Origin of the sequence: Enterobacter sp. MGH 37, assembly GCF_000534515.1 — a bacterium.
GTDB lineage: Bacteria > Pseudomonadota > Gammaproteobacteria > Enterobacterales > Enterobacteriaceae > Enterobacter > Enterobacter kobei.
Window position 1 is genome coordinate 962,990 of record NZ_KI973206.1, and the last position, 57,671, is coordinate 1,020,660.

The following is a 57,671-nucleotide window of genomic DNA, read 5'->3' on the forward strand; positions in this document are numbered from 1 at the left end:
AACGGTTGCTATGGTATCAAGCAGGGTTGTCACCTGACCTTCGTTTGGCGCTTTTGGCATCACAACGATGGACTCAGAGAGATCGGCCATGCGGCTGAACGGGAAGCCTGCATTAGCAAAGGCGCGCAGATCCGGCATCGCCAGGAAGTGATAGTACTTCGAGAAGTCGATGGTCGACTCATCGCCGATGACAACGTGGTTCTGAACCTGCTGGAAGGTGATGCAGTTATCCACCGAACCGCCAGGCATCGGGTTCATGTACTGGAAGTCAAAACGCAGCTGGTTGATTGCCCCAAGCTTCAGTGCCGGAATGGAGACATCCGTTTTACCGTCCAGCAGCCCCTGCAGCACCGGCAGGCGAAGCATCAGTCGGTTAGTGTCCTGGGTACTTTGCAGGCTGAACGATTGCAGGAACTGGTTATTCAGGCTGATATCCATGCGCGAGCTGTCTTTCGTCGCCGGCGCGGTGTAACGGTAGTTAAGATTGATATCGATGCCGTTGGTACGCAGCAGGTACAGATCCGGCGGCAGGTTCAGTGACAGGCTAATTGGCGAGGGTTCAAGCCCGGACGCCTGCAGCTGCTCTTCATAGGTTTTCAGCTCACCAAACGTCACGACACGGTCGGTACGCACCCAGTTTGGCGCATCATAAGGTTTACGCGCCAGCAGCGGCTTGACCTCGTCCACCACGACGCTGTTGCCGCGGAAAAGAACGTTGCCCTGGGCAATCGCTTTTGCCGCCTGGACCAGATCTTTATCGTCACGACCAAAGACCACCAGCAGCTTCACGTACGGGTTATCCGGGTGGCTGACCATCTCAATGGTTGGCGCTTTGACTTCAGGATGATCGCGCAGGAAGGCAGGACGTTTCGCGTTAGTGGCAAATACAATCGCGTTTCTGTCCGGCATTTTGTCATACATCACCGGGAAATTCTGACCGCGCCAGCCGGAACGCGAACCAAACCAGGAAGCCACAATGGTGGCCGCCAGCTGCTCGGTTACGTCCGGGGACGACGCAAACACCATCGGCAGCGTGAGCGGACGGTTATCACGAGGATCGAAGAACGGCACCGGGAAGGCGGAGAGATCGTTCTTCAGCGCCAGGGACTGATAGGTCATCTGCAGCGAGGAGTTACGCCCGATGTCCATCCACAGCGTGTTGCTGGCCGGGTTTTCACAGACATCGCGGTAGTGACCCACAAACTCCAGACGAATGCGGTTAAAGTCGGTAATGAACAGCGGGTTAATCGGCACCTGCGCCTGCGTTTTCTTACCCAGTTGTTCTTTGGTAACCGGCAGTACGTCCATCAGCTCATCGTTCAGGTAAACCTTCAACTGAGACTGGGTCGGCAGCAGGGACGGCGACGGGGTATATTCAAGGTTCAGCACGGCATTCGAGACGACTTCATCGCTGCGCATGCCAAATTCAATGCCGCCATTAGGGTTGATGCCGCGCAACACCATGCTGCCTGGCGGCGGCGCGATTTGCGCGAAGGTCAGCTTGACGTCGCGTGACGGGGCATTTTCCGCGACAACGGGCGCATTCGCCCCCCGAACACCCGGCATCACCTGTCCGATAACCGGGTTCTCGGCGGGTAGAGTGTTCCCCTCCGTTGGCTGGTTCGGAATGACATTTTCTGTTTGACCGGGCGCGGCAGTAATAACCGGATCGGTTGCCTGCGCGACCACAGGCACTGTTGGCGCAGGCGTTGCCGCTGCGTTATCAGGCTCTGCGTTAGCCATTGTTGCGGGGAGCGCACTCATCCCCATTGCCACTGCACATAACCAGGAAAGTTTTGTTTTCATCGCGTTATCATCATTGTTGAGCCATAACCGGGTCCGCCTGCTTCGCCTCATCCCGCTCAGGACGACGAGGAATGAACGATACGACCCAGGAAACCAGCGAAGTAAGTGACCGGAAAATTAATTTCACCGACGACGGGGCAAATTCTGCAAGGTGACGATAGCCACGGAACCCCAGCTTCAGAATATCCAGCAGGCTTTCCAGAGGTTTATCTTCCGGGAAGCTGTCCTGCCAGAGAGCCCATGTATCCGCACGGGCAAACGTACACTGCACAAAATCAATGTGTTGCTTTTTGGTCAACGGCATCAGTTGCAGACCGACTTCATTGCCCGCCACACGCGCTACCTGCGTCGGGAAGACATACTCCTGCTGTCCGCGCTTAAGCAGCAGGTTAACTTTTTGCCCTTCCAGCACTTTCGCCTGGCCGTTAATTTTGATCCCCAGACCACCGTCAGAGAAGTCGTGCACTGTACACGAGAAGAGATGGCCATCTTCACGGGCGATCGCCGCAGGCATGCAGATTTCAACGCGATGCGCGCGACGAACCTGTTTACTCTCCACCGACACCGCCACCGCGCCGCCAAGAATAATCAGGTTGTAGAAGACCCAGGCCATACTCACAAAGACGGTCAGGATTTCATTTTCAGGGCCGTAGAAGTAACGCCAGATACCGGCGATGACGCCAACGATGTTCAGCAACACCAGGAAGATATACGGACGGGAGATCACCCAGTCGACGTACTCCTCTTCCACCAGCCCCCCCTTCGCGGTGACGTTGAATTTCCCTTTATGCGGGTTGATCAGCGCCACCATCGTTGGCGGCGCAATGTACCAGGCCAGCACCGTTTCGTAGATTTCACTCCAGAAGGAATGGCGATATTTACCCTGAATCTTCGAGTTCGTCAGGCTCGCGTGGATCATGTGCGGCAGAACAAACAGCGCAATCATCAGCGCCGGGGCGTAGATGATATAGGCGTGAAGGAGCAGGAACGCCAGCGGCGCGGTCAGGAAGATCAGCCGCGGGATGCCTGATAAGAAGTGGAACATGGCGTTGACGTAGCAGAGACGCTGCGCCAGCTTGAGCCCTTTCCCTATCAGTGGATTATCGAGACGGAAAATCTGCACCATGCCGCGCGCCCAACGAATACGCTGACCAATGTGCGCCGAGAGCGATTCCGTCGCCAGACCGGCGGCCTGAGGAATACGCATATAGGCCGAGGTATAACCCCGACGGTGCAGACGCAACGAGGTGTGCGCATCTTCAGTCACCGTTTCGACGGCAATACCGCCAATTTCATCCAGCGGTTTACGGCGGATAACCGCACAGGAGCCGCAGAAGAACGTGGCGTCCCACATGTCGTTACCATCCTGCACCAGACCATAGAACAGCGTGCCTTCGTTCGGGGTCTTACGGAAACGGCCAAGGTTGCGTTCAAACGGGTCCGGCGAGAAGAAGTGGTGCGGCGTCTGCATCATCGCCAGCTCTTTCTCTTTCAGGAACCAGCCCATGGTCATCTGCAGGAATGATCGCGTAGGTACGTGGTCGCAGTCAAAGATCGAGACAAACTCCCCGGTGGCATACTTCAGCGCGTTATTGATGTTACCGGCTTTAGCATGTTCGTGCGTCGGACGGGCGATGTATTCGACGCCGACCTCTTCCGCGAACTGGCGGAACGCTGGGCGGTTGCCGTCATCCAGGATCCAGACCTTGAGTTTATCTTTCGGCCAGTCGATGCCGAGCGCAGCATAAATGGTGTTTTTCACCACGCTCAGGTCTTCGTTGTAGGTTGGGACGAAGAGATCGACAGTCGGCCACGTCGTGGTGTCCTTCGGCAGCGGTACGGGCTGGCGATTGAGCGGCCAGATGACCTGGAAATACCCCAACACCAGCACAATCCAGGCATAGGTTTCGGCAAACAGCAGAATCAGACCGCAGACCAGACTCACCGGGTCGTCCCAGTTCAGCGTTGAGGTGTAACGCCACCAGATATAGCGGCAGGAAACGGTCAGCGACAGCACAATCAGCATCAGCGCCGAGAAGCGGCCCGGAATACGACGCACCAGCAACGCCACGCCCCACAGCAGGATCAGGAAGGTGAACTGCGCCAGGGGATTGAAGGGTTGCGTAATACAGACCAGCGCCAGAATCAGTGAGAACACGACAATCACGCCGAGGATAAAACGCCGCAGGCCCGGGTGGAGGTGCCCGAGCTCTTTTTGATTATCCAGATGGCTGGTTTTGTCGGTCACGCTGTCAGGCAATTTATCCAGCCACTGGTGATAGCGCTCGCGCAGCTGTTGAACGCGGGAGAAACTGCGCCAGTGCGGCGTCTGGCATTCTCGCTGTGACGAGGTGACGACCAGCCAGACGGCCTGAATGAGATAACGCGCCGGATCCAAAGGCCGCGGCCGGTCAGGGTTAATGTGTGGATATAATTCATTATGGTGCGCACGTATGCGCTGCCAGCGCGGATGTTCAAGCGGAATGAACATCCAGGCCATAATCATCCAGAAACAGCCAAGCGCGGCACTGAATGCCGACGCACCATGCCGACGAAAATGTCGGTAGCGTTCGCTCAGACGCGCATTAACCGGCGGGATAAGGAACCAACTGGCGAGTCGACTCATACCGAACTCCCTGCCGGCTCCGCCGCGTTGGCGAAGTTCAGCAGACACCAGTTAGCCAGCGTGAGGATCTCTTCTGCCGCCAGGGAATCGCTGCGGTACTCGCCGAGCGGCTGCTTGGAGGCCAGGGATTCTGCCATTCCTTCATCCCGGTGAATCACAATGGGTAGCAGGCGACGCTGACTCTGTAGCCAGACCTGGTAGAGATCGTCCTGGATCTGGCTCCCGATGCGTAAGTCGTTAATCAGGAGGTGCGCATTTTGCGGCAGCCCCTGTTGATGCAGACGAATATGGCAATTTGCATCCACGTTGACGATGGAGAGAACATGATCGCACTGCGCGATAAGCTGCCGGGTTAACGTCCCGGCGCCGTGCGGCAGATCCACCAGGATCCACTGGTAGTGGCCTTTTTCTTTCAGACTTTGCAATGCAAGCGTGAACTGCGAAAACAACCGCTGATAAGCGGCTTCATTCTCACGTTCGGTGGTGGTGAGCTGACCAAAAGGCAGTAAATCAAGCTGAGAGGTATAGCGCAGCCCTGCATCCCGCCAGTCTTTATCATCAAGCAACGCGCGTGCCCAACCCGCTTCACGAGTGAAGTCGACGTTGAACGACATACGCAGCAAATTATCGGCGCAGGCGTCAATCACCAACACCGATTCACCTAAAAGCTGTAATGACCACGCCAGCGCCGCGGTAACGGATGTGGTACCCACACCGCCACGGACACCCTGTAATCCGAGTATGGCCATCAATGGCTCCCTTATTGTTGATGGGCGAATTCAGCTAATAATGGCCAGCGTTTAATAGCCGCGGCCAACTGTTCCCGCTGGGAAATATCGGTGTAATCTATTTCAGGTAAAGAAAAGGCCTGCGTCAGCGCCAGAAAATCGTTTTGGAATGTATAGCCCAGGGTCGAGTCGACTGGGGTTCCGGGTTCGTTATTATCCATTTTTCTGCCATCCCTTTGAGGAAAATCGCACGCTCAGAAGTTGCGGGGCGTCCTGCCCTGACAAATTTCATTTACATGCTAAATCTGATGTTCTTTAATTTCAATGTTAGGTTTATTTCTACGCTTTCGCTAGTAAACTGAGATACAGATAAATTAGACGAAAAGAGGGACACCGTGGACTCCATATTTTCTATTGGCATCCAGTCATTATGGGACGAATTGAGCCACATGCCAGTCGGTGGAGTCTGGTGGATTAATACCGACCGTAATGAAGATGCCATCAGTCTGGTAAACCAGACAATTGCCGCCCAGGATAAGGATTCCCGCGTGGCTGTCATTAGCATGGGCGAAGAGCCGAAGAAAATTATCACGCTGGAAAGTGACGACGGACCGCAAACCGTGCGCTTATTTTCCATGTCAGCAGAAGTGGATAGTCTATACTTTTTGTCCCGCGACGTTCAGTGCTCCATTGATCCGGATCACTATTTAGTGATTCTTAAATGCGCAAATAACGTCCTGCAAAATATCCCTGCTGAAAAACTGCTGCCGTGGCTGGAAAAAATCAATAAATGGGCAAAATTTCAAAATTGCACGCTATTGGTCGTCAATCCCGGCAGTAATAATGACAAGTTGTTTTCACTTTTAATGGGTGAATATCGCTCCCTGTTCGGTCTGGCCAGTCTGCGTGACCAGGTAGGCAGCTATCTCTACGATATTGCTTTCTGGTGTAATGAAAAAGGCGTGAGCGCCAGGCAACAGCTGACCCTGAAACAGAGTGAGGGGAAATGGCACCTGGCACAGCAGGAAGAAACGGTTGTGCAGCCGCGCAGTGATGAAAAACGCATCCTGAGCCATATTGCGGTTTTAGAGGGCGCGCCCGCGCTGTCGGAAAACTGGTCGCTGTTTGAGTCTAACGAAGCGCTTTTTCATGAAGCTCGTACAACCCAGGCGGCAACCCTTGTTTTCTCGTTGATGCAAAATAACCAGATTGAGACGCTGGCGAGACAAATTCATACCTTACGTCGCCAGCGCGGCAGCGCATTAAAAATTGTGGTGCGGGAAAACAATACCAGCCTGCGCGCCACCGATGAGCGTCTGCTGCTTGGCTGCGGCGCAAATATGGTTGTTCCATGGAATGCGCCGCTGTCACGCTGCCTGACGCTAATCGAAAGCGTTCAGGGCCAGCAGTTCAGCCGCCATGTGCCGGAAGACATTTCCACCTTGCTCTCCATGACGCAGCCGATGAAGCTGCGCGGATACCAGAAATGGGATAACTTCTGCGACGCCGTCGGCAATATGATGAGCAACACGCTACTTCCTGCGGACGGGAAAGGGGTGATGGTTGCCCTGCGTCCTGTTCCGGGTATCCGCGTTGAACAGGCTCTCACCTTATGTCGTCCGAATCGTACAGGGGACATCATGACCATTGGCGACAATCGCCTGGTGCTATTTTTGTCCTTCTGCCGGGTGAACGATCTTGATACCGCGCTTAACCACATCTTTCCCCTGCCTACCGGGGATATTTTCTCAAACCGTATGATCTGGTTCGAAGATAATGCTATCAGCGCGGAGCTGGTGCAGATGCGCGCACTTCAGCCTGAACAATGGGTTAAACCGCTGGCGATCACCAGCGATGCAAAACCGATTCTCAATGCCAGACATGACGGCCATGTCTGGCGTCGGGTTCCGGAACCCCATCGCTTATTAACCGAGAATGGGGAGAACGTACCATCATGAATATCAGCGATATTATTCAACTGGTCGTATTCTGTGCGCTGATCTTTTTCCCGCTTGGCTACTATGCGCGCCATTCCATACGTCGTATCCGTGATACGGCCAGAGTGATGTTTATAAAACCTCGCTATGTAAAACCAGCCGGAACACTGACACGGGCATCACACGTCAAGGCAGACCGAAAACATGACTAATTCTACCTATACCGCTTCGTCACCCTCGCCGCTCTGGCAATACTGGCGCGGCCTTTCCGGCTGGAACTTTTACTTTCTGGTGAAGTTTGGTTTGCTCTGGGCAGGCTATCTGAATTTCCATCCCCTGCTTAACCTGGTCTTTATGGCCTTCCTGCTGATGCCGTTGCCGAATATCAGGCTGCATCGTTTACGTCACTGGGTAGCCATCCCCGTCGGCTTTGCGCTGTTCTGGCACGATACCTGGCTACCGGGTCCGGACAGCATAATGAGCCAGGGGTCACAGGTCGCGGGCTTCAGTGCAGACTACATGCTTGATCTGGTTGAGCGTTTTATTAACTGGCAGATGATTGGCGCTATCTTTGTCCTGCTGGTGGCCTGGCTGTTCTTGTCGCAGTGGATCCGCGTCACGGTGTTTGTTGTCGCCATTATGATCTGGCTTAACGTGCTGACGCTGGCAGGACCGAACTTCTCCCTGTGGCCTGCCGGTCAACCAACCACCACGGTGACCACCACGGGTGGAAGCGCAGCGGCTACTGTTACCACGGCAGGCGATACGCCTGTGGTAGGTGATATTCCAACCCAGACCGCACCGCCGACCTCCACCAACCTCAATGCGTGGCTTTCCAGCTTCTATACCGCAGAAGATAAGCGACAGACGAAATTCCCGGATGCACTGCCGGCAGATGCTCAACCGTTTGAGCTGCTGGTGATTAACATCTGTTCCCTCTCCTGGGCCGATGTGGATGCAGCCGGATTAATGTCTCACCCACTGTGGTCTCATTTCGATATCCAGTTTAAAGATTTCAACTCTGCCACCTCATACAGCGGCCCGGCAGCGATTCGCCTGCTGCGTGCAAGCTGCGGTCAGACATCGCATAAAAACCTGTACCAGCCGGCAGGGAATCAGTGTTATCTGTTCGATAACCTCGCGAAGCTGGGCTTTACGCAGCATCTGATGCTGGGACATAACGGCCAGTTCGGTAACTTCCTGAAAGAGGTGCGTGAACAGGGTGGCATGCAGGCACCGCTGATGGATCAAACCGGGCTTCCCGTTACTCTGCTCGGCTTCGACGGTTCACCTGTTTACGACGATACAGCCGTACTGCAGCGCTGGCTGCAAACCATCGAAAAAGACAGCAACCCGCGCAGTGCGACGTTCTTTAACACCCTGCCGCTTCACGATGGTAACCACTTCCCGGGCGTGAGCAAAACGGCAGATTATAAAGTGCGTGCGCAGAAATTCTTCGACGAGCTGGATGCGTTCTTCACTGAGCTGGAAAAATCAGGCCGTAAAGTGATGGTGGTTGTCGTGCCTGAACAGGGTGGCGCGCTGAAAGGCGACAGAATGCAGGTGTCAGGTCTGCGTGATATTCCAAGCCCGTCCATTACCAACGTGCCTGCGGGCATTAAATTCTTTGGTATGAAGGCTCCGCACCAGGGCGCGCCGATTGAGATTACACAGCCAACCAGCTATCTGGCAATTTCAGAACTGGTTGCCCGTGCCGTGGACGGGAAGCTGTTTGTGGAAGATAGCGTGAACTGGAATCAGCTCACCAGCAACCTGCCGCAAACGGCAGAGGTCTCCGAAAACGCGAATGCTGTGGTGATTCAGTACCAGAACAAACCGTACGTTCGTCTGAACGGCGGAGATTGGGTACCGTATCCGCAATAAAGGATTTACCCCTCTCCCCTGTAGGGAGAGGGGATTGTCAGTGCGTTATTATTGCGCTGAAATCCATACCAGCATTTTCAGACTTGCCGAATAGTAGTCGTCTTTAGAGGTGATTTCCGGTTCGCCGGATGGCTGACCCATCGTTAAATCCCTGACCGCCAGCAGACCGCCTTCCATCATATAGGGCGCGTATTCGTTGGTCGTGACGTTAACCCAGGCGGGTGTATGTTCCCGTGGGAACTGACCAAACCAGGCTTTCCAGGGCGTCAGCAGCGGGCTTTGTTTATCAGACCAGGCTATGTACAGCGGAATACGAATCGCATCGTAGCTCATTCGCGGTGGCCAGTCTTTGGCCGGCGTCAGCTTGCCCGCGGATGCCAGCGAAACCCAGTCTGTCGGTAGATTCGCTTTACCCGATCCCATTTTTCCCAGCAGACGTTTCCCGTCCTTTATCAATTCACGCCAGACCGGCAAATGACTGCGTCCGGCAAAGGCCTGCCAGGCCGGAAACACAAAATAGGAAGGATTAAGGACCACTTCACCCTCAAGCTTAAATCCCTGTACGCCGGGCAGCATCACGCGGTAACCCGCATAGCGGATTACGTTGTGGTCAATCAATGCTTTCGTAATCGCATCCGATGCGGCGCTGTAGCGTTTGTCATGCCAGCGCGCATCGGCTTTTAACAACGCCCATGCAATCAGGACATCGCCATCTGTGGCGTTGTTTTTATCAGCGACCGGATTGGACTCCGCGGGGTTATAACGCCAGTAAAACAGACCATTTTCGTTGTTCTTTAGTGTCCTGTTGGTCCATTGCCAGAGCTTATCGAACGTGGCTTTATCGTCGTTAGCCACCGCCATTAACATGGCGAAACCCTGACCTTCCGTATGCGAAACGTCGCCGTTGCCGGTATCAACAATGCGGCCTTCCGGTTTGAAAAAGCGCGCCTTGTAACTCTCCCAGGCCTGACTCGCCTGCGAGAGAGGAGAGAACAGCAAACTCATCATCACAACCAGGGTCGCGCAGACGGGTTTTCGCATCATTCACCCCATTCGGTTATTCGGCACTTCGCAGTGAAATTTCACCGCCCATCCAGGGCTTGATCACGCCATCCTGTTCCAGGAGCAACGCGCCCTGAGCGTCAATCCCGCGGGAAATGCCGTAGATCTCTTTATCACCAATCAGTAATTTCACCGGGCGATTGATGAAGTTGTCCAGTTTTTCCCAACGAGACAGGAACGTTGCGAGCCCTTCCTGTTCAAAAAGCGTCAGTGAACTACGCAACTCTTTAATCATACGCACGGCAAGGATGTTACGATCGATGACGATCCCCGCCTCCTGGAGATTCGTCCAGGCCTGGTTGACCACATCGTTTTGTACGTTACGCATGACCATATTGAGGCCCGCGCCAATCACGATTTGCGCCGCATCGCCCGTTTTTCCCGTCAGTTCGACCAGAATACCGGCAAGTTTACGATCGTTCAGGTAAAGATCGTTAGGCCATTTAACACGCACCCGATCGGCGCCCAGATCGTGTAGCACCTCTGCCATGACAATCCCGATGACCAGACTCAGGCCAATCGCTGCGGCAGGGCCCTGATCGAGTCGCCAGTACATGGACAGGTAAAGGTTGGCACCGAAGGGCGAGAACCATTTTCGCCCTCGGCGACCACGCCCGGCCTGCTGATACTCTGCAACGCAGGCATCGCCGGATTTCAGTTCAGGCAGACGATCCAGAAGATACTGGTTCGTTGAGTCAATCACCGGCAGCACCGCAACATTGCCGTGCCCAATCTGGCTACGAATCACGTCTTCATTCAGCAATTGAATGGGTTCCGGCAGGCTGTACCCTTTTCCAGGAACGGTAAAGACATCGACACCCCAGTCGCGGAGGGTCTGGATATGTTTATTAATGCCTGCTCGGCTCATGCCCAGCTGCTCACCCAGCTGCTCGCCAGAGTGAAACTCCCCATCCGCGAGGATGCTAATCAGGGTTAACGGGATGGTATTGTCTTTCACGCGATGGTCTCCACGGCATTCACTTCACCTGTGCGGCCAATGAAGCGGACTTCTGGCTCCAGCCAGACGTTAAACTTTTCACCCACACGTTCACGAACATAATGAGCCAGTTTGACCACGTCATCACTGCTCGCATCATGTTGATTGATCAGTACCAGAGCCTGCTGCTGATGAACGGCAGCGCCTCCGACCGAAGTGCCTTTTAGCTGGCATTGATCGATAAGCCATCCCGCAGCCAGCTTCACGCTGCCATCTGCCTGAGGGTAATGTGGTGCTGCGGGCCATCCTTCAAGGAAGACCTTTGCCTTTTCGCTGTCGATCACCGGGTTTTTGAAGAAACTTCCGGCATTTCCATTTACTTTTGGGTCGGGAAGCTTGGTCATGCGCATATGACAAACCGAGTCAAACACATCGCGGGGGGTGGCGGTAGCCGGATCGAGACGCGTTAAATCACCGTAGGTCAGTACGGGCTGCCAGTTCTTCGACAGGCGCAGGCCCACGGCGACAATCACGTAGCGATCCTGATATTCATGTTTGAAGATACTGTCACGGTAGCCAAAACGGCACTGTTCTGCGGTTAAACGCTTAGCCGTTCCAGTCGCCAGTTCGATGCAGTCGACGTATTCACAGACATGTTTCAGCTCGATGCCATAGGCACCGATGTTTTGAATCGGTGATGATCCCGCGCAGCCCGGAATAAGCGCAAGGTTTTCCAGGCCTGGCATCCCTTTTTCAAGGGTAAATTGCACCAGGTGATGCCAGTTTTCTCCGGCCCCCACGTGCAAGTGCCAGCTATCGGCGCGCTCTTCCACATCAATTCCCATGATGCGGTTAACGATCACTGTTCCCGCAAAATCGTCGAGAAACAGGACATTACTTCCTTCGCCCAGAATCAGTACGGGTTCGTTTTTTTCGGTTGCGCTTTGCCATGCATTCAGCAACTGCTGTGCAGTATCGGCACGGACAATGTGATTAGCATTGCGTTGAATACCAAAGGTATTCCAGGGCTTAAGGGAGTGGTTCATAGACGCTATCCTGATGCAAAAACGCAGGTAGTTTACCGTATAAGCAGGGCGTTGGGGGATTAGTTTGTATAGCGCAGAAACGCAAAAAGGCCATCCTTACGGATGGCCTTTTCACTTATTTGATGCCTGGCAGTTCCCTACTCTCACATGGGGAGACCCCACACTACCATCGGCGCTACGGCGTTTCACTTCTGAGTTCGGCATGGGGTCAGGTGGGACCACCGCGCTAAAGCCGCCAGGCAAATTCTGTTATCTGTATCAGGCTGAAAATCGTCTCTCTCACGCCAAAACAGCTTCGGCGTTGTAAGGTTAAGCCTCACGGTTCATTAGTATCGGTTAGCTCAACGCATCGCTGCGCTTACACACCCGACCTATCAACGTCGTAGTCTTCAACGTTCCTTCAGGAGACTTAAAGTCTCAGGGAGAACTCATCTCGGGGCAAGTTTCGTGCTTAGATGCTTTCAGCACTTATCTCTTCCGCATTTAGCTACCGGGCAGTGCCATTGGCATGACAACCCGAACACCAGTGATGCGTCCACTCCGGTCCTCTCGTACTAGGAGCAGCCCCCCTCAATTCTCCAGCGCCCACGGCAGATAGGGACCGAACTGTCTCACGACGTTCTAAACCCAGCTCGCGTACCACTTTAAATGGCGAACAGCCATACCCTTGGGACCTACTTCAGCCCCAGGATGTGATGAGCCGACATCGAGGTGCCAAACACCGCCGTCGATATGAACTCTTGGGCGGTATCAGCCTGTTATCCCCGGAGTACCTTTTATCCGTTGAGCGATGGCCCTTCCATTCAGAACCACCGGATCACTATGACCTGCTTTCGCACCTGCTCGAGCCGTCACTCTCGCAGTCAAGCTAGCTTATGCCATTGCACTAACCTCCTGATGTCCGACCAGGATTAGCTAACCTTCGTGCTCCTCCGTTACTCTTTGGGAGGAGACCGCCCCAGTCAAACTACCCACCAGACACTGTCCGCAACCCGGATCACGGGTCTACGTTAGAACACCAGCCATTAAAGGGTGGTATTTCAAGGTCGGCTCCACGCAGACTGGCGTCCACGCTTCAAAGCCTCCCACCTATCCTACACATCAAGGACCAGTGTTCAGTGTCAAGCTATAGTAAAGGTTCACGGGGTCTTTCCGTCTTGCCGCGGGTACACTGCATCTTCACAGCGAGTTCAATTTCACTGAGTCTCGGGTGGAGACAGCCTGGCCATCATTACGCCATTCGTGCAGGTCGGAACTTACCCGACAAGGAATTTCGCTACCTTAGGACCGTTATAGTTACGGCCGCCGTTTACCGGGGCTTCGATCAAGAGCTTCGCGTTACCGCTAACCCCATCAATTAACCTTCCGGCACCGGGCAGGCGTCACACCGTATACGTCCACTTTCGTGTTTGCACAGTGCTGTGTTTTTAATAAACAGTTGCAGCCAGCTGGTATCTTCGACTGATTTCAGCTCCACCCGCAGGGGCTTCACCTACATATCAGCGTGCCTTCTCCCGAAGTTACGGCACCATTTTGCCTAGTTCCTTCACCCGAGTTCTCTCAAGCGCCTTGGTATTCTCTACCTGACCACCTGTGTCGGTTTGGGGTACGATTTCGTGTTACCTGATGCTTAGAGGCTTTTCCTGGAAGCAGGGCATTTGTTACTTCAGCACCGTAGTGCCTCGTCATCACACCTCAGCGTTAAAAAGGTACCGGATTTACCTGGAACCTCCGCCTACATGCTTAAACCGGGACAACCGTCGCCCGGCTAACATAGCCTTCTCCGTCCCCCCTTCGCAGTAACACCAAGTACAGGAATATTAACCTGTTTCCCATCGACTACGCCTTTCGGCCTCGCCTTAGGGGTCGACTCACCCTGCCCCGATTAACGTTGGACAGGAACCCTTGGTCTTCCGGCGAGCGGGCTTTTCACCCGCTTTATCGTTACTTATGTCAGCATTCGCACTTCTGATACCTCCAGCAACCCTCACAGGCCACCTTCAACGGCTTACAGAACGCTCCCCTACCCAACAACGCATAAGCGTCGCTGCCGCAGCTTCGGTGCATGGTTTAGCCCCGTTACATCTTCCGCGCAGGCCGACTCGACCAGTGAGCTATTACGCTTTCTTTAAATGATGGCTGCTTCTAAGCCAACATCCTGGCTGTCTGTGCCTTCCCACATCGTTTCCCACTTAACCATGACTTTGGGACCTTAGCTGGCGGTCTGGGTTGTTTCCCTCTTCACGACGGACGTTAGCACCCGCCGTGTGTCTCCCGTGATAACATTCTTCGGTATTCGTAGTTTGCATCGGGTTGGTAAGCCGGGATGGCCCCCTAGCCGAAACAGTGCTCTACCCCCGAAGATGAGTTCACGAGGCGCTACCTAAATAGCTTTCGGGGAGAACCAGCTATCTCCCGGTTTGATTGGCCTTTCACCCCCAGCCACAGGTCATCCGCTAATTTTTCAACATTAGTCGGTTCGGTCCTCCAGTTAGTGTTACCCAACCTTCAACCTGCCCATGGCTAGATCACCGGGTTTCGGGTCTATACCCTGCAACTTAACGCCCAGTTAAGACTCGGTTTCCCTTCGGCTCCCCTATACGGTTAACCTTGCTACAGAATATAAGTCGCTGACCCATTATACAAAAGGTACGCAGTCACCTAACAAGTAGGCTCCCACTGCTTGTACGTACACGGTTTCAGGTTCTTTTTCACTCCCCTCGCCGGGGTTCTTTTCGCCTTTCCCTCACGGTACTGGTTCACTATCGGTCAGTCAGGAGTATTTAGCCTTGGAGGATGGTCCCCCCATATTCAGACAGGATACCACGTGTCCCGCCCTACTCTTCGAGTTCACAACCTGTGCATTTTCGTGTACGGGACTATCACCCTGTACCGTCGGACTTTCCAGACCGTTCCACTAACACACAAGCTGATTCAGACTCCGGGCTGCTCCCCGTTCGCTCGCCGCTACTGGGGGAATCTCGGTTGATTTCTTTTCCTCGGGGTACTTAGATGTTTCAGTTCCCCCGGTTCGCCTCGTTAACCTATGTATTCAGTTAACGATAGTGTGTCGAAACACACTGGGTTTCCCCATTCGGACATCGCCGGGTCAAAGGTTCATATCACCTCGCCGGCGCATTTCGCAGATTAGCACGTCCTTCATCGCCTCTGACTGCCAGGGCATCCACCGTGTACGCTTAGTCGCTTAACCTCACAACCCGAAGATGTTTCTTTCGATTCACCATCGGTTTGCGAAAATTTGAGAGACTCGAACACACATTAACTGTGTGTCGTTTCAATTTTCAGCTTGATCCAGATTTTTAAAGAGCAAAACTTCGCAGTGCACCTTTTCAGGTTCACTCTGAAGTTTTCTTGTGTTCGCAGTAAAAGATGGTGGAGCTATGCGGGATCGAACCGCAGACCTCCTGCGTGCAAAGCAGGCGCTCTCCCAGCTGAGCTATAGCCCCATCGTTTGTAATCTCTGTACCGCTCATCCTTTAAAAGGAGTTTGGTAGGCCTGAGTGGACTTGAACCACCGACCTCACCCTTATCAGGGGTGCGCTCTAACCACCTGAGCTACAAGCCTGCAGAGATTTTTACTGCTGTTTTTTCATCAGACAATCTGTGTGAGCACTGCAAAGGCAGGTTCTTTAAGGTAAGGAGGTGATCCAACCGCAGGTTCCCCTACGGTTACCTTGTTACGACTTCACCCCAGTCATGAATCACAAAGTGGTAAGCGCCCTCCCGAAGGTTAAGCTACCTACTTCTTTTGCAACCCACTCCCATGGTGTGACGGGCGGTGTGTACAAGGCCCGGGAACGTATTCACCGTAGCATTCTGATCTACGATTACTAGCGATTCCGACTTCATGGAGTCGAGTTGCAGACTCCAATCCGGACTACGACGCACTTTATGAGGTCCGCTTGCTCTCGCGAGGTCGCTTCTCTTTGTATGCGCCATTGTAGCACGTGTGTAGCCCTACTCGTAAGGGCCATGATGACTTGACGTCATCCCCACCTTCCTCCAGTTTATCACTGGCAGTCTCCTTTGAGTTCCCGGCCGGACCGCTGGCAACAAAGGATAAGGGTTGCGCTCGTTGCGGGACTTAACCCAACATTTCACAACACGAGCTGACGACAGCCATGCAGCACCTGTCTCAGAGTTCCCGAAGGCACCAAAGCATCTCTGCTAAGTTCTCTGGATGTCAAGAGTAGGTAAGGTTCTTCGCGTTGCATCGAATTAAACCACATGCTCCACCGCTTGTGCGGGCCCCCGTCAATTCATTTGAGTTTTAACCTTGCGGCCGTACTCCCCAGGCGGTCGACTTAACGCGTTAGCTCCGGAAGCCACGCCTCAAGGGCACAACCTCCAAGTCGACATCGTTTACGGCGTGGACTACCAGGGTATCTAATCCTGTTTGCTCCCCACGCTTTCGCACCTGAGCGTCAGTCTTTGTCCAGGGGGCCGCCTTCGCCACCGGTATTCCTCCAGATCTCTACGCATTTCACCGCTACACCTGGAATTCTACCCCCCTCTACAAGACTCTAGCCTGCCAGTTTCGAATGCAGTTCCCAGGTTGAGCCCGGGGATTTCACATCCGACTTGACAGACCGCCTGCGTGCGCTTTACGCCCAGTAATTCCGATTAACGCTTGCACCCTCCGTATTACCGCGGCTGCTGGCACGGAGTTAGCCGGTGCTTCTTCTGCGGGTAACGTCAATTGCTGCGGTTATTAACCACAACACCTTCCTCCCCGCTGAAAGTACTTTACAACCCGAAGGCCTTCTTCATACACGCGGCATGGCTGCATCAGGCTTGCGCCCATTGTGCAATATTCCCCACTGCTGCCTCCCGTAGGAGTCTGGACCGTGTCTCAGTTCCAGTGTGGCTGGTCATCCTCTCAGACCAGCTAGGGATCGTCGCCTAGGTGAGCCGTTACCCCACCTACTAGCTAATCCCATCTGGGCACATCTGATGGCAAGAGGCCCGAAGGTCCCCCTCTTTGGTCTTGCGACGTTATGCGGTATTAGCTACCGTTTCCAGTAGTTATCCCCCTCCATCAGGCAGTTTCCCAGACATTACTCACCCGTCCGCCACTCGTCACCCGAGAGCAAGCTCTCTGTGCTACCGTTCGACTTGCATGTGTTAGGCCTGCCGCCAGCGTTCAATCTGAGCCATGATCAAACTCTTCAATTTAAGTTTGATGCTCGTGAATTAAACTTCGTAATGAATTACGTATGTTCACTCAGAGACTTGGTATTCATTTTTCGTCCGAGGACGTTAAGAATCCATGTCACTTTGAGTGCCCACACAGATTGTCTGATAAATTGTTAAAGAGCAGTGCCGCTTCGTTTTCGCTGCGGCGCGGGGTGTGCATATTACACTTTCCCGCTTCAGAGTCAAGCGTTTATTTTGCTTTTCTCTGCTGACCCGGCGGCGTGTGTGCCGTTGTTCCGTGTCAGTGGAGGCGCATTATAGGGAGTTATTTCACAGTGACAAGCACAAAATACAAAAAACTTTTCGTTCGCTCACTTTTCAAACTTAACGCTTATTTAAGGCGCGAATCGTCCGTTAAATGTGCGATTTCCCGCGCAAAACTGGCCACCTGCGACCAGTCGGTATAAACCACTTCTTTGCGGGTATCGGTTTCACCACCGGTCATTTTCATAATCAGGCGGATCATGAAACGGTCATACCAACGGTATCGAGGATAACGCAGCGCACCAGCAAAAACCGCGCACAGGGCTGGCTGCCACGGTGAGCTGAGTAAAAACTTGCGCGTATAGCTGTTGGTCTGCGGCGTACGCTTCTCGGCTTTACGCGCAACCAGATTGACCGAGTAAAACGCGCCGGGCAATTTGTTGAGCACCGCCGTGTGCTTTTTCACAAAGCGAACCAGCGCTGGATGGAAATGCCCGTAACGAATAGAGGCGCCAATCACCACGCGATCGTACTCCTGCCAGGTGATCTGCTCCGCGCGATTCAGGTTCACCACATCCGAGTAAATACCCAGTTCTTTTAATTCCGACGCCAGATACGCGGCAATCTCACGAGTTTGTCCGTCTCGCGTAGAGAAAAGAATCAGTGTTTTCATCAACGGCTCCTTATTCGCGCCAGAATGTTGGGGTGAAGAGCACCAGCAGCGTAAAGACCTCAAGACGACCAAACAGCATATTGGCAATGAGGATCCATTTCGCGACCGGGTTCATACTGGCAAAGTTATCCGCCACGACCCCCAGGCCTGGCCCGAGGTTATTCAATGTTGCGACGACGGACGCAAAGGCGGAGAAATCATCCACCCCCGTCGCGATGATCGCCAGCATACTGACGATAAAGACCAGCGCATACGCCGAGAAAAAGCCCCATACGGCTTCGAGAATACGTTCCGGCAGCGCGCGGTTCCCCAGTTTAATGCTGTAGACCGCGTTCGGGTGGACCAGTCGTTTCAGCTCACGGTTGCCCTGCTTGAACAGCAGCAGAATACGAATCACCTTCAGGCCACCGCCCGTCGACCCGGCGCAGCCACCAATAAACGCAGAGCACAGCAGGAGTACCGGCAGGAACAGCGGCCAGCGCGCAATACTGTCCGTGGTAAATCCGGCCGTCGTCGCCATTGATACCACCTGGAAGAACGCCTGGTTTAGGGTCGTCAGCGCGGAGTTGTAAACATCATGGAACCACAGCACCAGGGTACAGATGACGACCAGCGTAAGCTGGACACCAATAAACATGCGGAACTCAGGGTCGCGCCAGTACACCTTCAGGCTTCGCCCGCTCAGTAAAGAGAAGTGCAGGCCATAGTTACAGCCAGAAATCAGCAGGAAAATCGCAATGATGGTGTTGATCGTTGGGCTATCGAAGTAGCCTACGCTGGCATCGTGGGTGGAGAACCCGCCGATAGCGATTGTCGCAAAGCTGTGTCCGATGGCATCAAAAGCAGGCATCCCGGCAAACCAGAGCGCCAGCGCACAGGCCACCGTCAGCAGGACATAAATCAGCCACAGGGTTTTCGCCGTCTCGGCAATACGCGGGCGCATCTTGTTATCTTTCAGCGGCCCGGGCATTTCAGCCCTGTACAACTGCATCCCACCGACGCCCAGAATGGGCAGAATAGCTACCGCCAGGACGATGATCCCCATACCGCCGAACCACTGCAGCATCTGGCGATAAAAGAGGATGGCGTGGGGTAATGAATCCAGACCCACCAGCGTCGTCGCCCCGGTGGTCGTTAACCCCGAGAACGATTCAAAAAAGGCATCCGTGATGCTCAGGTTAGGTTGCTCGGAGAAGATAAAGGGCAGCGAACCCACGCTCCCCAGCACCGTCCAGAACAGCACCACGATCAGAAAGCCTTCGCGGGATTTCAGCTCACCTTTCTGACGACGATTCGGCCACCACAGCAGCGAGCCAATTGCCAGTGCGACAAAAAAGGTCTGGGTAAATGCCCGCCCCGCGCCGTCCCGGTAGATAAGCGCCACCAGTCCTGGGAGAATCATCGTCCCGGAAAAAAGTATGACCAGCAGTCCAACGATTCGGGTTATGGCACGAAAATGCATCTCTGCCGCTTCCTTTGGTATTCAAAAAAGTGAGGTGGGGATTATTCTTCAATCGGCAGTAATTGCAACGAACCGCGACTAAAATCTGCCAGTTTTGCTGAAAAAGCAGCCAGCTCCGCCTGAGGAAGCGCCACGCGTAATTGCACCATCGCCTGAAAGTCACTGTGCGCGATAACGCCATTAAACTGTTTCAGCAACGCTTCGATGCCGGATAATTGGGCGTAATAGCACAATAGAGTATATTCGGTGAGCGGCGTTTTGCGGGTGGTCGTCAATATATTCAGTGCCTGCTGAACGCCACCGCCATAGGCTTTCACCAGCCCGCCCGTGCCTAACAAGATGCCGCCGTAGTAACGCACCACCACGGCGGTAATTTCACCCACGCCGCTGCCCATCAGCTGCGAGAGCATGGGTTTACCGGCGGTTCCCGCGGGTTCACCGTCATCGGAAAAGCCAAGCTGTTGCGAATCGTCCGGGGGCCCTGCCACCCACGCCACACAGTGGTGACGTGCGTCAGGATGCTCAGCCCGGACAGACTCAACAAATGCCTTTGCCGCTTCAACGCCGTCGGTGTGTGCCAGCAGCGTAATAAAGCGGCTTTTCTTGATTTCCTCAACAAAGGTGACCGGTTCAGCCGGTATCAGCCAGCTTTCCATCAGGCCAGCTTCAGGTCTCGCGTCATATTCTCGATACCGTTCTCGTGAATCACCACGTTATCTTCGATACGAATACCGCCAAACGGTTTCAGTGCGTCAATTTTTTCCCAGTTGAAGTGTTTGCTGAACTGACCTTCACGCCATGGCGCCAGCAGGGATTCAATAAAGTAGATCCCCGGTTCAATCGTCAACACCATACGCGGCTCAAGAATACGGGTGCAGCGCAGGTAAGGATATTTAGACGGTGCCGCAAGATGCGTACCGGTATCATCCTGCATAAAGCCAGCGACGTCGTGAACCTGCAGGCCCAGCGGGTGACCAATACCGTGCGGCATGAATGGCCCGGTGAGATCGTTCTCGACCATTGCCTCTTCGCTCATGTCTTTCACAATCTGATGCTTACGCAGCAGCTTCGCGATGCGCTGATGGAACTGAACGTGATAATCCACGTAGCTGGTACCGGCTTTCATGGTACCAATAAGCGCCAGTTGCTCATCGTTCACGTCTTTAATCAGCTGCGCGAAATCGGTGTCAGCATTAGCCGCCCAGGTACGGGTCAGGTCAGCCGCATAACCGTTGTACTCAGCGCCGGCATCAAGCAGGAAGCTGCGCATTTCCGACGGAACCTGATGGTCCAGTTTGGTGTAGTGAAGAACAGAAGCATGCTCATTCAGCGCGACAATATTGCTGTATGGCACGTCGGTATCACGGTGGCCGGTCGCGGTCAGGTACGCCTGGTTGATATCGAATTCGCTCATGCCGGACTGGAACGCCTCGTGCGCGGCACGATGGCCATTCACCGCCGTTTTTTGCGCTTCACGCATGCAATAAAGTTCGTAATCGGTTTTGTACGCGCGGTAGTAATGCAGGAAGTCGAGCACCCCTTTCGGGTTGAGTTTGTCCGCGGGAATATCCAGACCCAATGCACGCTCCGGAACCGGGCCAATATAGGCGATATTGCCGCGTGCAGCAGGTAGCTGGCTGCCAATGCCGTCCGCTTTTGGCAGCGCAATCACATCAATTTCTTCCGTCCAGAAAGAGGTCGGCAGCGGTTCCACGTTGTGCCAGTAATCGACCGGCAGGTAGAACCACAGTTTCGGCTTGTTCACGCCATCCACCAGCAACCAGCAGTTAGGAACCTGAGTAACAGGCACCCAGGCTTTAAACTGCGGGTTAACCTTGAACGGATAGGCATGGTCATCAAGAAATGTGTTTATCAGCTCGCCGGAATGGATAAGCAGGGCATCCAGTTTGAAGCGGGCCAGTACATCGCGGGTACGTTCCTGTAGGGTAACGATATGATTTTTATAAAGCGAAGCCAGTGAGTCCATCATTCTTCCTTTCGTTTTTTTGACCTCAAGTCATCGCATCTTAGCACACCTCACTCCGGCTGCGTGATTTCCACCGACCGTGATCAATGCAGCAATTTCTTAATGAGTAATTTGCATTTTATTAACACAAATCCCACACTCCGTTTCATCTGGTATGACCAGATCCAATTGCTGGATTCAGGAGACTGACATGCTCTACAAAGGCGACACCCTGTACCTCAACTGGCTGGAAGATGGCATTGCCGAACTGGTGTTCGATGCCCCCGGCTCAGTGAACAAGCTTGATACCGCGACGGTGGCCAGTCTTGGCCAGGCGTTGGAAGTACTTGAAAAACAAGCTGAATTAAAAGGGCTGCTGCTGCGCTCAAACAAAGCAGCCTTTATTGTCGGTGCCGATATCACCGAATTCCTTTCCCTGTTCCAGGTGCCTGAAGAACAGTTGAGCCAGTGGCTGCACTTTGCTAACAGCGTCTTTAACCGTCTGGAAGACCTGCCTGTTCCGACTATTTCCGCCGTTAATGGTTACGCATTAGGCGGTGGCTGCGAATGCGTGCTGGCAACCGACTACCGTCTGGCCACGCCGGATCTGCGTATCGGCCTGCCGGAAACCAAACTGGGGATCATGCCGGGCTTTGGCGGATCCGTCCGTATGCCGCGCATGCTGGGTGCTGACAGCGCGCTGGAGATCATCGCAGCCGGTAAAGATGTCGGCGCGGAACAGGCGCAGAAAATCGGCCTGGTGGACGGCGTGGTCAAGCCAGAAAAACTGGTTGAAGGCGCTCTGGCTATTCTGCGTCAGGCCATTAATGGCGATCTCGACTGGAAAGCCAAACGCCAGCCGAAGCTTGAGCCGTTAAAACTCAGCAAGATAGAAGCCACCATGAGCTTCACCATCGCCAAAGGCATGGTGATGCAGACGGCGGGTAAACACTACCCGGCGCCGATCACGGCAGTGAAAACCATTGAAGCGGCCGCCCGTCTGGGCCGTGACGAAGCCCTGAAACTGGAAAATCAGAGCTTCGTCCCGCTGGCGCACACCAACGAAGCCCGCGCGCTGGTTGGCATCTTCCTGAACGATCAGTTCGTGAAAGGCAAAGCTAAACAGCTGACCAAAAACGTTGAGACCCCAAAACACGCGGCGGTACTCGGGGCGGGCATTATGGGTGGCGGCATCGCCTACCAGTCAGCCTGGAAAGGCGTGCCGGTAGTGATGAAAGACATTAACGAAAAATCCCTGACGCTGGGCATGACCGAAGCGGCCAAGCTGCTGAATAAACAGCTAGAGCGCGGCAAAATTGACGGGCTGAAGCTCGCGGGCGTGATCTCCACCATTCAGCCTGTGCTGGAATACAGCGGTTTTGATCGTGTGGACGTGGTCGTTGAGGCGGTCGTAGAGAACCCGAAAGTCAAAAAAGCGGTGCTGGCGGAAACGGAAGACAAAGTTCGTCCGGATACCGTACTGGCCTCTAATACCTCGACTATTCCGATTAGCGAACTGGCGAGCGTACTGAAGCGTCCGGAAAACTTCTGCGGAATGCACTTCTTCAACCCGGTACACCGTATGCCGCTGGTCGAAGTGATCCGAGGGGAAAAAACCTCTGACGAAACCATCGCCAAAGTGGTGGCGTGGGCAAGCAAGATGGGCAAAACGCCGATCGTTGTTAACGACTGCCCGGGCTTCTTCGTCAACCGCGTACTGTTCCCTTACTTCGCCGGTTTCAGCCAGCTGCTGCGCGACGGGGCAGACTTCCGCAAAATCGACAAAGTGATGGAAAAACAGTTCGGCTGGCCGATGGGCCCGGCGTATCTGCTGGACGTGGTCGGTATTGATACCGCCCATCACGCCCAGGCGGTGATGGCGGCGGGCTTCCCGCAGCGCATGCAGAAAGATTATCGCGACGCGATTGACGCCCTGTTCGACGCTAACCGCTTCGGTCAGAAAAACGGCCTGGGCTTCTGGCGCTATAAAGAAGACAGCAAAGGCAAACCGAAGAAAGAAGAGGATGCGGCGGTGGATGGCCTGCTGGCCGACGTATGCCAGTCAAAACGTGACTTCACCGACGATGAGATCATCGCCCGCATGATGATCCCGATGATCAACGAAGTGGTGCGTTGTCTGGAAGAAGGCATTATCGCCAGCCCGGCCGAAGCGGATATGGCGCTGGTATACGGCCTGGGCTTCCCTCCGTTCCACGGTGGCGCATTCCGCTGGCTGGACACCATCGGCAGCGCCCGCTATCTCGATATGGCTCAGCAGTATCAGCACCTCGGCCCGCTCTATGAAGTGCCTGAAGGGCTGCGCAACAAAGCGCGCCATAACGAACCCTATTACCCAGCAGTTGAGCCAGCCCGTCCGGTTGGCGAGCTGAAAACGGCTTAAGGAGTCACAATGGAAAAGGTTGTCATTGTTGATGCGATTCGCACCCCGATGGGCCGTTCAAAAGGCGGCGCATTCCGTAACGTGCGCGCGGAAGACCTCTCCGCACACCTGATGCGTAGCCTGCTGGCGCGTAATCCGGCGTTGGACCCCGCCGCGCTCGACGATATCTACTGGGGCTGCGTGCAGCAGACCCTGGAGCAGGGCTTCAATATCGCGCGTAATGCGTCACTGCTGGCGGAGATCCCGCATTCGGTTCCGGCCGTCACCGTTAACCGTCTGTGCGGTTCGTCCATGCAGGCGCTGCACGATGCGGCACGTATGATCATGACCGGCGATGCTCAGGCCTGCCTGGTGGGCGGTGTGGAGCATATGGGGCACGTCCCGATGAGCCACGGCGTCGATTTCCATCCGGGGATGAGCCGTAACGTGGCAAAAGCTGCGGGAATGATGGGTCTCACCGCGGAGATGCTCTCCCGCCTGCACGGCATCAGCCGTGAAATGCAGGATGCGTTTGCCGCACGTTCCCATGCCCGCGCCTGGGCTGCCACGCAGTCCAGCGCATTTAAAAACGAGATCATCCCTACCGGCGGTCACGATGCGGACGGCGTTCTGAAGCAGTTCAGCTACGACGAAGTGATCCGCCCGGAAACAACGGTGGAAGCACTTTCTACGTTGCGTCCGGCATTTGATCCGGTCACCGGTACGGTCACGGCAGGTACCTCGTCGGCGCTGTCCGACGGAGCAGCGGCGATGCTGGTGATGAGCGAAAGCCGCGCCCGTGAGCTGGGGTTAACCCCACGCGCTCGGGTACGTTCGATGGCTGTCGTGGGCTGCGATCCTTCAATCATGGGTTACGGCCCGGTTCCGGCCTCAAAGCTGGCGCTGAAAAAAGCGGGACTAACCGCCAGCGACATCGATCTGTTCGAGATGAACGAAGCCTTCGCCGCGCAGATCCTGCCGTGCATTAAAGATCTGGGGCTGATGGAACAGATCGACGAGAAAATTAACCTCAACGGCGGCGCGATCGCCCTCGGTCACCCACTCGGTTGCTCCGGGGCGCGTATCAGCACGACGCTGATTAATCTGATGGAGCGCAAAGATGCCCAGTTCGGACTGGCAACAATGTGCATCGGGTTGGGTCAGGGTATCGCGACGGTGTTTGAGAGAGTGTAAATCAGGAAAAGTATCTCAAAGCCAATGACGTCAGAACAAGGCGGCAAGCGAGCGAATCCCGATGAGCTTACTCAAGTAAGTGATTCGGGTGAACGAGCGCAGCCAACGCAGTTATGGCGTCATTGGCGAAGAGAGAGAGTTTAGTTGCCGTTCTTCCCGCCTGTCAGGGGCGGGTTTTTTATTTAAATGAAGGCAAACGCATCGCCAAACAGGCGATCTTCACGCGCGTCACGTTCGTTACAGAACAGGTCCCGGGCGATTTTCGCCATCTCGAAACGACCTGCGATATAGATATCGTGTCCTGCCAGCGTGCCGTGATCCTGCAATACCGCCGTCAGCACGGTACCGCTACGCCCACGCCAGCCCTCTTCCGGCTGCTCAACCACCGGCTCAATGCGCAGGTTAGGATGGGTTACGCTCAGCGCTTCCAGCTCAGACAGGTCATATAGATGCTTCTCTTCGCGGCCACCCCAGTAAATGGTGATGTCACGGTCCGGGTTACGTGCCAGAGCGGTCAACAGAATAGAGCGCACATAAGAGAATCCCGTACCGCCAGCGATGAGGATCAGCGGACGATCTTCGTCATCGCGCAGCCACGCTTCGCCGTGAGGGATGTCGACCACAATCTCACGTTCTTTCAGGATGCGGTCCATAACGGCCATCGCGTACAGGTTAAGCTCAGACGCACCAATATGCAGCTCAATAAATTCTTTCTCTGCTGGCGTAGAGGCCATAGAGAAAGGACGCTTATCACGCTCATCCATCACTACCATTAAGTACTGACCAGCGCGGAAAGAGAATGCCGCTTCTGGCACTAAACGGACGCGATATACGGTGTCGGTGATGGCATCTACCGAGGTCACTTTACAGCTTAAGGTTGTCATTCGCTCTCTCTGTCGTGAAGTCTATAGGGCTTAACGGCCTGTTTCAGGTTTACCGTTATTCATTATGGCCAGTTCATCCCAGATCGCGTCAATACGCGCGGTCACGGCAGGATCTTTTTTGATCGGGCGACCCCATTCACGGTCGGTTTCGCCAGGCCATTTATTTGTGGCATCCAGTCCCATTTTTGAGCCAAGACCGGAAACCGGCGAGGCAAAGTCCAGGTAATCTATCGGCGTGTTCTCGACTAACACCGTATCGCGCGCCGGGTCCATTCGCGTGGTAATCGCCCAAATGACGTCATTCCAGTCGCGAGCGTTAACGTCATCATCGCAGACAATAACAAATTTGGTATACATAAACTGGCGCAGGAAAGACCAGACGCCCATCATCACGCGTTTCGCATGACCGGGATACTGCTTCTTCATCGTCACTACCGCCAGGCGATACGAGCACCCTTCAGGGGGCAGGTAAAAATCAACGATTTCCGGGAACTGCTTTTGCAGGATCGGCACAAACACTTCATTCAGCGCCACCCCCAGTACTGCGGGTTCATCCGGTGGACGCCCGGTGTAGGTAGAGTGATAAATCGCATCTTCACGCTGCGTAATGTGCGTAACGGTAAACACCGGGAAGTTATCCACTTCGTTGTAATAACCGGTGTGGTCGCCGTAAGGGCCTTCCGGTGCCAGTTCGCCCTGCTCAAGGTAACCTTCCAGCACAATTTCCGCACTGGCCGGAACTTCGAGATCGTTCGAAATACACTTCACGACTTCGGTTTTTGTCCCGCGCAGCAGGCCGGCAAACGCATATTCAGAGAGCGTATCCGGCACGGGTGTAACGGCTCCCAGAATAGTGGCCGGGTCAGCGCCTAAGGCGACAGAGACCGGGAAACGTTCACCCGGATGCGCAGCGCACCACTCCTGGAAATCCAGCGCGCCGCCGCGATGCGACAGCCAGCGCATGATGAGCTTATTCTTACCAATCAACTGCTGGCGGTAAATACCCAGATTTTGCCGTTCTTTATGCGGACCGCGCGTGACGGTCAAACCCCAGGTGATCAGCGGCGCAGCATCTTCAGGCCAGCACTGCATAATGGGAATTTTGGTCAAATCAACCGCATCGCCTTCCAGCACTTTTTGCTGGCACGGCGCACCGCGCAGGCGTTTGGTTGGCATGTTCAGCACCTGCTTAAACTGCGGCAGCTTGTCGAACAGATCGCGGAAGCCTTTCGGTGGCTCTGGCTCTTTCAGAAATGCCAGCAGCTTACCCACTTCACGCAACGCGGTAACGTCTTCCTGCCCCATCCCCAATGCGACACGACGCGGTGTACCAAACAGGTTGCACAGCACCGGCATGGAGTAACCTTTCGGATTTTCAAAGAGTAACGCGGGGCCACCGGCACGCAGGGTGCGGTCAGCAATTTCTGTCATTTCCAGATAAGGATCAACAGGAAGTGTAATGCGTTTGAGTTCGCCCTGCTTTTCCAGCAGCGTCAGGAAGTCGCGGAGATCGTGGTATTTCATGCAGTTAGTCATGGCCTCTCTGTAAGCGCTTCATTATACGGCGTAAGCCTGCTTGATGCTGTAATTTTGTTAAATTAGCGTGAACTTATGCGTTCTGTTCCAGGTTCACCCATTATAATCAACTTAGCGATCCCTCCAGGGTTTTGATATGCTTGCGCCCCGAACTAAGGGAAAGAGTGATTATGCAGGCCTGGTATTTACTGTATTGCAAACGCGGGCAACTTCAGCGCGCGCAGGAACATCTTGAACGTCAGTCTGTAAATTGTCTGACACCCGTGATCACGCTTGAAAAAATGCAGCGCGGGAAGCGCACAACCGTCAGTGAGCCGTTATTCCCGAACTACCTGTTCGTGGAGTTCGACCCTGAGGTGATCCACACCACCACCATCAGCGCAACGCGCGGCGTCAGCCACTTCGTTCGTTTTGGCGCCCACCCGGCCACCGTTCCGTCGACGGTCATTCATCAGCTTTCGGTGTATCAACAGCCCGAAGGGATCACCGACCCGGAAACCCCTTACGCGGGTGATAACGTCGTCATTACGGAAGGTGCATTCGAAGGCCTGCAGGCGATTTTCGCCGAGCCGGACGGTGAAGCACGCTCCATGTTGTTGCTCAACCTGCTGAACAAGCAGGTGTTGCAGAGCGTCAAAAATACCGACTTCCGTAAAGTTTAAAAACTGATCCTGAAGAGATGGCGCACGTTGTCATCCGTCTGCGCAGAAAGCCAGTGCGGATCGTCTCCACGCCATCGCGCCACGCGCTCAACAATGTGCCCCAGGTATGCAGGCTCATTTCGCCGCGATGACGGTTTGGGCGTCATATCTCTCGGCAGCAGATAAGGCGCATCGGTCTCAATAAGCAAACGGTCGGCCGGAATCAACGGTAACAGCTCGCGTAGCTCAAGCCCGCGGCGCTCATCACAAACCCAGCCGGTAATGCCGAGAAACAGCCCGCGCGCCAGGCACTCCTGCGCCTCCTGCCTTGAACCGGTGAAGCAGTGCAGCACCGCGCCGGGGAGTTTATCCAGCCAGGGATCCAGAAGCGCGAGAAAACGTTCGTGCGCGTCGCGGCAATGCATAAAGACGGGCATTTCAAGCTCTGCCGCCAGAGCAAGCTGGGCAGTGAATGCCTTTTCCTGTTCGTCAGGCGTGGAGAAGTTGCGGTTAAAATCGAGCCCACACTCGCCAATGGCCACCACCTCAGCGGTTTTCGCCAGCCTGTAAAGGATTTGTGCGCTCTCCTCGGTCCACTGGCTACTGTCATGAGGGTGGATGCCTGCGGTTGACCAGCAGTGTTAATAACGTTGCGCCAGAAGCTGCGCCTGCTCGCTCTCATGAAGGTTAGTTCCGGTCAGCAGGAGTCCTTTAACGCCGGCGTCAAAAGCACGCGCAACAACGTCATCGCGATCTTTTGCAAACTGCGAGCTGGTCAGGTTGAGTCCGATATCAAACATGCGAATCCCCATATAACAACCGCCCTGACGGGCGGCTGGTTTTACTCTTCAGTGGTCTTTTCAGACGCATCGTCTACATCGTCCGATCGGCGTCCTTTACCCACGTAGAAACGCGAGAAGAATACGCCAACCTCAAAGAGGCAATACATCGGTATGGCCAGTAACGTCTGCGAGAAAACATCCGGCGGCGTGAGCAGCATGCCGACCACAAATGCACCTACCAGGATATACGGACGCTTTTTACGCAGGTCTTCAGGGGTCGTTACCCCAACCCAGCAAAGCAGCACAATGGCGACCGGCACTTCAAATGCCACGCCAAACGCCATAAACAGCGCCATGACGAAGCTGAGATAGCTGGCGATATCTGTCGACACCTGCACCCCTTCCGGCGCGGTGTGCGTCAGGAAGCCAAAGGCCAGCGGGAAGACAACGAAGTAGGCAAACGCCATACCGATATAGAACAGCAACGAGCTGGAGACCAGCAGCGGGATCACCAGTTTACGTTCATGTTTATACAGCGCTGGTGCCACAAACGCCCATACCTGATAAAGGATGACGGGTGCAGACGCAATCAACGACACCCAAAAGGTGAGCTTAATAGGGGTAAAGAACGGTGAGGCAACATCTGTTGCAATCATCGTTGCCCCCAGCGGCATCTGCTTAATCAGCGGTGCAGAGACCACCTGATAGATATCGTTGGCGAAATAGACCAGGCACAGGAATATCACCAGAACCGCAATAATGCAGTTTAACAGGCGCTTACGCAGCTCAATAAGGTGCGTAATAAGCGGTTGAGTATCATCTACTGCCATGGTTACGCTTTATCACTCGACGAGGGGGATGATTCGGAAACAGGCGCGACGGGTTTCGCTTCCGCCACTTTTATCGTGGGGTCTTCCGGCTGCGCCTGTTTTTTCACTTCGGTTTCCTGCGGCGTCTGTTCTGGCGCGGCGGCCTGGTGCTCAGCACTCGCTGGCGTCACGCCCTCACGTTGCGCTTCGCTGTCCTTCACCACCGGGTTATGAATGGTGTTCGCTTCATCGCTCGCTTTTTCAGGATCGTTAACGCTGTAAGAGCGCTTCATGGATTCCGCCGCTTCGCGCAGTTCATCCATTGAGGCTTTCAGTTCCGGCGTCAGGTTATCCATGCTCGCCTTCTCGACCTTTTTCAGGCTTTCCTGAAACTCCTGGAGCTTAAGTTCCTGTGCCAGTTCATTCTGAACGGTCGATGCCAGCGATCTCAGCGCACGCACCCAGCCCACAACGGTTTTCACCGCCACGGGCAGACGCTGCGGACCCAGCACGATCAGGCCAATCACAAAGACCAGCAGCAGCTCACTAAAACCAATGTCGAACACGACTTACACCTGCTCTTTATCGTGGCTTTTGGCGTCTTCTTTTTTGGCTTCTTCTTGCTTATCGGAGATGGATTTCGCAGTAAAATCAGCATCCTGGCTGGCTTTATCCTGCTTGTTCTCATCATCGCTCATTGCTTTCTTGAAGCCTTTGATAGACGCGCCCAGATCGGAACCGATAGAACCGAGCTTTTTAGTGCCAAACAGCAGCACGACGATGACGGCAATAATGACTAATTGCCAGATACTGATACCACCCATACAAATTCCTCAGGAATAGATGATTAATTGGTCAAGTCGCATTATACGTATGCGACCCGTCGATGGCGACGCAAACTCAGCGCGTTTTTCTCCATCCGGCTAGCCAGACAACAACCCCGCCAGCCATCAGCCAGGCGGGCATCATCTGCCAGTCCGGACGATTGATTAGCAGCAACGTACCGCTCAACAGCAGCGTTGCGCCAATCCCAAAGAGATAGCGTGATTGCCCCTGGCGCACGCGACTGGACTGAAGCTCGCGGGCGATTTTATCCATGCTGTGCTGAAGGTTCTTGCTCTGACGCAAACTGTCGTAAACCAGTTCAGGAATTTCGGGCATTTTTTCAATCCAGAACGGGCCTTTCTCTTTCAATGAGCGCACCAGCGCTGGAAAACCTACCTGATCCTTAATCCAGGATTCCAGGAACGGTTTAGCCGTCTTCCACAAGTCTAACTGAGGATAGAGTTGGCGACCTACACCCTCAACGTAAAGTAATGTTTTCTGAAGTAAAACTAATTGCGGCTGAACTTCCATATTAAAGCGGCGAGCCGTATTAAACAGGTTTAACAGCACGTGCCCGAAGGAGATTTCTGCCAGCGGCTTTTCAAAAATCGGCTCGCAGACGGTACGAATAGCAAACTCAAACTCTTCGACGTTGGTGTCCGGCGGAACCCAGCCGGAGTCAACGTGCAGCTCGGCCACCTTACGGTAGTCACGGTTAAAGAACGCGATAAAGTTCTCGGCCAGATAACGCTTATCTTCTTTATTCAGCGACCCCACAATCCCGCAGTCGATACCGATATACTTCGGATCCTCAGGATGCTCGTAGCTCACAAAAATATTGCCCGGGTGCATATCCGCATGGAAAAAGCTGTCGCGGAACACCTGAGTAAAGAAGACCTGAACGCCACGTTCGGCCAGCAGCTTCATGTTCGTTCCCTGCTTCTCCAGCGCCGCCACATCCGAAACCGGAATACCGTAGATGCGCTCCATGACCATCATGTTCTGACTGCAGTAGTCTGAATAGACCTCAGGCACATAAAGCATCGGGCTGTTTTCAAAGTTACGACGCAGCTGAATGGCGTTTGCTGACTCGCGCAGCAGGTTAAGCTCATCAATCAGCGTTTTTTCGTATTCCCGCACCACTTCCATCGGACGCAGACGACGGCCATCAGGTAACAAACGTGGTACCCAGCGCGCCAGACGATAAATAAGCTTCATGTCAGCTTTGATGACCGGCAGGATATCCGGGCGGATCACCTTGATCACCACCTCTTTGCCGTTCTCTTTCAGACGCGCGGTATGCACCTGAGCAATAGACGCCGACGCCAGCGGGGCTATTTCGAAATCGTCAAACCAGGTTTCAACGGGAAGATTACCCATTGCCTCTTCGATCTGTTTCTTTGCCCTCACTCCGTCAAACGGGGCAACACGGTCCTGCAGCATTGCCAGTTCATCGGCAATATGAGGCGGGAAGAGATCGCGGCGGGTTGAGAGCATCTGTCCGAACTTAATCCATACCGGGCCAAGCTCCTGCAGCGCCAGACGCAGACGTTCACCCAGCGGCTGACCTTTATGACGATTAGGCATCCAGAACAACATCCGCCGCCAGATTCTAAGCGGCAGCGTGATACGCATTTTGGGGATAAGCTCATCGAGCCCGTAACTCAAAAAGGTGTGGACGATAAAATAGAGGCGCCGAATTTCACCAGGCGTCATTTGCCCTCCAGTTTTTCCAGCCGTTTGGTTAATGCATCAACCGCACGTTCAACAGCAGCGGTTTCTTCCGCAAACCATGCCACTTCCAGCGGACCGGGGGCCATGCGCCACTCTTCAGTCAGGACTTCTGCGGCATAGCGCTGCTGCCGTTGCAGATTTTTGCGCAAGAACGCCGTGCCGCCATGAATAGCTTTCCCGATCCCTTCAGCGGCGATGTCACCAATAAAAGGCGCGAGCAGTTCTGCCGGGTCAAACTCCGCCAGATCGCTGAGCGCAACGAAGTTTTGTACGACCTGGATGTCGCCCTCCACTTCCAGCTCACCGCTGCGGATAAGCGCCGTCAATTGCTGGCGATCGCGCAGTTTTGGCAGCACGCTCATATGGGTAATGACCGAGCAATCCGCCTCGCCTTCCCACTCACCCAGAACATCGAGCTGGCGTTCGCTGAAGACCAGCACGAGCGGCGTTGAGAACTCTTTTAATACAATGCGCAGGACCTTCCCGTTAAGTCGCTGACGTGCAGCTTTTAGCGCCGGCGCGCGATACAGGAAGGCATTGAGCACATTCTCGATGCCTGCGGTGACTAAGGGTTTAAAGGGCACGGGACACCTCCACTCAGAATTTGTAACCGCGATGCAGCGCAACGACACCCGCCGTCATGTTGAAGTATTCAACGTTCTCAAATTCCGCATTCTGCATCATGGCTTTTAGGGTGTCCTGATCCGGGTGCATGCGAATGGACTCCGCCAGATAGCGGTAGCTCTCCGCGTCGTTCGCCACCAGTTCACCGATACGCGGCAGCACGTGGAAGGAATAGGCGTCGTAGGCTTTGCTCAGCGGCTCAATGATCGGTTTAGAGAACTCGAGCACCAACAGACGTCCACCCGGCTTCAGTACACGGTACATGGATCGCAGCGCTTTTTCTTTGTCGGTGACGTTACGCAGGCCGAAGGAGATCGTGATGCAGTCAAAGGTATTGTCCGGGAATGGCAGCGCTTCGGCGTTTGCCTGCACGTATTCCACATTGCCCACCACGCCGATGTTACGCAACTTTTCGCGTCCCATTTTCAGCATGGAGTCATTAATATCGGCCAGAACAACGCGGCCGGTTTCACCCACCAGACGGGAAAACTTCGCCGTCAGATCGCCTGTTCCACCGGCTAAATCCAGCACGGTTTGTCCACGGCGCACACCGCTGCAGTCAATGGTGAAGCGTTTCCACAAGCGATGAATGCCGAACGACATCAAGTCATTCATCACATCGTACTTCGCCGCCACGGAATGAAATACGTGGGCCACCATGTCAGCTTTCTGCGCTTTGGCGACAGTCTGAAAGCCAAAGTGCGTCGTGTCTTGTGAATCGTCAACCATCTCAGAGCCTGCTAATCAGTCAAATGTTCGTGAAGTGTAACAGATTGGGCGCGTTTGCCCTACGATTCAACCGCCGTGATAGAAACGTGTCGGCGGCTCGTCAGACGATAAATCCGTCGTTAACTCGTTGTCTTCGCTGGGTGTCTTTTGTTCATCTGCGCCTTCACGCAGACGGAACTCTTCGTCTTGCGCCGTGGCCTGCTCCACCAGTTCCGGATTAATCTCGCGTTTGACCTCCACCCCCAGGCCGCGGAATGCTTCAGCCTGAGCAAGCAGGTTGCCCCGCCCGGAAGCGAGTTTTTTCATCGCCTGACGGTAGTTATCCTGCGCACGGTCCAGGCTTTGCCCGACTGAGGACATATCGTCCACGAAGAGGCGCATTTTGTCGTACAGCTTGCTGGCACGCTCGGCAATCTTCTGTGCATTGCGGCTCTGGTGCTCATAGCGCCACAGGTTAGCAATGGTACGTAATGCCACCAGCAGGGTGGTGGGGCTGACCAGCATAATATTATTTTTGAGCGCTTCGGTGATCAGTTCGGGCTGTCTGTCGAGGGCCAGCAGGAACGCCGGTTCGACCGGGATAAACATCAGCACATAGTCCAGCGAGCGCAGCCCCGGAAGCTGCTGATAATCTTTTCTGCCCAGCAGTCGGATATGGTTACGCACGGAGGCAATATGCTCCTGCAGCGCCGACTCGCGCGTGTAGTCGTCTTCCGCATTAAAGTAACGCTCATACGCCACCAGCGTCATTTTGGCGTCGATCACCACATCTTTCCCCTGCGGCAGACGCACAATGACGTCTGGCTGCATCCGCGAGCGGGCATCGTTTTCGATACTCACCTGCGTTTCGTATTCATACCCCTCGCGCAGGCCAGAGGCCTCCAGCACGCGGGTGAGCACTACTTCTCCCCAGTTACCCTGGGTTTTGTTATCCCCTTTCAGCGCCCGAGTGAGGTTGACCGCCTCCTGCGCCATTTGCGCATTCAACTGCTGAAGATTACGAATCTCGTGCGCCAGCGTGTGCCGCTCGCGTGCTTCCTGTCCAAAGCTGTCCTGCACCTGACGGCGAAAACCGTCCAGCTGTTCACGCAGCGGCGTCAGCAGGCTGTTCAGACTCTGGCGATTCTGTTCGTCAACGCGGCGGTTGCTGTGTTCGAAAATGCGGTTGGCGAGATTCTCAAACTGCTCGCTGAGGCGCTGCTCGCTGTTAATCATCTGACGGATTTTGTCTTCCGCATGCAGCTGCGTGGATTCGAGGCGGGTAGTCACTTCGCGGAGATCGGCCTCCAGCGACGTGTTGATATCACGCAGGTTGCGCAGTTCGTTATTGAGCAGCTCGCACTCGTCGCGCCAGTGGTCACTTAGCGCAAGCTGTTGCTTTACCGCGCTGAGCTCGGCGACGATCTCTTCGCGCTCCGCCAGTTGATCGGCCTTCTGCTGCGCATGCTGGTAGCTGGAAATCAGCCAGCCTATCGCAACGCCCGCCAGCGCAATCACCGCATAAATCAGGATTGAGATATCCACAATGCCCCCTGCATCAACGTATTACCCGCACAAAATAGAATTGTGCTGTATAAACGTCCAGTTTGAAAGGGTTTTCCTGCGAGGCGCTACGCAAAAAATAAAGGCCGAACGCGTCGGCCTTTGATTTGAGAAGAGAGGGCTAGATCAGGCGACGAGCCGCTTCCACCACAATTTTCACCGCATGACTTTCGGTCTGCTTCATGGTTTCGGCGTTCGGGATCTCCTGCTGAGTACGGTTGACGATAACGCCCGCCACCATACCGGCACGCAGCCCCTGGCTTGCACACATGGTCAGCAGCGTCGCGGATTCCATTTCGTAGTTCATTACGCCCATGGACTGCCACTCTTCCATTGAGCCTTTGAAACGGCTCACAACGCGGCCAGAGAAGGTGTCGTAGCGCTCCTGGCCCGGGTAGAAGGTGTCGGAAGAGGCGGTTACGCCAACGTGAGTGGTCGCGCCCACGGACTTCGCGGCTTCAACCAGCGCCGTGGTGCATTCGAAGTCAGCCACTGCCGGGAATTCCATAGGCGCAAAGTGCAGGCTTGCCCCGTCCAGACGAACGGATGCCGTCGTCACCAGTACGTCGCCCACGTTGATGTGCGGCTGAATCGCGCCGGTCGTGCCGATACGCAGGAAAGTACGAATGCCCAGCTGCGCCAGCTCTTCAACTGCAATAGAGGTAGACGGACCGCCGATACCGGTGGAGCACACAATCACCGCTTTGCCATCCAGCTCTGCACGCCAGGTGGTGAATTCACGATGGGCAGCCAGTTTGACCGGCTTATCCATCAGCGCGGCGATCTTTTCCACACGCTCAGGGTCGCCAGGGACGATAGCGAGCGTAGCCCCTTGTAAATCATTTTTAGTGAGGCCGAGATGAAAAACATCAGACTTAGACATAGGTGACTCCTCTGTGGGTCGGTTAGTCAGAAGAAGTAAAACGGTACTTTACAGAAGCAGTAAGCATAATTTCGTGATGCATCTCACCATGAATGAAAATGATTGCAGTGAATTTCCATCAAAAAGTGATTTACATCACATTAACAAGTTATATCGTCAGGTGCTGCACAAAAGATAGACCGTTTAAGGCACTGTGAGTTGTTAACCTGGTGTCTATATTTACCTTTGCGCTAACTCATTGGTACGGAGAATGCCATGACTGAAAAAACCGGTTTTGCACCTGCTGCAACCCCGCTTGCTTCAACCATCGTTTCAACCTCAGAAGAGGCCATTACGGCGGGAGAGACCTCCATTCCCTCTCAGGGGGAGAATATGCCTGCCTATCACGCACGACCAAAATCGGCAGACGGTCCGCTGCCCATCGTGATTGTGGTTCAGGAGATTTTTGGGGTTCACGAACATATTCGCGACCTCTGCCGTCGCCTGGCACTTGAAGGATATCTGGCCGTTGCGCCAGAACTCTACTTCCGTCAGGGCGATCCGAACGACTATAGCGATATTCCAACGCTGTTCAGCAATCTGGTCAGCAAAGTCCCGGACGCGCAGGTGCTGGCCGATCTCGACCACGTTGCCAGCTGGGCGGCGCGTAACGGCGGCGACCCGCACCGTCTGATGGTCACCGGCTTCTGCTGGGGCGGACGCATTAGCTGGCTGTATGCCGCACACAATCCGCAGCTCAAAGCGGCTGTCGCCTGGTATGGCAAACTGGTGGGCGAGAAAACGCTGAATTCGCCAAAACATCCGGTGGACATCGCCACTGAGCTCAATGCCCCGGTGCTGGGTCTGTATGGCGGCCAGGACACCGGTATTTCGCTTGATTCGGTAGAAACCATGCGCCATGCGCTACGGGCAGCCAATGCCAATGCGGAGATTGTGGTGTATCCGGATGCCGGACATGCGTTTAACGCAGATTACCGTCCGAGTTATCACGCGGAATCGGCGAAAGATGGCTGGCAGAGAATGCTGGCGTGGTTTAGCCAGTACGGCGGGAAGAAATAAACACTTCGCAGCCCCGGCGAAAGCCGGGGCTGCGTCAGGGCTTACTCCAGGCCCAGATGTTTCCACAGCTCGTCCATCGGCAGCGTGGCCAGGGCGATACGCTCATCCGCCGCACCATACCAGATATGCAACGTGTCATTACGCACCAGCGCCCCGCAGGTAAAGACGACGTTACCGAAAAAGCCTTCACGCTCATAGGGCGCACTCGGCTCCAGCAGCGGTACGGAAGATTTGGCGATGAGGGTGAGCGGGTCCTCAAGATCCAGAAGCAGAGCGCCCAGGCAATAACGCTGGCTAGCGTCCACACCGTGATAAATCTCCAGCCAGCCGCGCGCGGTCTTGATCAACGGCGCGCCGCCACCCGACTTCAGCGCATCCCATTCGTCTCCCGAGCGTCCCAGCAGATGCCGGTGGTTTCCCCAGTGCAGCATATCGGGCGATTCGCAGATCCAGATTTCCGGGTGGCCGAAATGGCAGGGCGCGGGCCGGGTAAGCGCCCGGAAGGATCCGCCAACCTTCTCCGGGAAGAAACAGACGTCGCGGTTATCAGGGCAGAAAATCAGCCCTTTCTTGTCGACGGAGATAAAATCAACGGTGGTCGCCAGCGCGGTGGAGATACCCAGCGATGACACGGCGGAGTAATTGATGTACCAGACATCGTCAATCAGGGTGATACGCGCATCTTCACAGCCAAATTCCTCATAGCGGCTGTCGGCGGTAATAAACGGCTGTTGATCGATGGTGAAATTTACACCGTCCTGGCTTCGCGCCAGGCGCAGGTGGGACATTGACGTCAGCCAGACCTGAGCCGGGTCGCTTTTCAGCACAATGGTACGCGGGTCGCTAAAATCATAGCGCGGGTCGTTGCGGTCGAACGTTTTTGTTGCCGCCTGCCAGCCGCCGGACTGCTGCACCAGAAGCGGAACGACGATCTTCTGTGGGTCATCATTTATCACGCTCTCGGCAACCCGAAGCAGCAGGATAATCTCCCCATGATACTCCGTTACCCCGGCGTTAAAGACGCACTCCACTTTCCGTCCTGGCAGAGAAGGCACCACGTCGCTCGGGGTGATCAACGGATTCTTACCGTGTCTGTTCATATACACTCCTTTTTATCAGAATTTGATTTTTATCCAGCTGCTGCGCGTTTTGGCCGTACAGGACATCCGCTTCAATGGCCCACAATGGGTTTTGTACCGGCTGGCCAAAATTCACGGCCACCCAGACCTGTTCCTGCGCCGTTGTTCGGGTAAACCAGACGCACGCCTTATGGCGCTTCAGTAGGCTGCACTCCCCATGCTGTAGCGCCCCGATGGCGGCCCGAAGCGCAATGAAGGTCTGGTACTGACGCCACAACGAGCCGGGCGTCGATATCTGATGTTCGGCATTGAGCAAGGGATAGTCCTGGCTGACGGGCATCCACGGCGTGGAGGTGGAAAAGCCCGCAAACGGGGCGTCGCACCAGAGGAAGGGGGAACGGGACCCATCCCGTGAATGTTCAATGGCCTGCGCCAGCGCGTCGGCGGCACTGCACCCCTGCCGCATGGCCGTGTCGTAGAAGGTTTTTCCCTGAATATCAAAAATCTGCCCGACCGTCTGAGGCACATAGTCGGGCATCCCCAACTCGTCACCCTGGAAAATAAACGGTACGCCGCGCACGGTCAGCTGTAGCGCCAGAACGGCCAACGCCCGGGCGGCGTCATGCGGGCCTTCACCAAAGCGGCTAATCATGCGCGGCATATCGTGGCTGGAAAAGAATAGCGTCGGCAGGCCAGACTGCAGCGCCAGCGTGGCGTTAATCTCGTCGCACAGGCGTGCCGCATCGAAGGTTTTCTGGCTGCCAATATTGAAGTTAAAGACCACGTCCATCAGCGACGGGGCCTGATAACGGGCCAGGGTCTCCCTCTCCTCGCTGCCGATTTCGCCGATCAGGAAAACATCCCCTTGCTGCCTGGCATGTTGGCATACGCGCTGCAGCGTGCCGATAAGCCCCGGCTGATTCACGTCATGCTCATGCTGCTGTACTCCCGCTTTCTCCGGATTGTCAGGCCCGATGCCGCGCGTGCTGAGGAAATTAATCACGTCGAAGCGGAAGCCATCCACGCCCTGTGCCTGCCAGAAATCAATGACCTGAAGCATTTCCTGCTCTACCGCGGGGTTCGCCCAGTTAAGATCGACCTGCTCAGGCGCGAATTTATGGTAGTAAAACTCGCCGGTGTCCGGCTCCGGGCTCCAGGCGCTGCCGGAAAAAAATGACTCCCAGTTGTTAGGGTGCGCGCTGAAAAGAAAATAGTCCCGATAGCGGCTTGCGGGATTATTCCAGGCATCCTGAAACCACGGATGCTGCGAAGAGACATGATTAAGCACCAGATCGATAATGACCCGGATCCCCTTTTCATGGCAGCGATGAACGACGTCGCGAAAATCGGTCAGCGTGCCGAATCGTGGGTCGACGGCGCAGTAATCACTAATGTCATACCCGTTATCCACCAGAGGAGAGGGGTAAAACGGCGTGATCCAGATGGCACCGATGCCTAACGCGCTCAGGTAATCCACTTTTGAGAGCAGGCCAGGGAAATCACCCAGCCCATCACCGTTACCATCGCAAAACGACGGCAGATAAATTTGGTAACAGGTACAGGCCTGCCACCAGGGTTGTTTGTTCACCGTACGTTCCTTATTTCAGTGATAACGACATGCCCTGCAGGAAATATTTCCGGAACAGGATAAACAACACGATGACCGGCAGCATTTGCACCACGGCTCCCGCCATCACTGGCCCCAGATAAACGCCGTAGGATTTACTGAAGGTGGCCAGCAGCACCGAAAACGGCATTTTGTCGGCATCGCGCATGACAATCAGCGGCCAGAGGAAGTTGTCCCACGAGCTTGAGAAGGTAAATAGCGCCACGATCGCCAGAATGGACTTGTTCAGCGGCATCATGACGTGCCGCAGAATGGCCCACAGGCTGGCATGATCCAGACGCGCGGCGTACAGGTAATCGTTGGGCGTGCCCTTGAAGCTCTGAGACACCATAAAGATCCCCCAGGCGCTCATTGCATAAGGCAGGATCATGGCGCTGTAACGGTTGATCAGCCCGAGCTCACGCATCAGCACAAACTGTGGAATGATGAACATGAAAACCGGGAAAACCATCTGCACAATCAACAGATTACGGAAAGCGTTTTTGCCCCAGAATTCCGTTTTTGCCAGCGCATAGCCCACCAGCATGGAGGTGACGGTCACAGTCGCGGTCACGGTGACAGAGACGAAAAGCGAGTTAAGCAGCGTGCGCAGAAACGGCTTATCGGCCCGGTTGCTGTTATCGAAAAGGAAAGTGTAATTTTCGAGCGTCAGCGTGCCCGAAAAGAGATCCGTGGTATAAATCTGTGCCGTAGGCTTCAGGGATGACACGACCATCCAGACAAACGGATAGAGCCAGCTTAACGCCAGAATAAACATCAGCGCATGAATTAGCAGGCTCAGGGGCGTGAGTTTTTTCATTCATACAATCTCAATGTGTTTTTCGAATAACCGACGAAATAGCCAGATCATCAGGAAACTGCAGGCAGCGACGATAATCGACATGGCAGCAGCCCAGGTAGGTTTCATATTTTGAAACGCGGCTTCGTACATGACCACCATGGGACTGGTAGTACTGTTTAGTGGCCCACCACCGGTAATTAAATAGGGCTCTGTAAAAATACTGAATGCCACCGTAATAGCCAGCACCATCACCATCACAATTTGCGGATTCATCATCGGCAGCGTTATTGCCCAACCTTTCTGAAAACGCCCGGTTTTATCGAGAATAGCCGCACTATAAATATCCGATGGAATAGCCTGCATGCCGGAATAGAGAATTAATCCGTAATAACCGACAAATTTCCAGGTCACGATAAGCGCAATGGATAGCATGGCGCAGTCAGGGTTGGTAAACCACGGCACGGAAATCCCAAACCACGCAGACAATAAGCGGTTAACCGGGCCATACTCATTAAAAAGACGGGAAAAGACAATTGAGTACGCCACCCCTGACGAGATATTTGCCAGTAAAAAGCTTAAGGCGATAAACCCCCGGCCGTAGTTAATTCTGCGTAATCCGGCAGCAAAAAGCAGCGCGGTAATAAACACGATCGGGACATACCACATTAAAAAGCGGCAAATGTTCCACATGGATGTCCAGAATAATGCATCGTGCAGTACGCCAATAATATTCTGCAAACCGGTAAATTGCGGCACGCCGATAAACTGCCAGCGGGTCACGCTTAGCACCACCAGCCAGGCAAGGGGGTAGAACCAGAATAGCAGCGAATAGCCAATCCAGGTGGAGGCCAGCAGGCCTCCGGTTCGGGATTCATATCCAGCCATCATGCCCCCTACTGGCCCGCGAGGGCGCTGATTTCCTGCTGAGATTGTTTCAGCGCGTCGGCAGGCGTACTGGTTTTGAATATCACGCGCTCAAGCATCTGCGTCATGCTGCGCTGTATTTCTGTCGTCTGGTTTGTTGCCGCAGGAGGAAGCGCGACGTCCACCCACGAGGCGATCTGTTTCTCAAGCGGATTTTGTTTGAAGTAACTGACAAAGATCGGATTACTCATTAAATCCGCGCGGGCAGGCGGCATCCCTGTCAACTCAAGCCACAGCCGGTCATGTTCAGGGTTACTGAAGACCCACTGCATAAACTGCCAGGCCTGCGCCTTTCGCTTACTGGAACTGAAGATCACCAGACCTTTGCTGTCGCCGAACGTATAGGGGTGTTCAATGCCCGTCTCGGTCAGCATCGGACCGATCTGAATCGTTTTTAATATGTCCGGATACTGCTTGCGATAGCGGGCTAAATCCCACGGTCCGCGCGCTGAGGCGATAACCTGCCCCGTTGCGAGCGGATCCTCGGCAGAGGTGAAGTCGTAGCTGCTCCACTTATTGTTAAAAACGTTGCCCATGAAGGTCAGCACGGCCTCGCCAGCAGGCGTGGTCAGCGCAGGTTTTTTATCGACCAGATACGGCTTGCCGTGGCTCTGGGCGTAGAACAGCGGAATGAAGTCGAACCAGCGTTCCCACCAGTTTTTACCTGCCGTAAGCTGTATCACATAGCCGTGATTATCCGCCGCCCGACGCTTCGCCAGCGCGTAAAGTTCATCGTAGCTAACCGGTACCCGATCAAAACCGTATTGCTTTAGTAAATCACCACGCCACCACCAGACAATCGGGTTGATATATACCGGCAGTACCGTTTGTTTGCCGTTTAATTCCCAGGCTGACAGCAGAGAAGCCATTTGCCGTTTCTGAATCGTTTCCTGAAAACCCGGCATTCTGGAGAGATCTTCTATCTGCCCGACATCAACAAGCTGGCTGGCAAAACCAATAAATATATTGGTTGAAATATCCGGTTCAGTCCCTGATGCCAGCGCGTTCATTATCGCTTCTTCTGAACTGTTTGCGGCAGGAATAGCGGTAAATTCGACGGGCATATGGGCAGGGTCTTTATTCCATTCCGCCACTATTTTACTCCAGAAGGCTTCTTCATTGACGGTGGGTGTGACCCACATTTTGATTGTTTCACGCGCCCCGGATTGTGTCTCTTTTTTATCATCAGGCCCGCAACCGGTAAGAAAAAAGAGGAATATTACCGATGCTATTAATTTTGCTGCTTCTGCAACTCTCACGTTATATCTCCCTGATGTCGATAAGTGTTAATCGCTCACTGCTGCACTCTGTGAATGGTGCGTAAGCTAACACCCCTTTTTTATGTTTAACGTTAAACAAATCACAAAACTATTTATATTTAACGATAAACTCAGCCGCTATTATTTATTTAATTACGCCTCATAAATAATTTACGTGAATATAAAATGCCTAATTCATTTAGCAAAAGAAAGAATAAAAACGTGACGATTAAATCGCTGGCAGCGGAGATGGGTATTTCACATACCACGGTATCTAACGCGTGGAATAATCCCGAAAAGCTGTCTGCTGAATTACGTGAAAAGATACTTGGGTACGCCCGTCAGGTTGGATTTCAGGGGCCGGATAAACTCGCCCGGGCTTTACGCACCGGAAAATCCGGGGCGATCGGCGTCATTTTTAACGATACCATGAGCTATGTTTTTATCGATCCGCATGACGTCAGCCTGATGCGCGGCGTCGCGACCCGCTGCGAAGACCGTAATATTAATCTGGTGCTGATTCCGCTTCAAAAAGGGCCTTCATCGCTCACTACCCTGGTGGACGGGTATATTCTCAACGCCACGCATAACAGCGCCGCCATTATTCAACAAACCCTGGCCCGCAATCTGCCTGTGGTGACGCTCGATTTTCAGCTTCCGCAGTTCAGCAGCGTGTCGGTGGATAACACACGCGCCATGCGTGATATCACCCACTACCTGATACAAAAGGGTCATCGCCATTTCGGCATTATTGCCTTCCCGTCTCACCCGAACGCGCGAGGGATGTGGCCTCTGACGCACCGCGTGACGGGGGATAACCAACTCATGCTGACCCGCGTGAATGCCTGCCGCGACGCGTTTCAAGAGCACGGTATTACGCTCAGTGACTGCTGGCTGTGTGAAACCCATCACGATGAGCCACACGGCGAACGGGCAGCGGAAGCATTGCTGACGGCACACCCTGAGATCACGGCGCTGATCTGCTTATCCGATCGTTTTGCCATCGGCGCGGTGAATTATTGCCAGCGACAGCATCTTGCTATACCTGGCCGGGTCGCCATTACCGGATTCGACAATACCGCCCGGCAGTATAACGGGCCAGGACTTACCACCATCGCGCAGGATGCCGAACGTAAAGGTGAAATCGCGGTTGATCTGCTTCTGAACAATGGCCCCGTCACCCACGTTGCGCTGGAACACCGGCTTATCGAGCGTGATACGGCTTGAGATTACCCTGCTTAAGATAAGAGTGAACTATGGATGAACTAACGTGCTTTAAAACCTATGACATTCGTGGCGAAGTTGACGTCAATCTCACCCCTGACATTGCGCGTCGCATCGGAAGGGCGTACGCCGTCTGGCTGCATCCCCGGCGCGTGGTAGTAGGCGCTGATGTCCGCCTCAGCTCGGGGGCGCTAAAAACGGCCCTGATCGACGGGCTTACCGCAGGCGGCGTCGATGTTATCGACCTGGGCATGACCGGTACGGAAGAGGTCTATTTCGCCACCCGGGAATTGCGGGCAGACGGAGGGATTCAGGTGACGGCGAGCCACAATCCCGCCCATTACAACGGCTTTAAGCTGGTTGGCCTTGAGGCGCGCCCGATCAGTAATGACAACGGTCTGCTGGAGATCAAAGCGCTGGCAGAACAGAACCGCTTTCCACCCTGCGTGCGTCGTGGGGGCATTTTTCCCTTCGACAATCGCCCGGCCTGGGTGAACGCTCTGCTGCGATTTATCACTACGTCCCCAACGCGAACGTTACGCCTGGTGGTCAACGCCGGGCACGGCACCGCAGGTCCGGCGCTAGATGCGCTTGATGAGGGCTTAAAGCGTGCCGGTGTACCGGTCGAGTTTATCCGTATTCATCACCAGCCAGATGGCCGTTTTCCCGCTGGCGTACCTAACCCGATGCTGCCTGAAAACCGGCAAAGCACCCGACTGGCCGTCATCGAACATCACGCCGATGCTGGCATCGCCTGGGATGGCGATTTCGATCGTTGCTTTTTCTTCGACGAGCGCGGGGATTACGTTGAGAACTATTATCTCGTGGGGCTGTTTGCCGAACATTTTCTGCGACGCTATCCCAGCAGCCGCATCATTCTTGATCCCCGCTTAATCTGGAACACGCTCGACACGGTCGCCCGTTGCGGCGGTAGCGCAATCGTGAGTAAAACCGGGCATGCCTTCCTGAAAGCCCGGATGCGAAGGGAAAATGCCATTTACGGCGGCGAGATGAGTGGCCATCACTATTTTCGGGATTTTGGCTACTGCGATAGCGGCATGATCCCGCTGATCTTGATGCTCCAGATCCTGGGCGCAGACGCGCAGCCGCTCTCTCTTCTTATGCGTCACGCACAGGCCCGCTATCCGGTGTCTGGTGAAATCAACCTGACGGTCAACGAGCCCGCCGCACTCCTCAATGACGTCGCCGCGCACTATGCCCCGATCGCATGCGAACGCGACAACTGCGACGGCCTGAGCCTGTCCTTCACAGACTGGCGTTTTAACCTCCGCGCCTCCAATACCGAGCCGCTGGTTCGCCTTAATGTTGAAGCGCGGGGAGATACCGCTCTGCTTGTCCATAAAACTCATGAAGTGCTGATGCTGATTTCTGCCCTGCAAGGGGCTCAGGAGACATTATGACCGCCCTTTCATTACGACATATTCATAAAAAGTACGATAAAAACGTCATCGTGGCGGATCTGTCACTGGAGATAGCATCAGGAGAATTTATCGTTATTGTGGGCCCCTCCGGGTGCGGGAAATCGACGCTGCTGCGCATGATCGCGGGATTAGAGGCGCCAGACAGTGGCATGCTGATGATGGGCAATGAGGATGTTACCCACCTGGCGGCGGGCAAGCGGAGCTTGTCGATGGTTTTCCAGTCCTATGCACTTTATCCGCATATGACCGTACGGGAGAACCTCGCCTTTGGCTTACGCAATATCCGCACCCCGGAGGCCGACATTGCGCAGCGCATCACCCACGCCGCCAACATGCTCAGGCTGGACGAGCTGCTCGACAGGCTTCCGCAACACCTCTCCGGCGGCCAGCGCCAGCGCGTGGCGATAGGTCGTTCTATTGTCCAGCAGCCCGCGCTGTTCCTGTTTGACGAACCCCTTTCCAACCTTGACGCCGCTCTGCGGGTTGAAATGCGCCAGGAGATCCAGCAACTCCATAATACCCTGAAAAACACCATGATTTACGTCACGCACGATCAGGTCGAGGCGATGACGCTGGCCGACCGTATCGTGGTGATGTGTAAAGGCAATATTGAGCAAACGGGTACGCCGCTTGAACTGTACAACACCCCGGCGAACCGCTTCGTGGCCGAATTCATCGGTACGCCAAAAATCAATATGTTACCCGCCGTCTGGCAGCAGGGGGCATTGCATATCGACCCTGATACCGTCTTCCCGCTTTCGCGTCAGCCCGCAGACATTCAGGAGGGGGAATCGGTATTTGTCGCGATCCGCCCTGAACACCTGGGTTATCAGCAGCCGGGGGATTTTAGCCTGAGCGGGAAAACGCGGTTATGCGAACTGCAGGGAGATTCAACCCTGGTGTGGCTGGACGTGGCAGGGCATGCCGTGTGCCTGAAATCCTTCCAGCAACTGAGTCTGCCTGCGCAGCAACGTATCACGCTGACCGTGCAGGAGGCTCATCTGCATCTCTTTGACGCGGCAGGCAAGCGGATTGCAATGACGGAAAATGCCGCCTGAGTAGAGTATCAGGCGGCGGGAAATGCGCAGACTTACCCCTGACGCAAATTCTGCGCTGCCTTCACCATGTTGGCGAGCGCTGCGCGGGTTTCCGGCCAGCCGCGGGTTTTCAGGCCGCAGTCCGGGTTCACCCACAGGCGCTCTGCCGGAATACGCTGAGCGGCTTTTTTCAGCAGGGCTTCAATCCACTCCACGCTCGGCACGTTCGGGGAGTGAATGTCGTACACCCCCGGTCCGATTTCGTTTGGATAGTCGAACTCTTCAAACGACTCGAGCAGCTCCATATCTGAACGCGAGGTCTCGATGGTGATCACGTCGGCATCCAGCGCGGCAATGGAATCCATAATGTCGTTAAATTCGCAGTAACACATATGAGTGTGGATCTGCGTGTCGTCCTTCGCCACCGACGCATTGATGCGGAAGGCTTCCACGCCCCACTTCAGATACTCATCCCAGTCGCTGCGGCGCAGCGGCAAACCTTCTCGTAACGCCGGTTCGTCAATCTGGATAATGCCAATGCCAGCGGCTTCCAGATCCGCCACCTCATCACGCAGCGCCAGCGCGATTTGCTTCGCAATGGTTTCACGGGTCACGTCTTCACGCGGGAACGACCAGCACAGAATGGTCACCGGCCCGGTCAGCATGCCTTTTACCGGCTTGTCGGTCAGAGACTGAGCATACTTCGCCCACGCCACCGTAATCGCTTCCGGGCGGCTGACGTCACCGATCACCACCGGTGGCTTCACGCAGCGGGAACCGTAGCTCTGCACCCAGCCATTCTGGGTAAACACGAAGCCGTCCAGGTGTTCACCGAAATATTCCACCATGTCGTTACGCTCGGCTTCACCGTGCACCAGCACGTCCAGACCTAAACGCTCCTGCTCGATGATCGCCTGCCTGATGTGCTCAGCAATGCCGGTACGGTAGTGATTCGCATCCAGATTGCCCTTTTTGAAGTCGAGACGCAGGCCGCGGATCTCGGTCGTTTGTGGAAATGAACCGATCGTCGTGGTTGGCCATGCGGGCAGGTTGAAGCGGGCGCGCTGGGCTTCGGCACGGACTTCATACGGACTCTGGCGCTGGCTGTCCTGAGCGGTGATGGCCGCCAGACGTTTTTCCACTGCCGGATTATGCACGCGTGCCGAATGACGGCGCGCCTGAATCGGGGCGCTCCATTCGGTAATCGCCGCCGTGTCACCGCTGTTCAGCGCGTCGCGCAGCAGCGCCAGTTCTTCACATTTTTGCAGGGCGAAGGCAAACCAGCTTTTCACTTCCGGGTCGAGACGGGTCTCCACGCTCAGATCGATCGGGCTGTGCAGCAGTGAACATGATGAGGCCACCCACAGCTCACGTTTACCGACAATGTCTTTAATTTGAGCATACTTTTCGGTGAGATCGGCACGCCAGACGTTACGACCGTTTACCAGCCCCGCTGAGAGCAGCCAGTCTGCGGGCAGACGTTTGTGCAGGTCCTTCACGTCATCTTTGCCGTGAACCAGGTCAACATGCAGACCCTGAACCGGCAGCGCGGCAATCGTGCTCAGGTTAGGCGTCACGCCCTCGAAATAGGTGGTCAGCAACAGCTTCACCTGCCCGGTAAGCGCGTCATACGCCGGTTTGAAGGCATCGAGCCAAACCTGGGGCAGCTCAAGCACCAAAGCAGGTTCGTCGATTTGCACCCACTGAATGCCGCGTTTACCCAGCTCAATCAGTACCTGTTTGTAGACGGGCAGAATGTCCTTCAGCAGGCTGAGGCGGTCAAACAGCTCGCCTTTGACTTTGCCCAGCCACAGGTAGGTTACCGGTCCGAGCAGCACCGGTTTTACCTGGTGGCCCAGCGCCAGCGCTTCGTCGACTTCGTCCAGAAGCTGTGTCCAGGTCAGTTTGAACTGCTGACCTTTTACGAACTCCGGCACCATATAGTGATAGTTGGTGTTAAACCACTTGGTCATTTCCGCCGCTGCCGCGGGTTCACCCGTTGGCGCACGACCACGGCCGATGCGGAACAGGGTATCGATATCTACCGATCCATCTTTGTTCTGATGACGAGCCGGCACGTTGCCCAGTAGCAGGCTGGTCGTCAGAACATGGTCGTACCAGGCGAAATCGCCCACCGGCAGCAGGTCAATGCCCGCCTGCTTTTGCTGATCCCAGTGACGGGCGCGCAGCTCGCGCCCCACGGTCAGTAGTTCTTCACGGGTAGCGTTACCCGCCCAGTAGCTTTCTTGCGCTTTTTTCAGCTCGCGACGCAGGCCAACGCGAGGGAAACCGAGAGTGTGATTGCGGATTGTCATGTTATGCCCCTTGTGAATTTCGCTATTTAGACGTCCAGATGTTTACACATCTATAATTGGCAGGTACTGTATATTCCTCAAGCGCAAAATGTTCATGGCGAAGTGAAGGACTTTCATGATCGAGATAAAACACCTGAAAACGCTGCAAGCGTTGCGGAACTGCGGATCGCTCGCGGCGGCTGCGGCCACGCTGCACCAGACCCAGTCTGCCCTTTCTCACCAGTTCAGCGATCTGGAACAACGCCTCGGATTTCGTCTTTTTGTGCGTAAGAGCCAACCTCTGCGCTTTACGCCGCAGGGTGAAATTCTTCTTCAACTGGCGAATCAAGTCCTGCCGCAGATCGCCAGCGCGCTACAGTCCTGTAACGAGCCGCAGCAGACAAAACTGCGCATCGCCATTGAGTGCCACAGCTGTATTCAATGGCTGACCCCTGCGCTTGAGAACTTCCGCCAGAAGTGGCCGCAGGTGGAGATGGATTTTAAATCCGGTGTGACGTTCGACCCGCAACCCTCGCTGCAGCAGGGTGAGTTGGATCTGGTGATGACCTCCGACATTCTGCCGCGCAGCGGCCTGCACTATTCGCCGATGTTTGATTTTGAAGTGCGCCTGGTGCTGGCACCGGATCATCCGCTGGCGGCTAAAACGCGCATCACGCCGGAAGACCTGGCAACAGAAACGCTGCTGATTTATCCGGTTCAGCGCAGTCGCCTGGATATCTGGCGTCATTTCCTGCAGCCGGCAGGCATTAGCCCGCAGCTGAAAAGCGTGGATAACACCCTGCTGTTGATTCAGATGGTTGCCGCCAATATGGGCATCGCGGCGCTGCCGCACTGGGTGGTGGAGAGTTTTGAACGCCAGGGCCTGGTGGTGACCAAAACCCTGGGTGAAGGACTGTGGAGCCGTCTGTACGCTGCCGTGCGCGATGGCGAGCAGCGTCAGCCGGTGACAGAAGCGTTTATTCGCTCAGCGCGGAACCACGCGTGCGACCATCTTCCGTTTGTGCGGAGCGCGGAGCGACCCAGCGGCGATGGACCCACAGTGAAGCCAGGATCACCGCTCCCCCAATAAGGAAACTCGGCCAGTGCGGTTGCTGCTGCCAGATGGCGAGGTTGACCAGCAGCCCCGCCGGGACGTGCACGTTGTTCATTATCCCGAGCGTTCCGGCGTCGACCTGCGTCGCGCCGTAGTTCCACATGAAGTAACCCAGCCCTGACGCCACCACGCCCAGCCAGACCAGAACGCCCCACTGCACCGACGTGGTCGGCAGCTTTTGCGGGTTACCGAGCAGAAACCACGCCGACACCGCGACAATCGCCGCGCCCATATAGAACCACGCAAATGCATTGTGCTGCGGCATCGGGCGGGTTTCCATCAGGCGTTTGTAGCCCACCATGCCGATGGCGAAACTGATGTTGGCGAGCTGGACGAACATCAACCCGGTCCAGAAGTGATCGCTGACTTTGTCATAGCGAATAATCGCCGCGCCAATCACCGCCAGCGCCGCGCTCAGCAGGTATCCCCAGCGCAGACGACGCCTGCTGAGCAGGTCGTAAATCAACGTAATATAGAGCGGCGTCAACACGGTAAAGAGCAGGAATTCAGAGACGGACAAATAGACGTAAGCCCGGAAGCTGAACAGATACATGATGCCCAACTGCATCGCGCCCACCAGCATGTACAGCACAATCGTTTTCAGCGATTGACCACGCGTGCGCAGAAACGGCAGGAATACCAGCGCCGCCAGTCCCACGCGCATCAGCACCGAGAAGTAGCTGTCGACCGAACCGGCAAGGTACTCGCCAATCAGGCTAAAGGAGAAGGCCCACAGGATAGTGGTGATAATGAGTAGCGCCACAATGCTTGTCTCTCAGAAAGAAGGACAGGCATTGTAGCGGACTCTTCAGTTGACATCTGGTCAACAAACAACCAAATGAAGATTATTCAAGGAACAGCTTGCGCAGGTATTTCGGTACCGCGTTATCAGCGTTGGAACCAATCACTTCCAGTTCCGGGTGCAGATCTTTCAGACGCTGATGCGCGTTCTGCATGATGCAGCCCTTGCCTGCCATGGAGAGCATTTCAGCGTCGTTCATGCCATCACCAAAAGCGATGCAGTCTTTCAGCGCGAAACCCAGACGTTTCGCGACCGCTTCCAGCGCGTGACCTTTGGAGACGCCCCCCGCCATCACTTCCAGACAGGTCAGAGTTGAGAAGCTCACGTTGACGCGATCGCCCCAGCGGGCGTTGATCGCCTGTTCCAGTGGGAGCAGTTCTTCATGGCTATCGCAGGTGAAGAACACCTTACTGATACCTTCCGGCTCAAGAAGGCCCGGCTCGTACAGGGAGTAGTTAAATACCGCTTCCTTGAAGAAACGCATTTCATCCGGGCGGTGGCGGTTCATGAACCAGTCGTCGTTGCGGTACACGTTGGTGATGATAGCCGGGTTGTTATGCACCACGCCGAAGAGATCGGCGGCAATATCGCGATCCAGGTTATGGGTAAAGATCAGGTTACCGTCAGTATCATGCACGCGCGCACCGTTGGAGGTGATCATGTACGATTTGATCTCAAGATTATCGCGGATCTGCCCCACGTCTACGTGGTGGCGTCCGGTGGCAAACACAAAGTTCACGCCACGGGCAGTCAGAAGCTTTAAGGTCTCTTTCGCGTAAGGCGACAGGGTGTGGTCAGGGGAAAGCAGCGTGCCATCTAAATCAGATGCAACAACCTGGTACATAGGGATTTCAACCTCTGGTGGAAAACAATAATCAGTTATGCCTGTTGAAAAATTCAACAATGGCGTTGAGCGCGACTGAGCGCATAGCGTCCTTTTCGAAAAGGATCTCATGGTAAGCGCCGTTGATGACCAGCGGTTTTCCCCCTTCACAAGGGTGACCGGCGGCGGCGCGCAATTCACAATAACGGTCATGCATGCGGTTATCGACCACACGCTCTTCTTCAGCCTGAATCAGGAGTGTTGGCGTGTCATCATCACCTACCCCCGCCAGCACCTGTTCACCGGCCAGAATCCCCTCCCGCACCCAGTGCCAGGTCGGGCCACCGACGCGTAAGCGCGGTTCATCGGCATAAAAGCGCAGGTTGCGGCGATAACGCTGCCGACTGTGGGTTAAGACGTTGATGGCGAACGGCAGCGCACGCCAGCGTCCGGTCCCGATGGCATAGCCTTCACGAATGCGCTGATGGCCCTCAGCCCAGTCGAGAAGATGACGCACCATCCAGTCGGGGAAACGTATGACGATACCGTACATCGGCGCGGTTAGCGCAATGGCATCACACTGGTGTTGATACCGCTGCAAAAACAGCGTCGAAATAGCGCCACCCATGGAGTGCGCAAGGATATAGCGCTTACGCCAGGGGCCGGGCTGCACTTCCTGCTGCCAGAACGCGGCAAAATCGTCGACGTAATCGCTGAAGCGATCGACATGTCCACGGTGCGTGTCCTGTAGCATGCGTCCGGACAGCCCCTGTCCACGGTGGTCGATGATGAGCACATCAAACCCCATATGGACCAGATCGTAGGCCAGTTCGGCGTATTTAACGTAGCTTTCAATGCGCCCCGGGCAAACCACGATTACCCGGTCATTTTTCTCATCACGGAAACGAACGAAGCGTACCGGGATGCCCCCGACGCCCGTAAACTCATCTTCCTCACGCTGCCGCCAGAAATCGGTCAGCGGCCCCATAGAGAAAGCAGCAAATGCGTTTTCTCGTGTTTCCCAGTCCTTTTTCTGCTGAAACATTGGGTTTCCACTCACGTAATCCAGGGAATATCGTTTTTTTTCGTAACCGGTCACAAAATGACTCATCAATAGCGTATTGTGGCATAAAAACAGACGATTCGGGAATTTCAAATGACCTTCGAGTGGTGGTTCGCCTACCTGCTGACATCCATCATCCTGAGCCTTTCACCGGGTTCGGGTGCGATTAACACCATGACTACCTCCATCAACCACGGCTATCGCGGGGCGGCGGCGTCGATTGCCGGTTTGCAAACCGGGCTGGGCATTCACATCGTCCTGGTCGGGATTGGGCTGGGAACGCTGTTCTCCCGCTCGGTGCTGGCGTTTGAAGTGCTGAAATGGGCCGGTGCGGCATATCTTATCTGGCTGGGTATTCAGCAATGGCGCGCGGCTGGCGCCATTAACCTGAATACGCTCGCGCAGACGCAAAACCGTGGTCATCTGTTTAAGCGGGCAGTATTCGTCAACCTAACCAACCCGAAAAGCATTGTGTTCCTCGCCGCGCTGTTCCCACAGTTTATCGTGCCGCACCAGCCTCAGGTGATGCAGTACGTGGTGCTGGGTGCGACCACAATTATTGTCGATATTATTGTGATGATTGGTTACGCGACGCTGGCACAGCGGATTGCCGGATGGATAAAAGGGCCTAAGCAGATGAAGGCCCTGAACAAAGTGTTTGGCTCGCTGTTTATGCTGGTTGGCGCGCTGCTTGCGTCAGCGCGTCATGCTTAGCGAGAAATGATGAGATGAATGCCGAAGCCGGCGAACAGCGCGCCGGCGAAGCCATCGATCCACTTCGCGATACGCTGGTAGCCACGGCGCATCGCCGGTAAGGCAAACAGGCTTGCCACGATAGTGAACCACGCGAAGGTCTCCACGACGATAAGCAGGAAAATGCCCCAACGTGCGCCCACGCCAACGCTGTCGCCCACAAACAGCGAGAACACCGAGCCGAAATAGATAATCGCTTTCGGATTCGCCAGGTTGGTCAGCAGCCCTTTTACAAAGCTCCGTCCACCCGTTGCCAGCTCCACCTTAGGCTCTTGCGGCTTTTTATCTTCTTTTTTCAGCGCCCCGCGCAGCATCTGGTAGCCCATCCAGCACAGGTACAGGCCACCGCCAACCATAATGATGTTATGCAGCCAGGCCATCTTCGCCAGGATCAGGTTCAGACCGAGCAGCGCAACGGCCGCCCAGACCATGACGCCCATGGTAATACCGAGCACGCCCATCATCGCCTCTTTACGGGAACGACTGACCGCTGTTTGCGATACGAAGAAAAAGTCAGGGCCTGGGCTCATCAGCGCAACGATGTGCACTAACGCCACGGTGAGAAATAGCATTAACATAATTGGCTCGCAGGGAAATAATTCAGTGAGTCATCATACTGGCACTTTTTTGGCCGGCTGACTACTCCTCATCATCTCCGTCAACGTGAGAACGGATAAGCGCCATAAACTCTTTACCGAAGCGCTCCAGCTTGCGCGTCCCTACACCGTTAACGCTGAGCATTTCGCTGGCGCTGAGCGGCATCTGTTCCGCCATCTCAATCAGCGTCGCGTCGTTGAACACCACGTAAGGCGGGATGTTCTCTTCATCAGCAATGGCTTTACGCAGCTTACGCAGTTTGGCAAACAGCTTGCGGTCATAGTTACCGCCGTAGGATTTCTGCATCACGCGTGGTTTGAGGGCGACCACGCGCGGTACGGCGAGCTTCAGTTCAACGTCACCGCGCAACACCGGACGCGCGGCTTCGGTCAGCTGTAGCGCCGAGTGCTGAGCGATGTTCTGCGTGGCAAATCCGAGGTGAATCAGCTGACGAATAATGCTAACCCAGTGCTCGTGGCTCTGATCTTTACCGATCCCGTAGACCGGCAGTTTGTCGTGGCCCATGTCGCGGATACGCTGGTTATTGGCGCCGCGCAACACTTCCACCACGTAACCCATCCCGAAGCGTTGATTCACACGGTAAATGGTCGAAAGCGCCTTACGCGCGTCCATCAGGCCATCGTACTGCTTCGGCGGATCCAGGCAGATATCGCAGTTGCCGCACGGCTCCTGTCGCCCTTCACCAAAATAGTTGAGCAGCACCAGACGGCGGCAGGTTTGCGCTTCGGCAAACGCCCCCATCGCGTTGAGCTTATGGCGTTCGATATCCTGCAGCTGTCCCTGCGGTTTCTCTTCCAGACAGCGGCGCAGCCACGCCATATCGGCTGGATCGTAAAACAGCATCGCTTCCGCAGGCAGACCATCACGCCCGGCGCGGCCGGTTTCCTGATAGTAGGATTCGATATTACGCGGGATGTCAAAATGCACCACAAAACGCACGTTAGGCTTGTTAATCCCCATTCCAAACGCCACCGTCGCGACCACAATCTGCAGGTCGTCACGCTGGAATTTCTCCTGCACATCCGCGCGGATGTGGTTCTCCAGTCCGGCATGATACGCCGCGGCGCTAAAGCCACGGTTTTGCAGACGCGCGGCGGTGTCTTCCACCTTCGCCCGACTGTTGCAGTAGATAATGCCCGACTTGCCGCGCTGTTCCTGGACATAGCGCAGGAGCTGATCCAGCGGCTTGAATTTTTCCATCAGCATGTAGCGGATGTTAGGGCGGTCGAAGCTGCTGACCTGAATATAGGGATCATTCAGCCCCAGCAGGCGAACGATATCCAGACGCGTCGTATCATCTGCCGTGGCGGTAAGCGCCATAAACGGCAGTTCCGGGAAGCGCTGACGGAGCTGGCCGAGGGCGGCATATTCCGGGCGGAAATCGTGCCCCCACTGCGAGATACAGTGCGCTTCATCCACCGCCAGCAGGACCGGGTTCCAGTGTGCGAGATGGTCGAGGAAGTTATCCAGCATCAGGCGTTCCGGCGCGATATACAGCAGACGAACCTGCCCGGTGCGACACCCGGCCATCACCTCTTGCTGCTGCTCCCGGGTTTGCGTGGAATTAAGACAGGCCGCCGCCACGCCGTTGGCGAGCAGTTGATCAACCTGGTCTTTCATCAGAGAAATAAGGGGCGATACCACGACCGTCAGGCCGTTAAGCACCAGCGCGGGCACCTGATAACAGAGTGATTTCCCGCCGCCGGTCGGCATAACGACCAGACAATCACGGCCTTCCAGCACGGTTTCAATGATGGTTTCCTGGCCAGGGCGGAACTGCTGGTAGCCAAAGGTTTCATGCAAAACCTGTTTAGCCAGCGACTCCTGATTCAATACTTCCGCCTGCGCCACGTTAACCCCATATGCCAGAAATGAAACAGGCGCTATTTTCAGCGCCTGAGAGAGAAACTTCAACGTTTAACGCAAAAACATTCGAGCAGCTTAGAGAATATCGTTCAGCATTACGCCCACACCCACGCGGGTCTGGTTGAAGTTATAGTCGATCAGCGACTCGCCGTAACCGCTGTACACCTGCGTATAGAGGCGCACGTGCTTCGTTACCGGATAGCTCAGGCCCACTTCCGCACCACCGTAGCCGGTATTCCAGTTGTACTGGCCTTTCGCGCTCAGCACGGCATCGCCTAACTGGTAGCCGACCTTGAGCTGGTAGTACCCCATATATTTGGTGATATCCGGGTTATCGTCGGTGCTCCCCACCACATACCACGGCTTCACTTCCACCATCCAGTTGCCGTTCTGCGCCATCAGGCGCGTATAGGCACGGTTCCAGCTACGAGACGTGGGGTCGGAACGGCCGTTAGAATCGTGATTAAAGCCGACTTCGACGTCACGCAACGTCCATCCGGCAAATTCATAATCCGTTGCAAAGCCAAGGAACAGCTGCGGCTCATAGTTGGTTTCACGGAACGGCGAAGATTCGCCGCTGTTGGAAAGCTGCCACCAGGATTTCTGCGTGTAAGAGGCACCGAGTACCGAGTTCGGCCCCAGAATACCGCGCCAGAACGGGAAGGCGAGGCTCAACTGGAACTTCACCTCATCTTTACGCGCATTATCAGACCAGTTATAGGAGCTTATCGCTTCTTTGTTCAGATCGCTGGTCTGGGTGTAAATCACGTAGTTGGTGTCATACGGGTAAAGCGTGAACGGATTGTCATGCTCCTGAAGCATGTTAGCAATGATGCTACCGTGTACGGATGGCGCATCGTGCACTTCTTTAACTGTCGCTTCCTGCGCATATGCTGTGAGGGGCAGCGCAACCGCCGCCAGTAACCAACCCAGATACGTCCGCATCGGTGGTGTTCTCCTGAAATAGTGACGTGTAATGAATAATTTTATCCGGGCATTCTACAGACTTCTGCGCCAACTTCCGCCTCCTCGTTTCTGAAAGTGGAAATCCGTATTGTTGAGGCATAAAATCAACATTTCATTAACAATAGGGATGTGAAACCTCATGTCAGCCATGCTTACCTCTGAAGAAGTGTTAAAGCTCGTGGGCGAGATTTTTGTTTACCATATGCCATTTAACCGTGCGCTGGGTCTGGAGCTGGAGCGTTACGAGAAAGAGTTTGCCCAGTTGAGCTTCAACAACCAGCCGATGATGGTGGGCAACTGGGCGCAAAGTATTTTGCACGGCGGGGTGATTGCTTCCGCGCTGGACGTGGCGGCTGGTCTGGTCTGCGTGGGCAGTACGCTGACGCGTCATGACACCATCAATGAAGACGAACTCCGTCAGCGTCTGGCACGCATGGGCACCATTGATTTACGCGTCGATTATCTTCGCCCCGGACGCGGCAATCGCTTTACCTGCACCAGCAGCCTGCTGCGTGCGGGAAATAAAGTGGCGGTGGCGCGCGTAGAATTACACAACGAAGAACAGGTTTATATCGCCAGCGCAACCGCCACTTATATGGTGGGTTGAAGCGGCAAAATCGGGTAAAATTAATTCACTTTTTTGTAACGGATTTTTCCGATGGATGCTAAACAGACGCGGCAGGGCGTTTTACTCGCCCTTGCCGCTTATTTTATTTGGGGTATTGCACCGGCGTACTTCAAGTTTATCGCTTATGTACCGGCCGACGAGATCCTCACTCACCGCGTCATCTGGTCCTTTTTCTTTATGATTGCGCTAATGAGCCTCAGC

General features: G+C 54.9%; 47 protein-coding genes, 2 tRNA genes, 3 rRNA genes and 1 pseudogene (2 of these 53 running past the window's edge). 14 read left to right on the top strand and 39 right to left on the bottom strand.

Annotated features, from left to right (window positions below):
• The 4 genes in view from bcsB to bcsR are tightly spaced (at most 11 nt apart) and all read right to left on the bottom strand, a layout consistent with a single transcriptional unit that may run on beyond the window.
• A protein-coding gene (gene bcsB / locus L383_RS06615; RefSeq protein ID WP_045135437.1) for a cellulose biosynthesis cyclic di-GMP-binding regulatory protein BcsB crosses the window boundary here: on the bottom strand, positions 1-1,806 show its 5' portion. The gene continues 615 nt to the left of window position 1, outside the view; only the first 1,806 of its 2,421 coding nucleotides appear in the window; it begins with the start codon at positions 1,804-1,806; its stop codon lies beyond the left edge, outside the window.
• A gap of 10 nt (positions 1,807-1,816) precedes the next feature.
• Complete coding sequence (gene bcsA / locus L383_RS06610) at positions 1,817-4,432, bottom strand: UDP-forming cellulose synthase catalytic subunit (protein ID WP_023331537.1); 2,616 nt, start codon at positions 4,430-4,432, stop codon at positions 1,817-1,819.
• Positions 4,429-5,181, bottom strand: coding sequence for a cellulose biosynthesis protein BcsQ (gene bcsQ, locus L383_RS06605; protein ID WP_014885603.1), 753 nt, complete (start codon positions 5,179-5,181; stop codon positions 4,429-4,431). Before bcsQ ends, bcsA begins: the two co-directional genes overlap by 4 nt.
• An 11-nt stretch (positions 5,182-5,192) precedes the next feature.
• Complete coding sequence (gene bcsR, locus L383_RS06600) at positions 5,193-5,381, bottom strand: cellulose biosynthesis protein BcsR (RefSeq protein WP_008503237.1); 189 nt, start codon at positions 5,379-5,381, stop codon at positions 5,193-5,195.
• Between the two features lie 174 nt (positions 5,382-5,555).
• Between bcsR and bcsE the strand changes: the two genes are divergently transcribed.
• The 3 genes from bcsE to bcsG are packed head-to-tail and all read left to right on the top strand — an operon-like array spanning position 5,556 to position 8,981.
• Entirely contained in the window at positions 5,556-7,118 is a 1,563-nt protein-coding gene (bcsE, locus tag L383_RS06595; RefSeq protein WP_023331538.1) for a cellulose biosynthesis c-di-GMP-binding protein BcsE, read from the top strand.
• Positions 7,115-7,309, top strand: a complete 195-nt coding sequence (gene bcsF, locus L383_RS06590; RefSeq protein ID WP_014885605.1) for a cellulose biosynthesis protein BcsF — start codon at positions 7,115-7,117, stop codon at positions 7,307-7,309. The genes bcsE and bcsF overlap by 4 nt, the downstream gene beginning before the upstream one ends.
• On the top strand, positions 7,302-8,981 hold the full coding sequence (bcsG, locus tag L383_RS06585) for a cellulose biosynthesis protein BcsG (protein WP_023331539.1): 1,680 nt from the start codon (positions 7,302-7,304) through the stop codon (positions 8,979-8,981). Before bcsF ends, bcsG begins: the two co-directional genes overlap by 8 nt.
• Positions 8,982-9,029: 48 nt before the next feature.
• Here the strand turns inward: bcsG and L383_RS06580 are convergent, their stop codons facing one another.
• From L383_RS06580 to pepQ, 12 genes are all read right to left on the bottom strand, one after another.
• Complete coding sequence (locus L383_RS06580) at positions 9,030-10,022, bottom strand: glycosyl hydrolase family 8 (RefSeq protein WP_032629589.1); 993 nt, start codon at positions 10,020-10,022, stop codon at positions 9,030-9,032.
• A 16-nt stretch (positions 10,023-10,038) separates the two neighbouring features.
• The gene (gene birA / locus L383_RS06575) at positions 10,039-11,001 is read right to left on the bottom strand and encodes a bifunctional biotin--[acetyl-CoA-carboxylase] ligase/biotin operon repressor BirA (protein WP_023331541.1); all 963 of its coding nucleotides are present in this window, start codon (positions 10,999-11,001) and stop codon (positions 10,039-10,041) included.
• Positions 10,998-12,026, bottom strand: a complete 1,029-nt coding sequence (murB, locus tag L383_RS06570; RefSeq protein WP_023331542.1) for a UDP-N-acetylmuramate dehydrogenase — start codon at positions 12,024-12,026, stop codon at positions 10,998-11,000. Before murB ends, birA begins: the two co-directional genes overlap by 4 nt.
• A gap of 124 nt (positions 12,027-12,150) precedes the next feature.
• Positions 12,151-12,266: ribosomal RNA gene (gene rrf, locus L383_RS06565) — 5S ribosomal RNA — on the bottom strand.
• A 65-nt stretch (positions 12,267-12,331) separates the two neighbouring features.
• Positions 12,332-15,237: ribosomal RNA gene (locus tag L383_RS06560) — 23S ribosomal RNA — on the bottom strand.
• A gap of 180 nt (positions 15,238-15,417) precedes the next feature.
• A tRNA-Ala gene (locus L383_RS06555) sits at positions 15,418-15,493 on the bottom strand.
• A 42-nt stretch (positions 15,494-15,535) separates the two neighbouring features.
• A tRNA-Ile gene (locus L383_RS06550) sits at positions 15,536-15,612 on the bottom strand.
• Positions 15,613-15,682: 70 nt separating this feature from the next.
• Positions 15,683-17,222 (bottom strand): 16S ribosomal RNA (locus L383_RS06545).
• The 16S, 23S and 5S rRNA genes sit together here with 2 tRNA genes alongside, the layout of an rRNA operon.
• A 352-nt stretch (positions 17,223-17,574) precedes the next feature.
• Positions 17,575-18,120: a menaquinone-dependent protoporphyrinogen IX dehydrogenase gene (hemG, locus tag L383_RS06540; RefSeq protein ID WP_023331543.1), complete on the bottom strand. Its 546-nt coding sequence runs from the start codon at positions 18,118-18,120 to the stop codon at positions 17,575-17,577.
• 10 nt (positions 18,121-18,130) lie between these two features.
• Positions 18,131-19,582 (bottom strand): Trk system potassium transporter TrkH, encoded by a 1,452-nt coding sequence (trkH, locus tag L383_RS06535; RefSeq protein WP_013099227.1) that lies wholly within the window; start codon positions 19,580-19,582, stop codon positions 18,131-18,133.
• A gap of 41 nt (positions 19,583-19,623) precedes the next feature.
• A complete protein-coding gene (locus L383_RS06530; protein ID WP_023331544.1) occupies positions 19,624-20,238 on the bottom strand; it encodes an IMPACT family protein in 615 nt (204 codons plus the stop codon).
• A complete protein-coding gene (gene pepQ / locus L383_RS06525) occupies positions 20,238-21,569 on the bottom strand; it encodes a Xaa-Pro dipeptidase (RefSeq protein ID WP_014885612.1) in 1,332 nt (443 codons plus the stop codon). The genes L383_RS06530 and pepQ overlap by 1 nt, the downstream gene beginning before the upstream one ends.
• A 190-nt stretch (positions 21,570-21,759) precedes the next feature.
• On the opposite strand from pepQ, the gene fadB reads away from it, so the two are divergent.
• Complete coding sequence (gene fadB, locus L383_RS06520; protein WP_023331545.1) at positions 21,760-23,949, top strand: fatty acid oxidation complex subunit alpha FadB; 2,190 nt, start codon at positions 21,760-21,762, stop codon at positions 23,947-23,949.
• A gap of 9 nt (positions 23,950-23,958) precedes the next feature.
• Entirely contained in the window at positions 23,959-25,122 is a 1,164-nt protein-coding gene (gene fadA / locus L383_RS06515; RefSeq protein WP_023331546.1) for an acetyl-CoA C-acyltransferase FadA, read from the top strand.
• A 182-nt stretch (positions 25,123-25,304) separates the two neighbouring features.
• Here fadA and fre read toward each other — a convergent pair whose 3' ends face one another.
• A complete protein-coding gene (fre, locus tag L383_RS06510) occupies positions 25,305-26,006 on the bottom strand; it encodes an NAD(P)H-flavin reductase (protein WP_014885614.1) in 702 nt (233 codons plus the stop codon).
• A 30-nt stretch (positions 26,007-26,036) separates the two neighbouring features.
• Entirely contained in the window at positions 26,037-27,542 is a 1,506-nt protein-coding gene (gene ubiD, locus L383_RS06505) for a 4-hydroxy-3-polyprenylbenzoate decarboxylase (protein WP_023331547.1), read from the bottom strand.
• Positions 27,543-27,712: 170 nt separating this feature from the next.
• Here ubiD and rfaH point away from each other — a divergent pair, with 170 nt between their 5' ends.
• Positions 27,713-28,204 (top strand): transcription/translation regulatory transformer protein RfaH, encoded by a 492-nt coding sequence (gene rfaH, locus L383_RS06500; RefSeq protein ID WP_014885616.1) that lies wholly within the window; start codon positions 27,713-27,715, stop codon positions 28,202-28,204.
• Here the strand turns inward: rfaH and tatD are convergent.
• The 9 genes and pseudogenes from tatD to udp all read right to left on the bottom strand — a co-directional run bounded on the left by tatD (position 28,201) and on the right by udp (position 36,111).
• Positions 28,201-28,983, bottom strand: a pseudogene (gene tatD / locus L383_RS0124245) (3'-5' ssDNA/RNA exonuclease TatD). The gene rfaH and the pseudogene tatD overlap by 4 nt on opposite strands.
• 41 nt (positions 28,984-29,024) lie before the next feature.
• Positions 29,025-29,795: a Sec-independent protein translocase subunit TatC gene (tatC, locus tag L383_RS06495; RefSeq protein WP_023331550.1), complete on the bottom strand. Its 771-nt coding sequence runs from the start codon at positions 29,793-29,795 to the stop codon at positions 29,025-29,027.
• A gap of 2 nt (positions 29,796-29,797) precedes the next feature.
• A complete protein-coding gene (tatB, locus tag L383_RS06490; protein ID WP_023331551.1) occupies positions 29,798-30,340 on the bottom strand; it encodes a Sec-independent protein translocase protein TatB in 543 nt (180 codons plus the stop codon).
• Positions 30,341-30,343: 3 nt separating this feature from the next.
• Positions 30,344-30,598: a Sec-independent protein translocase subunit TatA gene (tatA, locus tag L383_RS06485; RefSeq protein ID WP_014885620.1), complete on the bottom strand. Its 255-nt coding sequence runs from the start codon at positions 30,596-30,598 to the stop codon at positions 30,344-30,346.
• A gap of 76 nt (positions 30,599-30,674) precedes the next feature.
• A complete protein-coding gene (ubiB, locus tag L383_RS06480) occupies positions 30,675-32,315 on the bottom strand; it encodes a ubiquinone biosynthesis regulatory protein kinase UbiB (protein ID WP_014885621.1) in 1,641 nt (546 codons plus the stop codon).
• Complete coding sequence (gene ubiJ, locus L383_RS06475) at positions 32,312-32,917, bottom strand: ubiquinone biosynthesis protein UbiJ (RefSeq protein ID WP_014885622.1); 606 nt, start codon at positions 32,915-32,917, stop codon at positions 32,312-32,314. Before ubiJ ends, ubiB begins: the two co-directional genes overlap by 4 nt.
• 13 nt (positions 32,918-32,930) lie before the next feature.
• Positions 32,931-33,686 (bottom strand): bifunctional demethylmenaquinone methyltransferase/2-methoxy-6-polyprenyl-1,4-benzoquinol methylase UbiE, encoded by a 756-nt coding sequence (gene ubiE, locus L383_RS06470; protein ID WP_023331552.1) that lies wholly within the window; start codon positions 33,684-33,686, stop codon positions 32,931-32,933.
• Positions 33,687-33,752: 66 nt separating this feature from the next.
• On the bottom strand, positions 33,753-35,210 hold the full coding sequence (gene rmuC / locus L383_RS06465; RefSeq protein ID WP_014885624.1) for a DNA recombination protein RmuC: 1,458 nt from the start codon (positions 35,208-35,210) through the stop codon (positions 33,753-33,755).
• Between the two features lie 139 nt (positions 35,211-35,349).
• Complete coding sequence (gene udp / locus L383_RS06460) at positions 35,350-36,111, bottom strand: uridine phosphorylase (RefSeq protein WP_003860792.1); 762 nt, start codon at positions 36,109-36,111, stop codon at positions 35,350-35,352.
• A 255-nt stretch (positions 36,112-36,366) separates the two neighbouring features.
• Here udp and L383_RS06455 point away from each other — a divergent pair, with 255 nt between their 5' ends.
• Positions 36,367-37,170 carry a dienelactone hydrolase family protein gene (locus L383_RS06455; RefSeq protein ID WP_023331553.1) on the top strand — a complete coding sequence of 268 codons (804 nt, stop codon included), beginning with the start codon at positions 36,367-36,369 and terminating at the stop codon, positions 37,168-37,170.
• Between the two features lie 41 nt (positions 37,171-37,211).
• On the opposite strand, the gene L383_RS06450 is transcribed toward L383_RS06455, so the two are convergent.
• Genes L383_RS06450 through L383_RS06430 form a run of 5 tightly spaced genes read right to left on the bottom strand, consistent with a single transcriptional unit; the run spans position 37,212 to position 42,840 of the window.
• Positions 37,212-38,270, bottom strand: a complete 1,059-nt coding sequence (locus L383_RS06450; protein ID WP_023331554.1) for a glycoside hydrolase family 130 protein — start codon at positions 38,268-38,270, stop codon at positions 37,212-37,214.
• On the bottom strand, positions 38,254-39,837 hold the full coding sequence (locus L383_RS06445; RefSeq protein WP_023331555.1) for an alpha-amylase family glycosyl hydrolase: 1,584 nt from the start codon (positions 39,835-39,837) through the stop codon (positions 38,254-38,256). The genes L383_RS06450 and L383_RS06445 overlap by 17 nt, the downstream gene beginning before the upstream one ends.
• A gap of 10 nt (positions 39,838-39,847) precedes the next feature.
• Positions 39,848-40,675 carry a carbohydrate ABC transporter permease gene (locus tag L383_RS06440; protein WP_023331556.1) on the bottom strand — a complete coding sequence of 276 codons (828 nt, stop codon included), beginning with the start codon at positions 40,673-40,675 and terminating at the stop codon, positions 39,848-39,850.
• Positions 40,676-41,542 carry a carbohydrate ABC transporter permease gene (locus L383_RS06435; RefSeq protein WP_080463683.1) on the bottom strand — a complete coding sequence of 289 codons (867 nt, stop codon included), beginning with the start codon at positions 41,540-41,542 and terminating at the stop codon, positions 40,676-40,678.
• An 8-nt stretch (positions 41,543-41,550) separates the two neighbouring features.
• Entirely contained in the window at positions 41,551-42,840 is a 1,290-nt protein-coding gene (locus L383_RS06430; RefSeq protein ID WP_023331558.1) for an ABC transporter substrate-binding protein, read from the bottom strand.
• A gap of 186 nt (positions 42,841-43,026) precedes the next feature.
• Here L383_RS06430 and L383_RS06425 point away from each other — a divergent pair, with 186 nt between their 5' ends.
• The 3 genes from L383_RS06425 to L383_RS06415 are packed head-to-tail and all read left to right on the top strand — an operon-like array spanning position 43,027 to position 46,564.
• On the top strand, positions 43,027-44,067 hold the full coding sequence (locus tag L383_RS06425; protein ID WP_023331559.1) for a LacI family DNA-binding transcriptional regulator: 1,041 nt from the start codon (positions 43,027-43,029) through the stop codon (positions 44,065-44,067).
• Between the two features lie 29 nt (positions 44,068-44,096).
• Complete coding sequence (locus tag L383_RS06420) at positions 44,097-45,485, top strand: phosphohexomutase domain-containing protein (RefSeq protein ID WP_023331560.1); 1,389 nt, start codon at positions 44,097-44,099, stop codon at positions 45,483-45,485.
• Positions 45,482-46,564: an ABC transporter ATP-binding protein gene (locus tag L383_RS06415; RefSeq protein WP_023331561.1), complete on the top strand. Its 1,083-nt coding sequence runs from the start codon at positions 45,482-45,484 to the stop codon at positions 46,562-46,564. The genes L383_RS06420 and L383_RS06415 overlap by 4 nt, the downstream gene beginning before the upstream one ends.
• Before the next feature lie 32 nt (positions 46,565-46,596).
• Here L383_RS06415 and metE read toward each other — a convergent pair whose 3' ends face one another.
• Positions 46,597-48,858: a 5-methyltetrahydropteroyltriglutamate--homocysteine S-methyltransferase gene (metE, locus tag L383_RS06410; RefSeq protein ID WP_023331562.1), complete on the bottom strand. Its 2,262-nt coding sequence runs from the start codon at positions 48,856-48,858 to the stop codon at positions 46,597-46,599.
• A gap of 115 nt (positions 48,859-48,973) precedes the next feature.
• On the opposite strand from metE, the gene metR reads away from it, so the two are divergent.
• The gene (metR, locus tag L383_RS06405; RefSeq protein WP_023331563.1) at positions 48,974-49,927 is read left to right on the top strand and encodes an HTH-type transcriptional regulator MetR; all 954 of its coding nucleotides are present in this window, start codon (positions 48,974-48,976) and stop codon (positions 49,925-49,927) included.
• On the opposite strand, the gene L383_RS06400 is transcribed toward metR, so the two are convergent.
• The 3 genes from L383_RS06400 to pldB all read right to left on the bottom strand — a co-directional run bounded on the left by L383_RS06400 (position 49,815) and on the right by pldB (position 52,621).
• Positions 49,815-50,714, bottom strand: coding sequence for a carboxylate/amino acid/amine transporter (locus L383_RS06400; RefSeq protein ID WP_014885636.1), 900 nt, complete (start codon positions 50,712-50,714; stop codon positions 49,815-49,817). The two genes, metR and L383_RS06400, sit on opposite strands and share 113 nt — an antisense overlap.
• A gap of 82 nt (positions 50,715-50,796) precedes the next feature.
• On the bottom strand, positions 50,797-51,597 hold the full coding sequence (gene yigL / locus L383_RS06395; RefSeq protein WP_023331564.1) for a sugar/pyridoxal phosphate phosphatase YigL: 801 nt from the start codon (positions 51,595-51,597) through the stop codon (positions 50,797-50,799).
• Positions 51,598-51,628: 31 nt separating this feature from the next.
• Positions 51,629-52,621 (bottom strand): lysophospholipase L2, encoded by a 993-nt coding sequence (pldB, locus tag L383_RS06390; RefSeq protein ID WP_032629594.1) that lies wholly within the window; start codon positions 52,619-52,621, stop codon positions 51,629-51,631.
• Positions 52,622-52,732: 111 nt separating this feature from the next.
• On the opposite strand from pldB, the gene rhtB reads away from it, so the two are divergent.
• The gene (gene rhtB / locus L383_RS06385; protein ID WP_014885639.1) at positions 52,733-53,353 is read left to right on the top strand and encodes a homoserine/homoserine lactone efflux protein; all 621 of its coding nucleotides are present in this window, start codon (positions 52,733-52,735) and stop codon (positions 53,351-53,353) included.
• Here rhtB and rhtC read toward each other — a convergent pair.
• From rhtC to pldA, 3 genes are all read right to left on the bottom strand, one after another.
• Positions 53,350-53,970 (bottom strand): threonine export protein RhtC, encoded by a 621-nt coding sequence (gene rhtC, locus L383_RS06380; protein WP_023331566.1) that lies wholly within the window; start codon positions 53,968-53,970, stop codon positions 53,350-53,352. The genes rhtB and rhtC overlap by 4 nt on opposite strands.
• 61 nt (positions 53,971-54,031) lie before the next feature.
• Positions 54,032-55,861, bottom strand: a complete 1,830-nt coding sequence (gene recQ, locus L383_RS06375) for an ATP-dependent DNA helicase RecQ (protein WP_014885641.1) — start codon at positions 55,859-55,861, stop codon at positions 54,032-54,034.
• A gap of 90 nt (positions 55,862-55,951) precedes the next feature.
• Positions 55,952-56,821, bottom strand: coding sequence for a phospholipase A (gene pldA / locus L383_RS06370; RefSeq protein ID WP_014885642.1), 870 nt, complete (start codon positions 56,819-56,821; stop codon positions 55,952-55,954).
• Between the two features lie 160 nt (positions 56,822-56,981).
• Between pldA and yigI the strand changes: the two genes are divergently transcribed.
• Positions 56,982-57,449, top strand: a complete 468-nt coding sequence (gene yigI, locus L383_RS06365; RefSeq protein ID WP_023331568.1) for an acyl-CoA thioesterase YigI — start codon at positions 56,982-56,984, stop codon at positions 57,447-57,449.
• Between the two features lie 51 nt (positions 57,450-57,500).
• On the top strand, positions 57,501-57,671 hold the 5' end (the start) of the coding sequence (gene rarD / locus L383_RS06360; protein WP_023331569.1) for an EamA family transporter RarD. 726 nt of this gene lie beyond the right edge of the window; 171 of the gene's 897 nt are visible here — the first part of the coding sequence; it begins with the start codon at positions 57,501-57,503; its stop codon lies off the right edge, out of view.

Coding starts and splice junctions, on each gene's coding strand:
- L383_RS06580 (WP_032629589.1), bottom strand. CDS start 10,022: ATGCGAAAACCCGTCTGCGCGACCCTGGTTGTGATGATGAGTTTGCTG.
- bcsR (WP_008503237.1), bottom strand. CDS start 5,381: ATGGATAATAACGAACCCGGAACCCCAGTCGACTCGACCCTGGGCTAT.
- bcsF (WP_014885605.1), top strand. CDS start 7,115: ATGAATATCAGCGATATTATTCAACTGGTCGTATTCTGTGCGCTGATC.
- L383_RS06425 (WP_023331559.1), top strand. CDS start 43,027: ATGCCTAATTCATTTAGCAAAAGAAAGAATAAAAACGTGACGATTAAA.
- hemG (WP_023331543.1), bottom strand. CDS start 18,120: ATGAAAACACTGATTCTTTTCTCTACGCGAGACGGACAAACTCGTGAG.
- pepQ (WP_014885612.1), bottom strand. CDS start 21,569: ATGGACTCACTGGCTTCGCTTTATAAAAATCATATCGTTACCCTACAG.
- ubiE (WP_023331552.1), bottom strand. CDS start 33,686: ATGGTTGACGATTCACAAGACACGACGCACTTTGGCTTTCAGACTGTC.
- pldB (WP_032629594.1), bottom strand. CDS start 52,621: ATGTTTCAGCAGAAAAAGGACTGGGAAACACGAGAAAACGCATTTGCT.
- ubiB (WP_014885621.1), bottom strand. CDS start 32,315: ATGACGCCTGGTGAAATTCGGCGCCTCTATTTTATCGTCCACACCTTT.
- L383_RS06440 (WP_023331556.1), bottom strand. CDS start 40,675: ATGAAAAAACTCACGCCCCTGAGCCTGCTAATTCATGCGCTGATGTTT.
- rhtB (WP_014885639.1), top strand. CDS start 52,733: ATGACCTTCGAGTGGTGGTTCGCCTACCTGCTGACATCCATCATCCTG.
- L383_RS06420 (WP_023331560.1), top strand. CDS start 44,097: ATGGATGAACTAACGTGCTTTAAAACCTATGACATTCGTGGCGAAGTT.
- L383_RS06455 (WP_023331553.1), top strand. CDS start 36,367: ATGACTGAAAAAACCGGTTTTGCACCTGCTGCAACCCCGCTTGCTTCA.
- metE (WP_023331562.1), bottom strand. CDS start 48,858: ATGACAATCCGCAATCACACTCTCGGTTTCCCTCGCGTTGGCCTGCGT.
- yigI (WP_023331568.1), top strand. CDS start 56,982: ATGTCAGCCATGCTTACCTCTGAAGAAGTGTTAAAGCTCGTGGGCGAG.
- metR (WP_023331563.1), top strand. CDS start 48,974: ATGATCGAGATAAAACACCTGAAAACGCTGCAAGCGTTGCGGAACTGC.
- bcsQ (WP_014885603.1), bottom strand. CDS start 5,181: ATGGCCATACTCGGATTACAGGGTGTCCGTGGCGGTGTGGGTACCACA.
- L383_RS06435 (WP_080463683.1), bottom strand. CDS start 41,542: ATGGCTGGATATGAATCCCGAACCGGAGGCCTGCTGGCCTCCACCTGG.
- pldA (WP_014885642.1), bottom strand. CDS start 56,821: ATGCGGACGTATCTGGGTTGGTTACTGGCGGCGGTTGCGCTGCCCCTC.
- tatA (WP_014885620.1), bottom strand. CDS start 30,598: ATGGGTGGTATCAGTATCTGGCAATTAGTCATTATTGCCGTCATCGTC.
- udp (WP_003860792.1), bottom strand. CDS start 36,111: ATGTCTAAGTCTGATGTTTTTCATCTCGGCCTCACTAAAAATGATTTA.
- L383_RS06450 (WP_023331554.1), bottom strand. CDS start 38,270: ATGAACAGACACGGTAAGAATCCGTTGATCACCCCGAGCGACGTGGTG.
- L383_RS06415 (WP_023331561.1), top strand. CDS start 45,482: ATGACCGCCCTTTCATTACGACATATTCATAAAAAGTACGATAAAAAC.
- fre (WP_014885614.1), bottom strand. CDS start 26,006: ATGACAACCTTAAGCTGTAAAGTGACCTCGGTAGATGCCATCACCGAC.
- fadB (WP_023331545.1), top strand. CDS start 21,760: ATGCTCTACAAAGGCGACACCCTGTACCTCAACTGGCTGGAAGATGGC.
- tatC (WP_023331550.1), bottom strand. CDS start 29,795: ATGGCAGTAGATGATACTCAACCGCTTATTACGCACCTTATTGAGCTG.
- bcsG (WP_023331539.1), top strand. CDS start 7,302: ATGACTAATTCTACCTATACCGCTTCGTCACCCTCGCCGCTCTGGCAA.
- murB (WP_023331542.1), bottom strand. CDS start 12,026: ATGAACCACTCCCTTAAGCCCTGGAATACCTTTGGTATTCAACGCAAT.
- ubiD (WP_023331547.1), bottom strand. CDS start 27,542: ATGACTAACTGCATGAAATACCACGATCTCCGCGACTTCCTGACGCTG.
- bcsA (WP_023331537.1), bottom strand. CDS start 4,432: ATGAGTCGACTCGCCAGTTGGTTCCTTATCCCGCCGGTTAATGCGCGT.
- yigL (WP_023331564.1), bottom strand. CDS start 51,597: ATGTACCAGGTTGTTGCATCTGATTTAGATGGCACGCTGCTTTCCCCT.
- trkH (WP_013099227.1), bottom strand. CDS start 19,582: ATGCATTTTCGTGCCATAACCCGAATCGTTGGACTGCTGGTCATACTT.
- rfaH (WP_014885616.1), top strand. CDS start 27,713: ATGCAGGCCTGGTATTTACTGTATTGCAAACGCGGGCAACTTCAGCGC.
- fadA (WP_023331546.1), top strand. CDS start 23,959: ATGGAAAAGGTTGTCATTGTTGATGCGATTCGCACCCCGATGGGCCGT.
- rhtC (WP_023331566.1), bottom strand. CDS start 53,970: ATGTTAATGCTATTTCTCACCGTGGCGTTAGTGCACATCGTTGCGCTG.
- L383_RS06530 (WP_023331544.1), bottom strand. CDS start 20,238: ATGGAAAGCTGGCTGATACCGGCTGAACCGGTCACCTTTGTTGAGGAA.